Raw genomic sequence first — 54678 nt, forward strand, 5'->3', positions numbered from 1 at the left:
CCCCCCCGGGGCCCCCCCCCCCCCCCCCCCCCCCCCCCCCCCCCCCCCCCCCCCCCCCCCCCCCCCCGCGGGGCCCCCCCCCCCCCCGGGGGGGGGGGGGGGGGGGGGCCCCCCCCCCCCCCCCCCCCCGCGTTTCCCGTACTACTTGGCCCCGAAGGCCTTGTCCACAAAGGACGAGTCGATGAGCGACGCGAGATCGACGTTGTCGACCCCGTTCACCGAGCCTTCGAGGGATTGCTGCGAAGACTTGAGCTGGTCCACCGTCGCCACGGGCGGGTCGGTGAGGACCTCGCCCGCGTAGTACTTCCAGGTCGCGTCGAGCGCGCGCTGGTCGGTGACCCCGAGGTGCGCGCCCAGGATCTTCGTCGAGTACGCCTCGTCGGAGCGCTCGCGGTCGAAACCCTTCTTGAGGCCCGCCATGAACTTCCCGACGACGTCCGGGTGGTCCTTGAGGTACTCGGACGTGCTGGAGATGCCCACGTTGATGTTGGGGATCTTCTCCTTCGCCATGTCGATCACCATGTGCAGGCCCGCGTCCTCGAACTTGAGGCTGGCCGGCGGGTGCGTGGCGGAGGCGTCGATGGTCTTGGCCAGCAGCGCGTTGTTGACGTTCGTCACCGAGCCCAGCGGCACCAGGTTCACGTCACCGGGGTTGATGCCCAGCTTCTTCAACGCCTGCAAGGTACCGATGTACTGGGACCCGCTCTTCGTCGTGTAGCCGATCTTCTTGCCCTTCAGCTGAGCGGCGGTCGGCACGTTCGCGTAGATCTGGTACGGGAGCACCGGGGTGAGCGCGGCCAGCACCTTCACGTCGCCGCCGGCCGCGGTGCCGGCCACGATCTGCGAGCCGCCCATCGAGGCGAGCTGCGTCTGGCCCGCGATGAGCGCCGGGTACCCCTGGTTGCTGTCGAGCTTGATGAGCTTGACGTCGAGCCCTTGCTCCTTGAAGTAGCCGGCTTCCGACGCGATCCACAGGGGCAGCTCGTCGGCGACCTCTTCGCTGTAGCTGACCGTGATGACGCCACCGGCTCCGGCGTCCGACGAACCACCGCAGGCGGCCAGCGTCGAGGCCGCCAGCGCCACGGAAAGGGCGACGCCGAAGGCGCCAGACTTGAACTTCATTGTTCTGTCCTTCTGGGAATGGGCGGGGACGGGAAACGTCAGTCGCTCAGGCGCCACGCGGCGTAGTGGTTCTCCACCCGGCGCAGCAAAGCCGTGAGGATCACGCCGGCCGCGGCGAAGATGAACAAGCCGGCGAAGACGGTGGCGGTCTGGAACTGCTGGCCGGCGGTGTTCATCGTCATGCCGACACCGTGCTGCGCGCCGCTGAGCTCGGCCACGAAGACACCGATCAGCGCCTGGCCCACGGCGAGCCGCATCCCGCTGGCGATGAAGGGGACGGTGCCGGGCAGGGCGACGGTGCGGAACAGCTGGAGGTCGCTCGCCCCGAAGCAGCGCGCCACGCGCACGGTTCCCTGTTCGAGCGACTGGACGCCCTGCGCGGTGTTGATGAGCACCGGGAACAGCGCCATGAGGAAGACGATCGCGATCTTCGAGGAGCTGCCGATGCCGAGCCAGATGATCAGCAGGGGCGTCAAGGCGATGCGCGGCGTGGCGTAGAGGAAGTTGACGAAGGGGTTGAGCGCCCAGGCGATGCGCTTGTACCAGCCGATCAGCAGCCCCACCGGCAGCCCGATCACCACCGCCAGCGCGAGGCCGGCGAGCAGTTCCTGGGCGCTGGTCCACAGGTCGATCCAGATCTGGCCGCCCTGGATCATCGCCCCGAAGGCGTCGATCACGTCGACCGGCCCGGGCAGGATCAGCTGCGGCTGGATCCGCAGCAGCGCGACGATCTCCCACGCGACCAGCACGACGACGACGGCGCCGATGCCGAACAAGCGCTGCTGGCTGAGCCACGACGGCAGCCGGCGACGGGCCGGCCGGCCCGCGCGAGGGCTCCGGGCCGGGCGGGATGCCACCCGCGAGGTCTGCCTCGGCGAAGACGTGACGCTCATCGGGCTCCCTCCCCGGCACCGGCTTTGGCGCCGTAGAGCACGTCGGCGATCTCGTCCCGCAGCTGCGCGAACTCCCGCGTCCGCCGGATCTCGTGTGAACGCGGACGCGGCCACGGCACCGTGATCTCCTTGACGATGCGGCCGGGCCGCGGGCTGAACACGCACACCCGGTCGGCGAGGAACGCGGCTTCGGTGATGTCGTGGGTGACGAACAGAGCCGTCACGTCGCGGGCGGCGCACACCCGCAGCAGCTCGACCTGGAGCACCTCGCGGGTCTGCGCGTCGATCGCGGCGAACGGCTCGTCGAGCAGGAGGATCTCCGGCTCGACCGCGAGCGCGCGGGCGAGGTTGACCCTGGCCTGCATGCCGCCGGAGAGCTGCGCCGGGTACTGCTGGCCCACGCCGGCCAGCCCGACCAGCTCCAGCAGCTCGTCGGCGCGCTGCTTGGCCGCCGGCTTCTTGACCTTCTTCGTGAGCTCGAGGCCGTAGCTGACGTTCGCCTGAACGGTCCGCCACGGCAGCAGGTTCGCGTGCTGGAACACCATCGCCCGGTCGGGTCCCGGACCGGGAATCGGCCGCCCGTCGAGCTCCAGATCGCCCTCGGCGAGCTCGACGAACCCGGCGACCGCGTTGAGCAACGTGGTCTTGCCGCAGCCGGAAGGCCCGACGAGGCAGACGAAATCGCCCCGCTCCAAGCTCAGATCACACTGCTCGACGGCCGTCGTCACCTCTTTCGACCCAGGCTTGGCGTAGTCGATGGCGACACCCCGGGCCTCGAGGTGTGCGATCCCGCCCGTGGCTCCCACATCGATGTGCGCAGCATCACGGCCTGCCGTTCTGGACAGTGCCGGCTTGTCTCGGCTCAGCATGGAGGGGAGCGTAGGACTAATTGTCAGTCCAAAGCAATGGTCCAACTGAGTTTTCTGACCAGGTCGTGACCGGCGGGAGCAGCGCCGACACCCCTGACCAGGCCTGGTGCCGTAAGGTCAGACCATTGACTGTTAAACTACGGTGCATTTCCGGCATCGACCATGACGAGGTGGAGACATGGCTGCAACAGGGCGCGGCGAGAAGGACGACCTCTTCAGCCGCGTGAGCACCTCGCGGGTGTCCCAGGTCATCGTGGACCAGATCAAGGTACTCATCCGCGACGGTTCCCTCACCCCCGGCGACCGGCTGCCGAGCGAGCGCGATCTGTGCCAGCGCTTCGGCGTGAGCCGGGTGACCGTCCGAGAGGCACTTCGCGTACTGGAGGCCACCGGGCTCGTCACCATCAAGGTGGGCGCCCACGGCGGCGCCTTCCTGACCGCGCCGAGCACGGACCGCGTCGGCGAGGGCCTGGCCGATCTCCTGTCGATGTCCGTGCTCACCGCGGGCGAGGTGACCGAGGCGCGCAAGATCGTCGAGATCGGGGCCCTCCCCCTGATCGTCGAGCGGGCGACCGAAGAGGACATCGACGCGCTGTTCAAGCTCGTCGAGGAGGGGCAGCACGCCGTCGACGAGGACCGGTACACAGTGGACATCTCCGCGCGGTTCCACATCCGCCTCGCCGAATGCGCCCACAACACCGCGCTGACGATGCTGATCCAGAGCTTCCACGGCCCGCTCCTGATGTCCCTGCGGGAGGCCCGGGAGCAGGCGCCGATCATGGGCGCACGCGGGACCGGCGAGCACCGCGAGCTCGCCGAGGCCATCCGCGAGCGCGACCTCGCCGCCGCCCAGCGGATCATGAGCGAACACATCGCCCGGACCGCGCAACGCGTGTCGCACGAGGTCGAGTAGCACCCGAAAACCCCGCACCAGCGTCGGAAACACCTCTCGCACTGGACGCTGCCTTCCGCTAAGGTCTAATGGACTAGCCAACGGCGGTTTCTCGTCAACAGAGTCAAGGTGGTGACGGCATGGCGGTGAAGGGAAACGGCACCCTGGTGGTGGGCGCGAGCCAGGCGGGCGTGGAGCTGGCCGCCTCGCTGCGCAAGCTGGGCGACCCGGGACCGATCACCTTGCTGGGCGGGGAAACCCGGCTGCCCTACCAGCGGCCCCCGCTGTCCAAGGCGTTCCTCAAGGGGGAACTGCCCGAGGAGCGGCTGGTGCTGCGGGGCGCGGACTTCTACGAGGCGCAGCGGATCGAGCTCGTCCGAGGCGAGTGGATCGACGCGATCACCCTCACCGATCCCGAGCGCGGTGGCGGTTTCGCGGTCACGCGGTCCGGGCGGACCGTGGACTTCGATCGCCTCGCCCTGGCCACCGGAGGCACCCCGCGCCGCCTGGGCGTTCCGGGCGCCGACCTCGCCGGCGTCCACTACCTGCGCGACGTCGACGACGCGATGGCGCTCCGCCACGACCTCGCGTCGGCCCGTGACGTCGTGGTCGTCGGCGGGGGCTTCGTGGGGCTCGAGGCCGCCGCGGCCGCCACCGCCGCGGGCCGGAACGTCACCGTGGTCGAAGCGGCCGACCGGTTGCTCGCGCGTGCCGTCGCGCCGCAGATGTCGGGCTTCTACCTCGCCGCGCACCGCCGGCGCGGCACCGAAGTCGTGCTCTCGACCGGGGTGACCGAGCTCCTCGGCCGCGACCGGGTGACCGGCGTCGGGCTCTCCGACGGCCGCACCCTCCCCGCCGACGTCGTGGTCGTCGGGATCGGCCTGGTCCCCCACACCGAGCTCGCGGAACAGCTCGGGCTCGTGTGCGCCGGCGGGATCCTCGTCGACGAGTCCGCCCGCACCAGCACCCCCAGCGTGGTCGCCGCGGGCGACTGCACGATCGTCGCGCACCCCGACCACGGCACCCTCCGCCTCGAGTCCGTGCCCAACGCCATCGCGCAGGCGAAAACGGCGGCCGCGACCCTGCTCGGCCTCGCCGCTCCCGCCACCGGGATCCCGTGGTTCTGGTCCGACCAGGCCGATCTGAAACTCCAGATCGCGGGGGTCAGCAGCGGCTACGACGAGACCGTGCTGCGCGGCGACCCCGGCAGTGAACGGTTCTCGCTCTTCTACTACCGCGGCGGACGTCTCATCGCGATCGACGCGGTGAACGCGCCCCGCGACTACATGGCGGTGCGCAAGCTCCTCGAGGCCGGCCGCACCGTCCCGCCGCACGTGGCGGCCGACACCGAGGTGGCGCTGAAGGAGCTCCTGCGCGCCGCGTGAGGTCAGATGACGAAGGACTCCGTCGACCCGGGCGCGAACAGCTCTTCCGCGGTGCGCAGGCGAGCCGAGAGCCCCTGCTCGTGGTGGTAGCGGAGGAACACGTCGAGCACGTGCCGGTTGGCGTCCAGCCCGTAGGACCAGTAGTCGGGGCCGAGCAGGCTCCGCGCGTCCTCCAGGTGCTGGTTGAGCCACGGCTCCATGAACCGCAGTGCCGAGGCGTCGTAGATCCGGGCGTACGCCTCGTTCTTGGCCGCTGTGAGCGCCTTGGTCAGGGACTGCGCGACCCACGGGTGCCGCTCGTGGACTTCGCGGCGCAGGACGACCACGTGCATGATCGGGAAGATCCCGGTGGCCGCGTAGTAGTCCTTCTCCGCCGCGACGGTGTCGGGGAAGAGCCGGGCGACGCGACCGTCGCCGGCGACGAACGAGCTCGGGATCCGCGGGCTCTGCAGCGCGTCGATCTCGCCGGTGGCCAGCATCTCGGAAAGCGTCCGGTCCGCCGGGATCGGCTGGACGTCGAAGCGGGTCGACACGGCACCCTTTTCGATCCGCCCCGGCGTTTCCTGGCCACCGGTGAGGTAGGTGACGGAGTCGAGCGGCACGTCGTACGCGTCGGCGAGGATGCCGCGGATCCAGACACTCGCGGTCAGCTGGAACTCCGGCGTCCCGATGCGCTTGCCGCGAAGGTCGGCCGGTTTCTCGATGCCCGCCGCGGTGTTGACGAAGACGCCGCCGTGGCGGAACATCCGCGACGTGAACACCGGCAGCGCGACGAACGGCGCCGGGTCGCGGTCGAGTGAGGCGACGTAGGTCGACAGCGACATCTCCGAGGCGTCGAACTCGCCGTGGCGCAGCATGCGGAAGAAGGTCTCCTCGACCGGGAGCCGCAGGTACGTCAGGTCGATGCCGTCGGGCCGGATCGACCCGTCCTCGAGGGCGCGCGTGCGGTCGTAGTCGCCGCACGCGAACGTGATGGGCAGCCGGCTCATCGGATCACCTTCCTGTGGCGGCGAGCCGCCGGTCGAGCCGGGGGTAGACCCGGCGGGCGTTGTTCTCGTACACCGCGGCCAGGTCCTCACCGGTGAGGCCGGCGCGGTCGACGTACTGTTTCGTGTCGTCCCAGGCGATGCCGGTTTCCGGGTCCGCCCCGCGGACCGCGCCGAGCATCTCGGACGCGAAGAGCACGTTGTTCGCGGGCAGGACGTCGAGCAGAAGGTCGATGCCGGGCTGGTGGTAGACGCACGTGTCGAAGAAGACGTTCGGCAGCAGTTCGGCCGGGTCCGGCCAGCCGTTGCGCATCGCCAGGCCCCGGTAGCGGCCCCAGTGGTAGGGCACCGCTCCCCCGCCGTGCGGGATCACCAGGCGCAGACCGGGAAACCGGTCGAAGAGCTCCGCCTCGAGCAGCTGGGTGAAGACGCTGGTGTCGGCGTTGAGGTAGTGCGCGCCGAGCGTGTGGTGGTTCGGGTTGCACGCCGTCGAGACGTGCACCATCGCGGGTACGTCGAGCTCGGCCAGGACCTCGTACACGCCGAACCACGACTCGTCGGTGATCGGCTTGCCCGCCCAGGTGCCGGACGGGTCCGGATTGAGGTTGACGCCCACGAAACCGAGTTCTTCGACGGTCCGGCGGATCTCGGCCGTGACGCCGCCGAAGTTGCCCTCGGGCGTCTGCGGAAGCTGCGCGACCGGGGCGAAGTGCTCGGGGTACAGCTCGGCGACGCGGTGCACGAGATCGTTGGACGCGCGCGCCCAGGCGTTCGCCACGTCGGCGTCCTCGACGTGGTGCTCCATGCCGGATGCCTTGGGAGAGAACAGCATCAGGTCACCGCCGCGCTCCCGCAGGACCCGAAGCTGGTTCCCCTCGACGCTTTCGCGCAGTTCGTCGTCGGACACCGGCGCCAGTTTCGCCGACGCGCCGTCCAGCTGGGCGTCGCGGAACTGTTTTAACGCCGGCGGAGCGGTCGTGTAGTGCCCGTGGATGTCGATGATCACCGGTCGCGCACCTCTTTGAGGTACTCGTCGTGCTCCACGTACCGCAGGCCTTTGCGCGCCAGGCGCTCGCGCATCGAGTTGACGTCGAGGCCGAGCTCGCCCTCAGCGTAGCGGGCCCGCAGGCGTGCTTCCTTGTCCTCCCGCGCCGTCGCGGCGGCGAGGACCTCGTCCGCGTCGGCCCGGCGCACGACCACCACGCCGTCGTCGTCGGCGACGACCACGTCACCCGGCTCGACCAGCCGGCCACCGCAGACGACGGGGGTGTTCACCGAGCCGAGCGTTTCCTTGACCGTGCCCTCGGCCGAAACGGCGCGGGACCAGACGGGGAACGGCAGCGCGCGCAGCTCGGCGATGTCGCGGCAACCGGCGTCGATGACCAGGCCCCGCACCCCGCGCGCCTTGAGCGAGGTCGCCAGCAGCTCGCCGAAGTAGCCCGCGTCCGAGGGCGACGTCGGCGCGACCACCACCACGTCACCAGGCCGGCACTGTTCCACGGCCACGTGGATCATCCAGTTGTCGCCCGGCGCCACGCTCACCGTCACGGCCGTGCCCGCCACGTGCGCGCCCGGGTAGATCGGGTTGAGCGCCGCGGCCATCAGCCCGGTGCGGCCCTGGGCTTCGTGCAGGGTGGCGACCCCGAACCGGCCCAGGCCGTCACGCGTCTCCGGGCTGGTTCGGGGCGGGTTGGTGACGACGATCCCGCTCATCGCGCGACCGCCCCGCCGGCCTGGCCGACCAGGGAGGGCATCAGGGAGATGTGGATCGCGTCCTCGTCGGTCTCGCCGGCGAGCACGCGGATCGCGTGGTCGACCTGGTCGATGCCGTAGCGGTGCGTCGCCAGCTTCTCCAGCGGGAACCGGCGCGAGGCGAGCTGGTCCACGGCGAGCTCGCAGGCGCGGAACGAGTGCCCGCGCGCGGACTTGATCGTGATCGCCTTCTCGGTGACCTTCTTGACCGGGAAGTCCGGGAACGCCGCCAGCTCGCCCTGGATGAGGAGCGTGCCTTCGCGGCGCTTGAGGACGTCGACGCCGAGCAGGACCGGCGCGGTGCCGGCCCGCGAGGTGCAGTCGAGCACGATGTCGACGCCGCGGCCGCCGGTGAGGTCCATGACCTTCTCGCGGGGGTCCTCGGTGAGCACGTCGATGACCTCGTCGGCGCCGAGTTCCTTGGCCAGGTCGAAGCGGTGCTTGTCGCGGGTGGTGCCGGAGACCAGGATCTTGGCGGCACCCGCGGTCTTGGCGGCGACCAGCTGAGAGAGGCCCTGCTGGCCCGGGCCCTGGATCAGCACGGTGTCGGCGTACCCGACGCCGGCGGTGAGCAGCGCCCACTCGATGCCGTTGGACAGCGGCATGACCATGCCGGCGAGCTCGGGCGTGACCGTGTCGGGGACCTTGTGCAGCACCGAGTTCCACGGCAGGTACATGTATTCGCTGAACCCGCCCCACAGCGTGCCCGGGTTTTCCGCGGAGGTGTAGCCGAAGCGCCGGCCGTCGGGGTTGGTCCGCCAGTCCGTCGCCTCGCAGTGCCGGTACTCCCCGAGCCGGCACCACTCGCAGTTGAAGCAGCCGACGTAGTGCTCGACGAACACCCGGTCGCCCTCTTCGAGTCCGTGGCGGCGCTTGAACCGCGGCCCGGCCTGCGCGATGACGCCGACGTTCTCGTGACCCATGATCACCCGGCCCCGGATCACGGCGGGCGGGTCGGCGTACATCTTCACGTCCGTCCCGCAGATCCCCGCGACCTCCACCTGCAGCAGAGCGGAGTCGTCGTCGATCGCCGGAAGTTCGAACTCCTGCATCTCGGTCGTGCCCGGCGCGACGCGGACGGCCGCCTGCACAGTCTGGACCATCGGATCTCCCTCTTTGGCAGAATGGACAGCCCAATATACCATCGGCAGCAGCACTCTCACCGGGTAACTCCGCGACAAGTGACTGCACGACGCGTAACTCCACGACGACGAGGCGAGGACCGATGGCCGAGCACCTGCTGACCGTGACCCGCACCCAGGGCAACAACCGCGCGCTGACGTCCGGCGAAGTCGTCCCGGCCGGATTTCCGTTGGCGTTCAAGGAAGAACCGGTTCTCGTCGCCGGGTTCCGGCGGATGGTCCGCGAGCTCGCCTACGACGTCTGCGAGATGGCGCTGACGACCTACCTCACCGCCCGCGAGCACGGCGTGCGCTTCACCGCGCTGCCGGTCTTCCTGGTCCGCGGCTTCCACCACGGCGCGATCCTCGTGCGGAAGGACTCCGGCATCACCGAGCCGGGCCGGCTCGCGGGGAAGCGGGTCGGCGTGAACCGTGGCTACACGGTGACCACCGGCGTCTGGGCGCGCGCGATCATGGCGCTCGAACACGGCCTCGACCTCGACTCGGTCACGTGGGTCCTCAGCGGCGACGAGCACGTGGAGTCCTACCAATTGCCCGAGAACGTCGAACCGGCCGCCGCCGGGAAAAGCCTGGCCGATCTGTTGCTGGCGGGCGAACTGGACGCGGTCGTCAACACCAAAGTGGACTCGCCCGAGGTCGTGCCCCTCATCGCCGAACCGGCCGAGGCGGGGTTCGCCGCGCTGCGCGAACGCGGTTTCTACCCGATCAACCACCTCGTCGTCGTCAAGGACGAGGTCCTCGACGCCCACCCGGGCGTGGCGAAGGCCGTGTTCGACGCGTTCGCGGAATCCAAGCGCCGCTACGTCGAGCGGCTGCGGGCCGGGGTCGCCGAAACCGCCGACGACCGGATGTACGCCCGGGTCATGGCCGAGACCGGCACCGCCGACCCCCTCCCCTACGGCATCGAACCCAACCGCGCGATCCTCGAGCTCCTCGCCGAACAGGCGGCGGCGCAACACATCCTGGCGAAACCGGTGGACGTCGACTCGATGTTCGCCCCCGCGACCCGCGAACTGGTGGGCTGAGCCGTGCGCATCGCGATCGCCGCCGACCACCACGGCGTCAACCTCAAGCAGCGCCTCACCGCCTGGCTCACCGCCCACGGGCACGAGGTGACCGACCGCGGCTCGCACGGCGAAACGGACGTCGTCGACTACCCGCCGTTGTGCGCCGACGTGAGCCGCCGCGTCGCCGACGGGCGGGCGGACGCCGGCATTGTGCTCGGCGGCAGCGGCCAGGGCGAGGTCATCGCCTGCAACAAGATCCGCGGCGTGCGCGCGGGGCTCGGGCACAGCACGTTCATGGTGGAGATCTCGCGCGGCAACAACAACGCCAACGTGCTCGTGATCGGCACGAAGGTCATCACGGACGACGAAGCGGAACGGCTGCTCGCGCTGTGGCTGGCGACTCCGTTCAAGGGCGGCCGGCACCAGGACCGCATCGACCAGATCACCGCGCTGGAAGCCTGACCTCCGGCCGGAGCGGGACGGCGGTCGGCACCTCGGCGCCGATCGCCTCCCCCACGTCCAGGCCGCTCACGTGGGCCAGCAGCATGCGCAGCGAGTTGCCGTGCGCGACCACGAGCACCGGACGGCCCGATTCCAGCAGCGGCAGCAGCACCTCGTGCCAATACGGCCGCAGCCGCTCGTGCAGCATCTGAAGGCTCTCGCCGCCGGGTGGCACGCCGTCCGGCGACCGCCGCCAGTGCTCCACCGCCTCGGCGCCGAACCGCGCCCGCGCGTCGGCCCGCCGAAGTCCTTGCAGCGCACCGTAATGCCGCTCGACGAGCGCCGGGTGGTACACGGCCGCGACGGTCGGCGCGAGCACGTTCCTGATGATCGCCGCGGTGTCGGCGGCACGGGCCAACGGCGAGCAGTGCACGACGGCCGGATACCAGCCGGCCAATGCTTCCGCCGCGGCGCCCGCTTCGCGGACACCGGCCGGCGTCAGCGGGACGTCGAGGTGCCCGGCGAACAGGTCCCCGGCGTTGGCGGTGCTCTCACCGTGGCGAAGCAGGACGAGCCGAGTCACCGGTCGTGCCCGCGCAGGAACTCGAGGACGCGGGCCGGCGCGGTCTCGGCCGTCTGCTCGGCGACCGGAACGTCCCAGTACTCGTGCACCGGCAGGCATTCCTGGAGGTAACGCGCGGCGGAAGGGGCGTGCGAGCTGTCCTGTCCCGGCACGATCAGCGCGGGCACGTCGCAGGTCATCAGGTCCTCGGGCTCGACGCCGGGGACGGTGTCGCGGTCGAAGAGGCCCCGCACCGAGGCGGTCACGAGCAGGTCGTAGCGAGCCGGGTCGAAAGCCGCGTACGCCTCGGCGAAGGTCTCGTCGCTGCGCAGCGGCGCGGCCCACGGACCCACGCGCGGGTCCTTGCTGAAGCCGGCGTTCGTCGACCGGGCCAGGTCGACGACGGCGGGAAGCCCGTGCTCGGCGACGAAGGCGAGGTGGCGCACGAACCGGCGGTGCTGCGCCATCCGGTACCGGGGCCCGCCGGCCGGCGAGAACAGCACCATGCTGCGCACCCGCTCCGGTGCCGCGACGGCGAGCGCCGCCGCGGTCGAGCAACCGACGCAGCCGCCCATCGTGTGCGCCGCGTCGATGCCGAGGTGGTCGAGGAGCCCGAGCGCTTGGCGCGTGTACACCGGCCAGTCCAGCCGCTCGACCCGGCCACCCGACTGTCCCGACTCGCGCCGGTCGTAGACCACACAGGTGTAGCCGGCGGCGAACGCGTCGAGGAAACCGAGGTCGCGGTAGCGCCCGAAACCGGTCCAGTTGTCCAAAGTGGAATCGAAGCCGCCCGGGCTGAACATCAGCAGCGGCGGGCCCGCACCGACGGTCTCGTAACGCGTGGCGATCCCGTCCAGCACGACCACGGGCATGCGAACTTCTCCTCAGCTCTGAGGCACCTTGATGCCACCGCGGATCTGCCTGCCGCCGCGGATGTCCGCGGCGCAGTCGGACAGGGCGTCGAACACGATCCGCGCGACGTTCGCGTAGGTGTCGGGCTCTTTGTCCACATTGGCCGCGGTGTAGCCGATGGCCGCGGTCGCCATGCGGATGCGCCCGTCGAGCCACGGACCGCCGCCGAACCCGCCGAGCACGGGGATCGACACCGCGTCCACCACCGCCGGCCCCACCACCGGGCCGGAGTTGGTGAAGTTGAGCGCGACGGCTCCGGCCGATTCGAGGCGCTTGGCCTCCGCCACCAGCTCGTCGAGCATCTCGTCGGGCACCTGCGCGATGCTGGCCGCCGAGTACTCGATGCCGTACTTCAGGGCGGTCTGCGGCGTGATCCCGAACTGCGCGAAGACCGGGATGCCCGCCCGGGTGACGGCCTCGACCGCGTCCGGGAAGTCGGCGGCGCCGTCGAGCTTCACCAGGTCGACGCCCGCCTCCTTGACCAGCCGGATCGCCGCGTCGACGGCACTGGCTGCGCCCTGCTGCAGCGGGCCGAACGGGAAGTCGCAGCTGAGCAGTGCCCGCCGGACTCCCCGCCGCACCGCCTTCGCGACGACGAGGACCTCGTCGAACGTGATCTCGAGCGGGTGCGGCTGCCCCCACAGGTTGACCCCGACGGTGTCGCCGACCGAGACAATGTCCACGCCGACCCGGTCGGCGATGCGCGCCATCTGGTAGTCCCAGGCGACGATGCAGACGCTCTTCTCGCCGCGCGCCTTCATCGCCTGCAGAGCCGGGATGGTGACTTTCACTTCGTTCCCGGAGTTCATGCGCGCGTCGCTTTCAGCAGTTCGAACAGGTCGTCCTCCTCGGCGGGCACCAAGAGGATCCGGGCGTGCGGACGCAGCGAGAACAGCGCGTCGTTCGCGAACCCGTCGGAGGTCACGACCAGGCCGGCCGTCATGATCCCCCGCACCGTGCAGGCCGCGCCGATGATGGCCGCCGCCTCCGCGTTCTCGCCGGTGGTCGACACCAGCACGACGGTGTTGCTGTCCTTGAGCTCGTCGGTCAGCGCCACCCGGTCGCCGGCCATGGTGACCAGCTCGTCGCCGGCACCGGAAACGGAGTAGAACCGCGCCTGCGCCCACTGCTCGGCGGCGGTTCGCGCGACGATGCCTTTCGCCGCGTCGTCGAGCGCCACCACCCGCGTGTTGCGGGCGGCGGACAACGGGTAGTCGATCCGGAAAGCCGCCTCCTCGGCGGTCGCCGCGCGGGCACAACTGCTCACCAAACCTCGTTGCGACACTGCGTTCCCCGCCGTCTCAGACCGTGGTCTGCGGCACGCCCGGCTTGGCGACCATCGCCTCGCCGATGCCGTCCACAAAGGACTGGTCGGCGGGCAGCACGACCGCGACCGAGCGCACCTTCTGGTCCCGGGGCCGGTTGCCCGCGGGCTCGACGCCGTCCTCGGCCAGCGCGAGCGCGGCCTTGCGCAGCTTCTGGCGGGCCTTGATGATGCCCGCGTCGGTGGCGACGAGACGTTCCTTGGTGCGGTCGACGATCGGCCCCATCGACTCCTGCAGCGACGAGTCCTGCAGCGCGATGCCCTTGATGCCGGAGTAGGTCTCGCCGCGCCGCTGTGCGTCGCGGTCCATGAGGTAGTCGTTGTCCTTGTTCGCGAGCGGCCGGTAGTTCTCGTCGTTCGCGCTGTGCACGCCCAGGCCGGCCCGCATGGCCGCGACCTCTTCGCCGTCGAGCTGGCGGGTCGGGTGGTAGTCGAAGCTCCAGGCCCAGCAGTTCTCGTCGTCGATCGGCACCCAGAAGTGGCCGTGCATCGGGTGGTCGGCGCGCGGCGGGACCATGGTGAAGTTCGGCAGCACCCACGGCGTCACCCGCCAGTAGTAGTGCCCCTCCTCCGCGCTGCGGCGGGCACCGATGAGCAGACCGCCCTCGTAGTCGACGACCTCGAAGAACGGCTTCAGGTCCGCGCGGTTGTAGGCGTTGCCCTTCGAGCCCTTGAACAGCGGGTCGCTGTCGAGGCTGCCCGAGTGCAGGAAGGTCACGTGACTGGAGTCGATGCCGCCTTCGAGCGCCTGCAGCCAGTTGCACTCCTGGAAGCGCTTCGACGTGAACGCCTGCCCCTCCGGGACCGTCACGAACTCCCACTCCGGCAGCGGCGGCTGCGCCTCGGGGTCGCCGAAGTAGGCCCACAGCACGTCGCCGCGCTTGATCATCGGATAGGACTTGAGCTTGACGTTGGCGCAGAAGTTGCTGGTCTCCGGCTCGCTCGGGACCTCGATCGCCTGGCCGGTGTAGTCGTACTTCCAGCCGTGGTAAGGGCAGCGCAGGCCGCCGTCCTCGTTGCGGCCGAACCAGAGCGAGACGCCGCGGTGCGCGCAGAACTCGTCCATCAGGCCGTAGCGGCCCTCCGAGTCGCGGAAGGCGATCAGCCGCTCCGAAAGGATCTTGACCCGCACCGGCGGGCAGTCGTCGGCGGGCAGCTCCTCGGCCAGCAGAACGGGCTGCCAGAAGCGCCGGAACAGAGCGCCCATCTTGGTGCCCGGCCCGGTTTGCGTCAGCAGTTCGTTGATCTCTGTTCGGAGCACGCTGAAGTCCTTTCACGCCGGCGATCGCGAAGCCGTTATAGGATTGAATATCAGACCATTGAACCACTGGCAATGACGAGTTCCCCGTGCCGAGGTCAGACGACCTGCTCCCCCGGCACGTCCACGGTGAGCCCGTCGAGCTGCGGCGTCACCTCGATCTGACACGACAGGCGGCTCCCGGCCCGCCGGTCGCCGACCGCGAGATCCAGGAGGTCGTCCTCCATGTCACCGACTTCGCCGACGTGATCCAGGTACTCCTCCCGCACCCACACGTGACAGGTGCCGCACGACAGGCAGCCCCCGCACTCGCCGATGATCCCCGGCACCCCCGCGCGCACGGCCGCGCTCATGACGCTCTCCCCCACGGAGGCGTCGACCGCCCGCTCCTCGCCGGCGTCGTCGACGTACACGACCTTCGGCATGTCCCACTCCTAGCCGCTGACTAATGGACTTACCAATATACCGGTTCGGTTCGGGTACGCAAGACACCAAGAGCCTGGTGGCCTTCTGCCAGGCCGCCGGCAAGACGAGGCAAAGCGTGGGTAACGAACGGCAGACGCCCGCCGATCCCCTGATCGACATCGCCCTCGCCTCGAAGGACTCGCCCGTAACCCAGGACCTGCCGGTGCTCGTGGAGACGCCGGCACCCCCACGCCGCTCGGTTTCCCCGGTGATCGCCGCCGCGATCGGCCTCGTCGTCGGCGCGGCCGGCGTCGGCGTCCCGTGGCTGCTGACCACCCACGACACCGGAGTCGCGAGTGGACTGCCGCTCCAGGCGCCCGCCACACTGGGCGGCGTCGACAAGGCCGACGTGCAGCCCGTCAAGGTCAAGGACGACCTCGCCCACCGCCAGTTCGCCCAGCGCAACGCCACCTCGGACCGCGAGAACACCAACCGCGTCGCGGCCGCGTACGGTGCGCCGGCGCTGGTGCAGACCTATACCGCGGTGGACTTCGCGCACTCGTTCCAGATCACCGCCGTCCGCACACACGCCCCCGGGCTCGCGATCCCGTACGAGCAAAAGGACAACGGCCTCGCCGGGCCCACCAACGAACTCCGCCAGGTCGGCGACGTGTCCTGCGTCCTTCACAACGACCTGGCGCCGTTCGAGGAGCCGACGCCGGACAAGACGTCGGTCCTCCTGTGCCAGCGAACGGATCCCGGCCTGACCGTCCAGCTCAAACCGCTGGGCGACGACACCAGGGAACACAGCGATCCGGCTGTGTGCGCGGCGATGATCGACGAAGCGTGGGCCAAGTTGCACTGACCCCCGTCCCCGGCCGGCCGCGGGTCACCGGCGGTCCCAGGGAGCGGTGGCGCCCTCGCTGCCGACCGTGTCCAGTTTGGACAGTGCCTCGGCGGGCAGGGTGAGGTGTGCGGCGGCGGCGTTCTGGCGCAGGTGCTCGATCGACGACGTGCCGGGGATCAGCAGGGTCGTGGATGAGCGGTGCAGGAGCCACGCGAGCGCGATCCGCAGGGGCGGGTGGCCGAGGTCGTCGGCGACCTCCTGCAGTGCGGCCGACTGCAGGGGCCGGAAGCCGCCGAGGGGAAGAAGGGGACGAACGCGATCCCGTCGGCCGCGCAGAGGTCGACCAGGGGGTCGTCGTTGCGGACGGCGAGGTTGTAGAAGTTCTGCACCGCGCGGACGGGGGCGACGGTGCGCGCCGCTGCCACCTGTTCGAGGCTGACGTTGCTGACGCCGAGGTGCTTGATCAGGCCTTCCTGCCGCAGCTCGGCCAGCACGGTGAACGGCTCGCGGAGGTCGGCCGCCGGGTCGGTCATGCGCAGGTAGACGAGGTCCAGGGCGGGCAGGTCGAGGTGGTCGAGGTTGTCGTGGACGGCGGAGATGAGCTCGTCGCGGGAAAGCGCCGCGGGCCAGGACTTGTCGGGACCGCGGCGGGCGCCGACCTTGGTGACGAGGTGCAGGCCGGCCGGGTAGGGGTGCAGGGTGTCGCGGATGAGCCGGTTGACCGTGTGCGGGCCGTAGTAGTCGCTGGTGTCGATGTGGGTGAGGCCGAGGGCGACGACCTCGTGCAGGACGGCCATGGCGGCGTCACGGTCGCGGGCCGGGCCCCAGGCCACGGGGCCGGCCAGCCGGATCGCGCCGAAGCCCATGCGGGTCGGGTGGAGGTCCTCGGCCAGGGCGAGGGTGGTGCTCGGGTTCACGGAGGTGTCCGTTCCGGTCGGGTGTTCGGGGACAGGACCAGCTTCGCGAGCCCGACCACCATCACTCAGGCCACAGCCGGAATCGCGAGGTGAACCGCCAAAACCGGCGCACGAGCGGCAGTAAACTTCCACCATGGAGCAGATCGATCGCCGGATCGTGCACTGCCTGCAGCGCGACGGACGGGCGCCGTTCCGCCGGGTCGCCCAGGTGCTGGGGGTGTCCGAGCAGACGGTCGCCCGGCGCTACCGGGCGTTGCACGCCGGCGGCGCGCTGCGGATCCGGGCGACGCCGACCCCGCGCGCGACCGGGCAGCAGCGCTGGTTCGTCCGCGTGCAGTGCCGGCCCGACGCCGCCGACGCGCTGGCCGAGGCGATCGCGGCCCGCGACGACGTGTCGTGGGTCAGCGTCACCTCCGGCGGCTCCGAGATCGTGTGCGTCGCGTTCAGCGATCCGGGGGCCGCGCGGGGGTCGGTGCTGGCCCGGCTGCCGCGCGGCAGCCAGGTGCTGAGCTTCGTCGCCTTCGCGGTGATGCACATGTACGTCGGCAGCGACGCCAAATGGCTCGCCTACGACGATCCGCTCACCCCTGATCAGCTCGCGCAGCTCGACCCGCCCGCGACCGACCGGCCGGGCACGCCGATCCGCGAGGAGGACGCGCCGCTGCTGGCCGAGCTCGCCCGCGACGGCCGCGCCGGGGTCGTCGCGCTGGCCCGGGCGACCGGCCGGCCACAGTCCCGGGTGTCGGCGAGGCTGGCGGAGCTGCTGGCGTCCGGCGCGCTGCACGTCGCGGTCGACCTCGCCCCGCCGCTGTTCGGTTTCCACGCCACGGCCTACCTGTGGCTCACCGTCACCCCCGGCGACCTCGACGCCACCGGACGCGCGTTGTCGCTGTACCCGGAAACGACGTTCTCCGCCGCTGTCACGGGCGCGGCCACCTGCTGATCACCGTCACGTGCCGCGATGTCGAGGCGCTCTACACGTTCGTGACGACCAAGGTCGGCGTGCTGCCCGCCGTGCGGCAGGTCGAGGTGGTGCCGGTGCTGCGCCGGCTCAAGCAGTCGAGTACGCGGGTCCACGAGGGGCGCCTGGTGGTCGGGTGAGCCGAACCGCTTGACCCGCAAGGGAACCGGGAGCGGAATCCCGGCGTCTCAGACCGGACGAGTGTTACATTACCGGCACGGAATGTCACTCGGCCTCGCCGGTGGCCTCCGCCTGGCGAGCGGGACGGCGCGGAAGGAAGCTCTGTGGGGTTCGAGGTCGATGTCGAGAACATCAGCAACGCCGCGGCCAAGCTCGGCCAGGGCACGCCACCGTCGCTGTCCGCGCCGGGGTCGCCGAACGTGGGCGGCACCGATCGGGCCGGCGGCTTCGCGGGCGACTACGAGGTCTGGCTGCTGACCCGGCAGGAAGATCTGGACGCGGCGCGCCAGCAGGTCGAGAGCCTGGTCGAGACCATCGGCAACGCCGCGAAGAGTTACGACAGCAGCGACACCGAAGCACGCGGCGTCTTCCTGAAGGCACTCGACAGCGGTTTCGAACGGATCGACCGGTGACGGCGGTGTTCGACAAGATCCGTGAGCTCGCCGGCAAAGTGGAAACGGGCAGCACCACCGAGCTGGACGATCGGGCCCGCGCGTGCCGGGCCACCAAGGAATCGGTCAAGGACGCCCAGGCACTGCTGGAAAGCGTCCGCACCCAGCTGAGCGAGAGCTGGCACGGCGGGGCCGGCGAGTCGGCCCTTTCCTCGCTGGACGCCTTCAAGAAGAATCGCGAGGACCAGGCCGAGGACCTCGAGGAGTCGGCGAAGTCGTTCGAAGTCGTGCGCGACGCGCTGGCGAAGGCGCAGTCCGACGCCAGGAGCAAACGCGAGGACGCCGAGAAGTTGCAGGCGAAGCTCGACAACGTGTGGAACGACCTCTCCCACGGCAAGGGCAACATCGTGTTCGCGTGGGCGCAGGACAAGATCGTCAAGGCCGAGGCCCTCGTCCTGCTCGCCGATCTGCAGCGGGCGGTCACCACCTACGACGCGGTCCTGCTCGCCGAGGGTTTCAAGCTCCGCAACAGAACCGGCCAGGTGTGGGAGCTCGCCGGCTCCGAGAAGCGGAACCCGGCCGAGATCGCCGCGATCATCCTGCGCGAGATCCCCGGCCTCGCCGCGCTCGTGGCGAAGAACCCGAAGCCCGATCTGGCGCTGCTCAAGGGAGATTGGGACACGATCATGCGCGACCCCGAGGTCGCGCAGAAGATCTACGACTACTTCGGCTTCAAGTACGTCGAGGGCGGCGACTTCTACACCACCGGCGAGCACTCCGTGCAGAGCTACCTCGGCTGGCACGACATCTACGACAAGATGGAGAAGCTCATCGGCGCGGACCTCGACCGCACCAGCGCCCAGGGCGACAACATGGAGTTCACCGACCCCAAGACCGGGAAGCAGTACCGGCTGGAACTGTGGAAGGGCAGCTACGGGTTCGGCGGTGCGTTCGGCGGCGAAGTCGGGTTCTACACGCGTGAGGCGGGGTCGCAGGACCCGTCCGGCTACTTCTCCGCCGCCCAGGGCGACGACCAGATCAAGGTGACCCAGCAGATCTACGACAAGAAAAGCGGCAAGGTCTACTTCACCAACGACGGCGAGGGCGCCGACGGCACCGACAAGCGGCACTTCTGGAACCTGGCGATCCGCTCGGAGCCCGGCGTGCACCCCGAACAGCTGTGCCAGCGAGCCACGATCGAGGTGCGCGACACCGACCTGCGCGACCGGATCTACAACGAGATGACGCGGTACGCGGCCGCGCACCCCGAGGAGAACCTCACCGTCACCAAGGTGTCCGACCACCCGCCCGTGCTCAGCTACGACTGGAAGAAGTGACCCGGGGCGTCCCAACGAGGTCAGCGGCTTGAACTCCCACGGCTCGTCGTCGTCTTCGCGAGCCCCGCGGCGGCCGCGTGCCGGGACCTCGCGGTCGGCGAGGCCGGCGAACACCTCGGCTACATCGATCAGCCCGGCGACCTCGTCGGCGACGCCCCGGCCGTGCCGCTCGTCGACCTCTTCCAGCCCTTCGCGCAACACGGCGACCGCGGCATTCCTGGCTCGGGCACGCAGCGCGCGGGCCAGCTTTTCCGCGGTGTCGCCGGCCCGTCTCGACTCAGTCATGGGCACACCCTATCCGGCCAGGGCGGGTGAAAAGGCCCATTTCGCACAGCGTTCCGGGCGGCCCCGCGGCAGCACGGTCAGAACACCAGAACCGGTTTGACCGTCTTCCCGGACGCGGCGTCGGCGGCGGCCTGGTTGATGTCCTCGAACCGGTAGCGGCGCTGGATGCGGTCCAGCGGCAGCACGCCGCGGCGGTAGGCGTCCACGAGGAACGGGACGAACGTCTCCGGCTCGCTGTCGCCGAGGGTCACGCCGCGGATCGTGCGTCCCGGCAGCAGCCTCGGGACGTCGAAGCTGCCGCGGCTGCCGGTGCGGGGCGCGCCGACGACGGCGCAGCAGCCGCCGACGGCCAGCGCCCCGACGAGCTCGTCCAGCACCGGCACCACACCCGTCGTCTCGACGACGTGGTCGGCTCCGCGGCCACCGGTGAGGGCGCGCACGTCCTCGCCGAGGTCACGCCCGCGGGTGTCGACGACGTCGGTGGCCCCCAGTTCGAGCGCGAGCTCCAGCCGCTCCGGCAGCCGGTCGACCACGATGATCCGGGACACCGCCGTCATCCGGGCCGCCATGACCGCGGACAGGCCGACCGCGCCCGCACCCGCGACGACGAGCGTCGCTCCGGGACGGGGGCGGAGCACGTTGAGCACGGCGCCGGCGCCCGTCTGCACGCCGCAGCCGAGCGGGGCGAGCACGGGCAGGTCCGCCTCGGCGAGGTCGGCGGGGAGCACCACCACGCCCCGCTCGTCCGCCAGCACCTCGCGCGAGAACGAGGACTGGCCGAAGAAATGGGCGTTGAGCTCGGTCTCGCCCCGGCGGACCGTCGCCGACCCGTCGGCCCGCCTCCCGCCGAGCAGGTTCAGCGACAGGTGGTCGTCGCAGTAGGCAGGATGCCCGTCCCGGCAAGCCGGACAACGACCGCAGGACGTGAACGTCAGCAGGACCCGGTCGCCGGGCCGGGTGCGCGTGACCCGCTCCCCCGTCTCGACCACCACGCCCACGCCCTCGTGCCCGAGCACCCCGGGCAGCGGGAACGGCGTGACCCCGGCGACGACGCTCAAATCGGTGTGGCACACACCGGTTGCCACCAACCGGACCCGCACCTCTTCGGAACGCGGCGGTGCGAGCTGCACCTCGGCGAGCTCGAAGGCGCCGCCCTGCTCGCTGACCACCGCGGCCGTCGTGGCGCTCATCGGTCGTCCTCACTCATCCTGGCTCCTCTGGCCGCGTCGACAGTGTGCGGCCACAGTAACCCCGATGGTGTCCTAAAAAACAGGTCTTGACCATCAAAAAATAGGATGCGATGGTCTGAAGGCTTCCCCCAGCACCCACTACCCGCCGCCTCGACGCCGAGCACGCGCGCCAGGGCCTGTGAATCCCCGGAGGCCACGATGGCCGTACCCGCCCGATCTCCGCTCGCCGGAGCCCCCGCGCCCGCCCCGCCCAGCGAGCGGCGCACACGCCCGGAAGCCGGCACGGCCGTGGCCGTCCTCATCTGCACCGTCGTCACGATCATGGAGGGCTACAGCCTGATCGTGTACGGCTCCGTCGTGCCGCTGCTGCTGGCCGACGGCTCGCTCGGGCTCACGCCCGCGTCGGCCGGTGTCGTCGGGAGTCTCGTGTACGTCGGCATGTTCTTCGGCGCGTTCGGCGCCGGCGTGCTCGGCGACCGCATCGGCCGCCAGCCCGTGCTGCTGGTCTGCATCACGGTGTTCGGCGCGGGTCTGCTCGCGGCGGGCTCGGCCGGCTCGGGCAGCGGGCTCGGCATCGCCCGGCTGGTCTCCGGACTCGGGGTCGGCGGCGCGGTCGTCACAGCGCTGGCCATCGCCCGCGGCCACGCCCCCGCGCACCGGGTCGGTCTCGTCGTGAACGTGACGATGGCCGGGATCCCGATCGGCGGCACCCTCGCCGCGCTGCTCGGCATCGGGATCATGCCGGCCTTCGGATGGCGCCCGATGTTCCAGTTCGGCGCGGTGCTGACGCTGGTGATCCTCGTGGTCGCCGCCGCGTTCCGGCTGGAGCCCCGGCGCACCGCGGCCGGCCGCGAGTCCGGAGACCACCGGCGCGGCTCCACCTTGCGGGCCGTGTTCTCCGGCCGGGGCGTCCTGTTCGCGGTGCTCGCCGCCGCGGTCGCCATTCCCAACATGTTCACCTGGTTCGGCCTCAACGTGTGGCTGGTCGGCACGATGAGCGCCCTGCAGTACCCGCTGACCTCGGCGCTGGCCTTCTCCCTCACGCTGACGGCGGGCGCCATCATCGGCTCGCTCGGCACGGCCGGCTGGGCCGACCGGTGGGGCCCGCTCAAGGTCGGCGCCGTGACCGCTGCCGCGACCGTCGTGGGGCTCGCCGGGGTCCTGGTCGGGGGCCGTTCCCTCCCGGTGTTGTACGCCTGCATCTTCCTGATGGGCGTCGGCGGGCACTCCACCGCGAACCTGGTCAACGCCGCGGTGAGCAACCTCTTCCCCGCCTCCGCCCGCGGCACCGCCATGGGCTGGACGAACGGCATGTCGTACTTCGGCGCGCTCGGTCCCGTGCTCGGCGGGACGGTGCTCGCCGGATCCGGTCCCTACGGTGTCTTCGCCCTCTACGGCGCCTCCGCGTTGCTCGCGCTCGTGGTGATCACCGTCTTCGCCCGCGCGGCGGGGTCCGCCGCCCGCCCGCCCCTGCCCGTCGCCCACTGACCCGTCCGTCCGAGGAGACCGAGACATGAGCACCCACCCGTCCACCGACCGCCCCGCGCCCTACGCCCGGTTCCGCTTCGGCGGCTTCGAATGCACCGTCGTCAGCGACGGCATGCTCGAGATGGGCCCCGCGCGCGGCAACTTCCCCGCCGCCGACCCCGCCGAGGTCGACGCGCTGCTGACCGACCACCACCTCTCGCCCGAAGACGTGCGGCTCAACGAGAACATCCTGATCGTCGACACCGGCTCGGAACTGGTTCAGTTCGACACCGGCGTCGGCACCGATCCGGCGCTGGGGCGCGGGTTCTTCGGACCGCGCACCGGACACGCCGTGCCGGCGATGCGCGAGGCGGGCATCGACCCCGCCGACATCGACGTCATCGCCCTCACCCACGCCCACCCCGACCACGCGTGGGGGCTCGTCGATCCGGACGGCCGCCCCGTCTATCCCAACGCGGTCCTCGCCATCAGCAAAGCCGAGTTCGACCACTGGACCGATCTCGGCAAGGTCGGCTCGGCGCCCGACGAGCACCGCAAGGACCACTTCCGCGGCGCGCACAAGAACCTGATGCCCTACGCCGAGGCCGGCCGGATCCGCTGGGTCGAGGACGGCGACGAGGTGGCCACGGGCATCCGCGCCGTCGCCACGCCCGGCCACAGCCCCGGGCACGTCGTGTACACGATCACCAGCGGCGACGAGACGATGGTGTGCTGGGGCGATCTGTGCCACCACCAGGTCCTGCTGCTGCAACGGCCGGACTGGGCGTTCCAGTTCGACTTCGACGGCCCCGGCGCCACCGCGCAGCGGCGGCGGATCTACGAGCTGGTCGACGAGGGCCGGCACGCCGTGCTGGGTTACCACTTCCCGTTCCCGGGGCTGGGTCACCTGCGCCGCGATCGCGACGGCTACACCTGGCTGCCCAGCGAGCTCGAACGGGCGCTGCCGGTGACCGCCGACGTCGTGACGCCGGGGCGGTGACCGCGATGAGCAGGATCGACGTCCACGCGCACTTCGTGCCCGGCTTCTACCGCGAGGCCCTCGTCGCGGCCGGGCACGCCCGGCCCGACGGGATCAAGGCGATCCCGGAGTGGAGCGCCGAGGAGGCGTTGCAGACGATGGACCGGCTCCGGGTCTCGCGGTCCTACCTGTCCATCTCCTCGCCGGGGGTGCACTTCGGCGACGACGCGGCGGCCGCCGGGCTCGCCCGGCGCTGCAACGAGGAAGCCGCCGAGCTCGCCGCCCGGCACCCCGGCCGGTTCGGCTGGTTCGCGTCGGTGCCCCTGCCGGACGTCGACGCGGCGGTCGCCGAGGCGCACCACTCGCTGGGCCGCCTCGGCGCCGACGGGATCGTCCTGGAGACCAACGCCCACGGCCAGTACCTCGGCAACCCGGCGCTGGAGCCGCTGTACGCGCTCGCCGCCGAAAGGCGCGTGCCCGTGTTCGTGCACCCCACGACGCCGTACGAGGCCGGGCACCTCGCGCTGGGCTACCCGCGGCCCATGCTGGAGTTCCTGTTCGAGACCACGCGCTCGATCACCGACCTGGTGCTGTCCGGTGTGCTGCGACGCCACGAAGACCTCCGGGTCATCGTGCCGCACGCGGGCGCCGCGCTGCCGATCCTCGCCAACCGGATCGAGCTGCTGCTGCCCCTGCTGGCCGAAGGCGGAGCGACCCCGCCGAGCATGCGGGACGCGTTGCGCGCACTGCACTTCGACCTCGCCGGAGCTCCCGTCCGGGAGATGCTCGACGCCTTGCTGTCGGTCGCGGACCCGGACCGGATCCACTACGGCAGCGACTACCCGTTCACCCCACCCGACGCCTGCGCGCGGCTCGCCGAGCGGCTCGACACCACCGACCAGCTCGACGGGCCCCTGCGGGCGAAGATCGACTCGGCCAACGCGGAAGCGCTGTTCTCCCGGCGCGCCCGGGAAGCAGGAGTGCCGTCATGATCCCGACGTTCAGCGTGACCACCCGCGTCGTCAGCGGCCTGGGCAGCCTTGCGCTGCTCCCCGACGAGCTCGCGGCCCTCGGCGCCCGCCGGGTGGCGGTGGTCGCCGACCGGGGCGTGATCGACGCGGGCCTGCTGGCGACGGTGCTGCGCCCGGTCGACGCCGGGCTGATCGGTGTGACCGTGGCGATCGACCCCGATCCGGACGTCGCCGAGGCCGAGCGGGCCGCGGAAACCGCGCGGCGGCACCGTTGTGACAGCGTGGTCGCGGTAGGCGGCGGCAGCGCACTCGGCGCGGCGAAGGCGGTCGCCATCCGGCTCACCAACGACGAGCCGATCGACCGGTACGCCGGCGTCGGCCGGGTTCCGCTCACCCCCGCGCCCACGCTCGCGGTGCCGACGACCGCGGGCAGCGGCAGCGAGGTGTCGCAGGTTCTGGTGCTGCACGAGGCCGGCCGCCCCGAGGAGCTCGTGGTGCGCTCGCCCGGGTGCGAGCCGCGCACCGCTCTGCTCGACGGCACCGTGCTTCGTGGGCTGCCGCAGGCCCCGATGTTGTACGCGGGCCTGGACGCGCTCTCCCACGGACTGGAGGCCCAATGGGCGCGGCGAGGTTCGTCGTTCACCCGCGCGCTCGGGATCGCGGCGGCGCGCGACGTGCTCGACCTGCTCGCGTCCGCAGTGGACGGAGCCGCGTCCGGCCGCAACGCGGAAGGCGGCAACGACGACGTGCTGCAGTCGCTGCTGGAGGCGGCCTGCGCGGCCAACATGGCTTGCGGCAACAGCGGTCTGACCCTCGTGCACGCCCTGTCCACCGCTCCTTCGGTGCACCTGCCCCACGGCCTCCAGAACGGAGTGCTGCTCCCGCACGTGGCCCGCTTCAACTCCGGGTTCTCCCCGCGGGCGGTCACGGAACTGGTCACGGAGCTGCCGCGGCTCTACGAGACGGTCGGGTTCGCGGAGCGGTTCTCCCCCGGCTCCGTGGGGCGGGCCGAGGCGGAGGCGATGGTCACCGCGAGCACCGGGCATCCGTTCCGGGCGAACAACGTCCGCGAATCCTCCGACGAGCAGCTGCTCGGACTGCTCGCCGCCGCCGGCGCCGAACTCTGAGCCGGGCCGCACAAGGGAAAGGACGTCATGACGGACTTGCTCGAGACTTCCCGCTGGACCGGCCGGATCTTCTCCGGCGGCTGGATTCCCGGCGAGAACGGGGAAATCCCTTCGGTCGAGCCCGCCACCGGTGCGGTGCTGGGCCACGTCGGCGCGGCGTCCGCCGCCGACGTGCACCGAGCCGCTGCGCGGGCGGCGCAGGCTCAGCGGACCTGGGCGGCGCTGCCCTATCAGGACCGGGCGGCGGTGCTGCGGCGCGCGGGCCGGCTTTTCGAGGACCACCGCGAGGAAATCGAAACCTGGCTGGTGCGCGAGTCGGGCGCCGTGCGGGCGTTCGCCGGCGTCCAGACGATCGAGGGCGGGGCCGAGGAGTGCCACGCGGCCGCGGCGCTCGCCGCCGCGCCCTACGGGGAAGTCCTGCGCTCGCACCAGGACCGGTTCTCGTTCTCGCGGCGGCTGCCGGTCGGGGTCGTCGGGGTGATCTCCCCGTTCAACGCCCCGGTGGTGCTGGCCATGCGCGCCGTGGCACCGGCGCTCGCGCTCGGGAACGCCGTGGTGCTCAAGCCCGATCCGCGCACCGCCGTGTGCGGCGGGGTCGTGCTCGCGCGGATCTTCGAAGAGGCGGGCCTGCCCGAAGGGCTGCTGCACGTCCTGCCCGGGGGCGCCGACGCGGGCGCCGCCGTGGTCGAGGCACCGCAGATCCGGGTGATCGCGTTCACCGGCTCGACCCGCGCGGGCAAGGCCATCGCACTCGCGGCCGCCCGGCAGCTCAAGCGCGTGCACCTGGAACTCGGCGGCAACTCCGCACTGATCGTGCTGGACGACGCCGACCTCGACCTCGCCGCGTCGGCCGGCGCGTTCGGCACCTTCCACCACGCGGGCCAGATCTGCATGGCCAGTGGCCGGCACCTGGTGCACGCCTCGGTGGCCGAGCGCTACGCGGAGCTGCTGGCCGAGCACGCCGACAAGCTGGCGGTCGGCGACCCGCGCGGCCCCGTCGCGGTGGGACCGATCATCGATGCCGGGCAGCGCGACGGGATCCACCGGATCGTGACCGACAGCATCGGCGCCGGGGCCCGGCTCCTGGCCGGGGGCACCTACGAGGACCTGTTCTACCGGCCGACCGTGCTGGCCGACGTTCCGCTGTCGGCACCCGCGTACGCCGGGGAAGTCTTCGGTCCCGTGGCCCCGGTCGTGGCGTTCGCCGACCTCGACGAGGCCGCCCGGCTGGCCGCCGGCACCGAATACGGCCTCTCCCTGGGTATCCTCACCCGCGACGTGGCCAAGGGCATGGCGCTGGCGGAGCGGATTCCCAGCGGCTTGGCCCACATCAACGACCAGACGGTCAACGACGAGGCCACCGCGCCGTTCGGAGGGGTCGCCGAGTCCGGCACCGGCGCCCGCCACGGCGGCACGGCGGCGAATCTGGAAGCCTTCACCGAGCAGCAATGGGTCACCGTGCGCGGGCGGCCTCCGCGATACCCGTTCTGAGAAAACCGCCGGACCCGCCGGGCCGGTGGTGACGGGCCGGCCACGTAACCGCTAGGATTCCCGTATGTCAGGACAGCAGTCGCGATCGAACGGCTACCGGGAGCGGAACTCCACGGCGGACCGCGCCCTCGAGATCCTCGGCATGTTCGGGGACGACACGCCCGTGATCACCGGCACGCAAGTCGCGGCGCAGCTGGGGGTCGCCCGGTCGACCGGGTACCGCTACATCCAGACGCTCGTCGCGAACCGCTACCTCGAGGAAGCTCCGGGCGGCGGCTTCCGGCTCGGGCTGCGGCTGCTCGAACTGGCCCGGCTGGCGCGGCGGACCTACGGCCTGTCCGAGATCGCGATGCCGGTGCTCACCGGGCTCGCCGAGTCGGTCAACGAAACCGTGCTGCTCACCCGCCGCGTCGGTGATCTGGTCGTGTGCCTCGACCGCGCCGAGTCCCAGACCCACCGGGTGCGGATCTCCTACGAGCGCGGCAGCACGCTGCCGGTGAACGCCGGCGCCTCGGCGCTGGTGCTGCTCGCCTGGACCGACCCCGCCGAAGCCCGGGCCCTGCTGGAAGGCTCCCGGCTGCAGCGCTTCACCGCGGCCACCCTGACCGAGGTCGACGACCTGATGGCGCGGCTGGAGCAGATCCGCGCCGACGGTTACTCCATCACCCGCTCCGAGCTCGACCACGACGTCCTCGGCGTCGCCGCCCCGATCCGGGACGGCGAGCAGCGCGTGGTCGCGGCGGTGAGCGTGGCGGCCGTGGCCTCGCGGGTCTCCCGTCAAGGCGAAGACGAGATCCGCACCGAGGTCTGCCGCGCCGCGCAGACGATCAGCAACCGCCTGTCCGCCGCCGACGGCTGAGCCGGGCCGGGCGTGACGCACCTGCCCGGCCCGGCTCAGCTGTCGGGTGTCAATTCCGCACGGCCGCGGGGACCGGCACCTGCGCGACCTCCGCGCGCACGCGGTTGACCAGCTTCCCGACCCCGCCCACCTCGACGACGACCTCGTCGCCGTCGTGCAGGAACACCTGGGGGTCTCGGCGGTACCCGACCCCGCCGGGGGTGCCGGTGAGGATCAGGTCGCCGGGCAGCAGCTCGGTGAACTCCGAGACGGTGGCCACCAGCGTCGGGATGTCGAAGATGAGCTTCGAGGTGTCCGACGACTGCAGCGTCACCCCGTTCAGCACGGTCGACACCGGGGCGGCCGAGACGTCGGCCTCGTCCGGCGTGACCAGCTCGGGCCCGAGCGGCGTGGACCGGTCCCAGGCCTTGCCCTGCAGCCACTGGTGCGTCTTGTACTGGTAGTCGCGCATCGTCACGTCGTTCGCGACCGTGTAGCCGAGCACGTGCTCGAGCGCCGCTTCCCGGGAGATCCGGCGGCCTGCCTTGCCGATCACCACGACCAGCTCGGCTTCGTAGTCCACCTGCTGCGCTTCCGGCGGCAGCACGATGTCGTCGGAAGCGCCCACGAGGCTGCCGGCGAACTTCGTGAACAGGACCGGGTAGGTCGGCAGGTCGCGGCCGGTCTCCCCCACGTGCGCGTGGTAGTTGAGCCCGACGCAGAAGATCTTGTCCGGGTGCGGGACCACCGGCAGGAGCCGGACGTCGGCGAGGGCGACGGGCCCGCCCTCCGGACGCAGCGTCGCGAGGACGTCGGCCGGCGTGTCCCGGCCGAGCTCGGCGGGCCCGGCCAGCGCCTGGACGAGGTCGCCGTCGACCCGGCCGATCCGGCGCGTGCCGGCGTGTTCGAACGTCACGTACCGCATGTCAGTTTCCCTCCGAGGTCTTGCGCCACTTCGCGAGCTGCCCGCCCCACAGGTTCACGCTGGCGGGGACGGGTTCCCAGCGGCGCGGCGCGCCGTAGGTCACCCGGTCGTCGTGGAACTTCTCCATCTCCGCGGACAGCTCGATGTGGTGCCCCGCGGGGTCGTCGAAGAAGACGAACAGGTTGTTGCCGGGACCGTGCCGGCCCGGGCCCCAGGTGACGTCGACCCCCTCCTCGGTGAGCCGGTCGCACCAGGTCTTGAAGTCCTCCCACTCCGCGAGGTCGTAGGAGTAGTGGTCCAGCCCGGTGTCCGAAGGGGACGCCACGACCGCCAGCGTGTGGTGGTCGCGGTCGCTGCGCAGCCAGGCGAAGCGGCCGTCGGCGAGCTGGTCGGAGATCCGGAAACCGCACACGTCGGTGTAGAAGGCGACCTTGCGCGCGACGTCGCCGGTCGCCAGGGTGACGTGCTGGTACTTGACCGGGCGCCGGCCCGTGTCGGCGCCGTGCTCGCCCGCGCGGCGGACCGGACCGTGGAAGTGCGCGGTGAGGCCGTCGGGGTCGGTGGTCGCGAACCCGGCGGTGCCGGGCTCGGCCTCGTCGAGCAGATCGCCGTCGAGCGGGCGCACCGCGGCACCCGCCTCGCGCAGCCGCTTCTCCAGAGCGTCGAGGCCACCCTCGTCGCGCACCTCGAAGGCGATGTGGTCTACGGCCGGCTCGCCCGGGCGCAGGTCGAGCACGTGGTGCCCGCTGCCCCAGCCCAGCCGTGCGCCGCCGTCGGGCAGTTCGCCGTACGGGAGCAGGCCGAGGATGCGGCCATAGAATTCGGCGGCGGCCGCGACGTCGGGCACGCGCAGCCCGAGGTGCGACGTGGCGGTGCGCCGGAGGCTGCCCGCGGCGGCCCCCTCCGCGAACGTTGTCCTGGTCGGTGTGGTCATCTCGATTCCTCTCGTGGGCCGCCGGCACCGCAGGCGGGCCGGGCTGGTTCGAAGCGGCAGGTGGTTCATCCGGCCGCGGGCAGGGGCGCGCCGGCGGGCTCACGCGCGGTGGCGTGCAGCGCGGCCAGACCGGCCCCGGGGCTGCCGGCGGAAACCTCGGCGGCTGACCAGGTGGCCGCCACGAAGCGGTCGGGCCGCAGCAGCACGACGCGTCCGAGGTAGGGCTCGGCTTCCCGGTCGAGGGCGCCGTCGAGGTCGACCAGCACTCGCACTCCCCCGGTCTCGCGGGGCAGCCGGTCGTCCCCGGGAACGAGCGCGACCACCGGTTCGAGCGGCCAGATCTGCGCCGCCGCGCCGGCGAGCACGGCCGCGGGCACGTCGACGCCGAGCAGGGCCCAGCCGGAGCCGAGCACGTCGTCGAACATCCGGGTGCGCCCGGTCCCGGTGTCGTACACCCGCGGCTGGCCGAACGGCACGCCGGCGGCCGGGCCGTTCGCCGGTGCGGGCACGACCAGCCCGTCGAGGTAGCGCAGAGCGGGCCGGTACCGCATCTCCTCGAAGTAGGCACGGCCTTCCGGTTCCCGCAGGATCCGCTCGACGACGCGGTCGCGCCGCTCGGCGAGACGGGCGTCGGTGGTCATGACGATCCGGCCCAGCCGCACCGAAAGCGCGACGGTGGCCCGCGAATGCGGACGGCGTTCGGTGTCGTAGGTGGCGAGCGCCGTCCCGTCGAGCCGCCCGGCCAGCACATCCGCGATCTTCCAGGTCAGGTTGGCCGCGTCCCGGATGCCGGAGTTCAGGCCCTGTCCGGCGAACGGCGGCATCATGTGCGCCGCGTCGCCCAGCAGGAACACCCGGCCGTGCGCGAACCGCTCGGCGACCAGGGCGTGGAACTTGTAGGCGACGCAGCGTTCGACCTGGTCGGCGGTGATCCGGCGGTGGGGGCGCAGCAGCCGGGCGATCAGCTCGAACGGCGGCCGGGCGCCCGCCTCGCCCTCGCCTTCGTGCAGGAGGAACTCGTAGCGGCACCGGCCGCCACGGCCGGGCACGATGACCGTGGGCCGCGCCGGATCGCCGTGGTGCATGCCGTAGCGCTCGTCGTGCGAGTCGCCGAGCACGTCCACGACCAGCCATACGTCGTCGAAGCTCCGCCCCGACATCCGGACGCCCGACTGCTCCCGCACCGTCGAACGGCCGCCGTCGCAGCCCAGCACGTAGCGCGCGCGAAAGGTCTCGCCGTCCGCGGTGGCGAGGGTGACCCCGGCGGGGTCCTGGTCGAGCGAGACGACGTCGGTGCTCATCCGCAGCGTCACCTCGGCGCGGTCCCGCAGGTGCTCGGCGAGCTCGCGCTCCAGGTCGGGCTGGGCGAACGGGTTCTTGAACGGGTGCCCGAGCCGGTAGGGCCAGCCGGAGCGGGCCTGGAAGACGGCGCGGCCCGCCGCGTCGTAGTACCGGGTGCCGGTGCCCGGCACGATGATCCGCTCGAGCCGAGTGCCCAGCCCCGCCGCCTGGAAGGTGCGCAGCGCCTCGTCGTCGATGCTGATCGCCTTGGGCTCGTCGCTCGTCGACGCGTTGCGCTCCAGCACCGTCACGCCGACTCCGCGGGCGGCCAGGAGGGCGGCAGCCGTCATCCCCACGGGGCCTGCCCCGACGACCACCACGTCGGTCGTGATCGGTGTCTCCCAGGTCCGTGTCACCACGGGCCACCTCCGTCCGGTCTCGCTGTCGTCGAGATGACGGTAGCAGAGCTTGTCCTACAAACAAGGACTTGTGTCTCGAATTTAGGGACACTACTGTCCGAGGGACTCAGCGGAGAGGGGTTCGTGATGACAGAACCGAGACCCGGGGCCGCCGCGGCCGGCTCGTGGCAGGTGGTGGTGCTCGGCGCCCTGATCGTCGTGGCCGAGGGCTACGACCTGATCGTCTACGGCGCCCTGCTGCCGAAGCTCGTCGCCGAGCCGGGTTGGCACCTGACCAGCACGAGTGCGGGCTCGATCGGCAGCCTGGTGTACCTGGGCATGCTGGTGGGCGCCCTCGCCGGCGGCCCCGTCTGCGACCGGGTCGGGCGCCGGAACTTCGTCAACGCGTCCGTCGCGTGGTTCACGCTCTGGACCGCGGCGAGCGCGCTCGCCCAAGCGCCGTGGCAGCTCGGCGGCGCGCGGCTGCTCACCGGTGTCGGCATGGGGGCGGTGATCCCCGCCGCGGTCGCGCTGGTCAAGGAGTACAGCCCCGGCCGCCGCACCGGGCTCGTCGTCACCATCCTGATGGCGGGCATTCCCCTCGGCGGCACCGCCGCGTCCCTGCTCGGCATCGGCTTGCTGGGCACGCACGGCTGGCGGCTGATGTTCCTCGTCGGCGCGGCGATCTCACTGCTGATCCTGGTCTTGTCACTGGTGTGGCTGCCCGAATCGGCGGGCTTCGGGACCCGGCAGGACACCGTCGCCGCGCCACGGCCGTCCGCCGTCACCACGTTCGCCGCGCTGTTCCGCGAACGCCGCGCCCTGCTGACCGTGCTGTTCGCCGTGGCCACGTTCGCCAACATGCTCACCTGGTACGGGCTCAACACCTGGCTCACGACGCTGATGCGGGAGCTGCACTACCCGCTGGGCTCGGCGCTGACGTTTTCGTTGTGCCTCAACGCCGGAGCCATCGCCGGTTCGCTGGTGCTGGTGCTGGCCGCCCACCGCTGGGGACTGCGGGTCGTCGCCGCGGTCTGCGGTGCGCTGACGGCGGCGGGCATCCTCGTCTGCGCCGCGGGGCCGCAGCAGACCGGCACGTTGCTGGCGACGATCACGGTGATCGGGGCGAGCACGCAGACGGCACTCACGCTGATCCTGGCGTCGGTCGCCGACTCGTACCCGACCCGGATGCGCGCGTCGGCCGTCGGCTGGGCCAACGGGACCGGCCGGGCCGGTGCGGTGCTCGCGCCCGCGCTCGGCGGCGCCATCCTCGCCGCCGGGCTCGGGCCGCGGGGCGTCTTCTTCGCCTTCGCCGCCAGTGCCCTGGTCGCTGCCCTGGTGATGGCCATGCTGGCCGCGCAGGGCCGGCACACCGGCCCGGTCGTGGAGCCGGCACTCGCCGAGGCGCGGTCGTGAACCCCGCCGAAGCGGTGGTGCTCGCCCACCACGCGCTCGCCGCCGCGGGCCAGGGCGACCTCGTGTGGGGTCACGCGGCCCTGCGGGACCCGGCCGGGCGGGGCGTCTGGACGAAGGCGTCGGGCTGGGGGTTCGAGGAGATCACCCGCGACCGCGTGGTGCTGGTCTCGCCTCAGGGCGAAGTCCTCGACGGCACGGGAAAGCGGCACATCGAGTACCCCATCCACACGGAGATCCTGCGAGCCCGCCCCGACGTCGGTTGCGTCGTCCACACCCACCCGCGCGCGGCCACCGCCTTCGCGGCACTCGGCGTGCCGCTGCGCGCGCTCGACCACGACGGGGTCCTGTTCAGCGAGCCCGACGTGCCCCGGTTTTCCGGGACCGGCGGCCTGATCCGCAGCGCCGGGCTCGGCGAGGCGGTCGCCGGCGCGCTCGCGGACGCCAGGGCGCTCCTGCTCCCACGCCACGGCCTGGTCGCCGTCGGCGCCACCGTCGCCGAAGCCGTGATGCACGCGGTGCTGCTCGACCGGGCGTGCCGCACCCAGCTCACCGCGATGGCCGCGGGTGAGCTGCGGGGCTGGTCCGACGCCGCGGAGTGCGCGGCGAAACGGGCCGAGTGCTGGAACCCCACCCAGATCGAAGCCGGCTGGCAGTACTTGCTGCGCACGGCCGGCGCCACCGACGAACCCTTGGAGGAAACCCGATGACCGAGACCGTTCTCGCGCCCGCCGCGCGACGAGCCGAGGAGCTGACCGAGTCGACGCGCGCCCACGACTGGCGGCTGCTCGTCGGCGGCGAACTGGTGCCCGCACGTTCCGGTGCGACCTTCGCCAACCCGTCGCCCGTGACCGGCGAGGTCATCGCGACCGTGCCGGACGCTGACGCCGCCGACGTCGACGCGGCTGTGCGAGCGGCCCGAGCCGCTTTCCCGGCCTGGGCCGCCACGCCGTTGCCCGAACGCGTCGCCGTCGTCCGGGAGATCGCGAACCGGGTCCGGGCGCACGCGGACGAGCTGGGCGCCCTCGACACCTTGGACGGCGGCAACATCATCCGCCTCTCCCGCTCCGACGCCTTTGCGGGCGCGGCGATGCTGGACTTCTTCGCCGACTCGGCGCACGCCCTGACGGGCCAGACCATCCCGGCGTCGGAAGGCGCCGTGCACTACACGACGCTGCAGCCGATCGGCGTCGTCGCGCGGATCGTGCCCTACAACCACCCGATCATGTTCGCCGCGGGCAAGATCGCCGCGCCGCTGGTCGCGGGCAACTGCGTCCTGCTGAAGCCGCCGCACCAGGCGCCCCTGTCCGCGCTGCGGCTGGGTGAGCTCATCGCCGACCTCGTGCCGGCGGGCGTGGTGTCGATCCTGACCGGCGCCGGTCCCGCCACCGGCGACGCGATCGTGCGCAACCCCCACGCGCGGCGCATCGCGTTCATCGGCAGCGCCGCGACCGGCCGCAAGATCCAGGAAGCCGCCGCGCAGACCGGTGTGAAGGACGTCAGCCTGGAACTCGGCGGCAAGAACGCCCTGATCGCCTTCCCCGACGCCGACCCGATCGCCGTCGCGGAGTCTGCCGTGCGCGGGATGAACTTCTCGTGGTCCGGCCAGTCGTGCGGCTCGACGTCCCGGCTCGTCGTGCACCACAGCCTGCGCGAGCGGGTCGTGGCCGAAATCGTCCGGCTGATCGGCGAACTGCGCATCGGCGACCCCTTCGACGAAGCCACGGACGTCGGCGCACTGGTGTCGCAGGAGCAGCACGCCAAGGTTTTGCGCTACGTGGACATCGCCCGCGCGGACGGCGCCACCGCGGTCGCCGGCGGCGCCCCGGCCGAGGGCGTCGGGAAGGCTCTGATCGTGCCACCCACGGTGTTCACCGGCGTCACCCCCGACATGCGGGTCGCCCAGGAGGAAGTCTTCGGCCCGCTGCTGTCCGTCCTCGAGTTCGACACCGAGGACGAAGCCGTGGCGATCGCCAACGGCGTCGAATACGGCCTCACCGCCGCCGTCTGGACCGACGACGTCCGCCGCGCCCACCGCGTCGCCGCCGCCGTGGAAGCCGGCTACGTCTGGATCAACGGCTCCTCCCGCCACTACGTCGGCACCCCCTTCGGCGGCTTCAAGTCCTCCGGCATCGGCCGCGAAGAGTGCGTCGAGGAACTCGTGAGCTTCACCGAAACCAAGGCGGTGCATGTCGTGTACCGGTGAGCAGCGGGGCCTTCGGAGGGACTGTGGCCGGCCCGTTCCCGGGCCGGCCACGTGTCAGTTCACTGCGCACCCAACGCGCACGCACGCCGCGCGTCGGTGGCGGACACCTTGATGGCTTCCAACCCCACTTCGCACCCGGCCGAAAACCCGCGGGCAGCGGTATTGCAGGCGCTCGTCGACTTCGGACCGACGACGTACCCGGCGCCGGCCAGCGGCCGCGAGAGATCTGTGCGGTTCGGCAAAAATGTCACGGCCGCCGAGATAGGGTGGCAGCGCCTGGTCGACACTCGAAGCGCATGGGCCGACCCGATACTCGCGGAGGTTTTCAATGCGTGACGATGTCCGCAGAAGTCGTGCCCTGCCTCTGCTCGTGGGTGCAGTTGTGGTCGCGACGAGCCTGAGCGGGTGCGGCACGCCGGCCTACCGTCCGATTCATCAAGCTTTGGTTGACCCCGCGGGCACTAAGATCACCGTGCAGCTGGAAGGCGGAGGTTGTGGGTCGATTCGCCTGGAAGCACGGGAAAACAACGACACGGTGTCGTTGGGCGCGGTCGAGGACCGCGACAGCGCGGCACCGCCCTGTTCCCAGATCCTGGCCGCGGTCATCGAGACCGCGACCCTCACGCGACCGCTCGCCGGCCGCGCGCTGACCGACCGTTCGACGGGAGCGCCGATCAAGTACTTCGACGGTGCGGAACTCGCGGCGATCGCCTACGTTCCCGCCGGTTTTCGATTCGACCGCGATCAGTTCGACGCGCAAAGCTCCGCGCCGCCGATCGGCCCTCAAGCCCCCGTTGCGTGGTGCCGCGTCTACACGCACGGCGGTGGTCGCGGCGACGAGTTGTTGGTGACCCAAGCCCTACCCGGTAGTGGAGTTCTCGCCTGGCCTGCCGACAGGACGAGCCGCGTCGGGCGCATGGGCGCGCAAGTGCGACGCAGCGGGTCCTCGGTCGGGCTGGTCTGGACGGCGGACGGGTTCGAGTTCGCGGTGTATTCGCTGGTCTACAACACGTTCACCGGGAGGGCGCTCCCGGTGAACGAATTGGCCCGCGTCGCGGAGAGCATTCAACACTAGCGTCCTTCGCCGGTGGCGTGTCGTTCCGCGCGCACCTGGTATTCCTGTTCCGAGAAAGGGTCCGGCCCCGCGACCGGCAGGCCGCGGGGCCGGGCCGCCACGCGTCACACGGGGTCGATCACCCAGCGGGACGCCAAGCCGACGGTGGACTGGAAGACGACCTGGGCGCCGACTTTGCCGCCGGCGTCCAGGTATTTGCCGCTTTGCGTGTGGCGGATGGAGGTCGGGCCGCTGCCGGTGGTGGTCCATTTCTGGTAGGCGCCACCGTTGCACGGGTAGGTGTAGACGTCGGTGCCGTTTCCGTCGAGGCACTGGCCCGAGGCCGGGTTGCTGAAGATTCCGCCGGCGACGCGCCACACCTGTTTCGCGCTGCGGTCGCAGGTACCGAGGACGAGGTTTCCCTTGCCGCCGGAGACGTTGACCTGCAGGCAGGAGTTGCTGCTGTTTCCGTTGATCAACTGGTAGTTTCCCGCGGCCTCGGCGGAGGTCGCGCCGGCGATCAGGAGGGCCGAGCCGAAAGAGACGGCCGCGCCCGCGGCGGCGATTCGAGTGAGGTTTCCCCGGAATTCCATGATGCGATCCCCTTGCGGTCGTGAATGTTTCCCGGTCCGGAAAGAAAATTACCGACCCGTTCTACAAACCCACTACACGCGTTCTACAGTCAATTCCCGAAACAACTACACAAAAAACTGCGGGGCCCGAGAAACTCCTCGGGCCCCGCAATTCATCCGGCCGCGATCAGCTGGGCACCACGAACAGGTGCGTCATCGCCGAGGTGTGGTTGGGTGTCGAGCCGTTGACGCCGGTTTGGTCGGTGAGGCCGGGGGCCGCGCCGCCGATGGTGCCGGGGTTGCCGCCCAGGTGAGTGGTCGTCACTTTGGCGCTGAGCTGTGTGCAGCCGGGGTTGACGGGCACCTTGGTGTAGAGCGGGATGGCGGCGTGGTTGACGCCCCGCACCACGGTTTCCTCGGTCTGGGCGACGGGTGCGCTCGCGCAGTTCGGGCCGCCGGAGGTGGTGACGGTGAGGGTGAAGCGGGCGGTGGAGTAGTGGATCTTGCTGTCCGGGGTCGGCTCGGGGCCGCGGTGGTACTCGACGTCCGCGATGACGGCGAGGTTCCGGTAGCCCGCGGGCATCGTCGCGTTGACGATCGGGGCGACGGTGCTCGTGGTGACGGGCAGGTTCCCGGCCGGCAGCGACCGCTGCATGGCCGTGCCGTTCACGTCGCCGCCGACGGCGGTCGAGGCGAACCGCAGGGTTCCCGCCACGGTCTCCTGGGCCACCGACGGCGAGGTCGACGCCGTCCGCAGGTACAGCGTGCAGTTCAGGGCGCCGGTCGTCGACGCAGTGACGAGGAACCGGTTGACGATCGTGATGTCGCGCAGCGCCGGGTTCGGGTTGGTGGCCCGGAGGACGTTCTCCCCCATCACGACGTTCGACGCGCCCGCGCCGGAGCACCGGATCTCGTTGTCGATGAGGTTCGCCTGGTCGGCGTTCCAGGCGCGCAGCTCCGAGTAGACGTAGGCGGTCGCGCCGGCGTCGAGCTGCGTGCTGATGGTGGCCAGCGGCACGACCTTCTGGGTCGGCTTCTCGGGCGGCTTCGCCTGCAGGTCGGGTGCATGGGGCACGCCGGTGATGACCGTCGGGCCGAAGTCCTGGCTGGTCGCGGCGGGCGCGGCGACCGCAGGGACGGCACCGAGCCCGGTCAGGGTCAGCGCCACGGCCACGACGGCGGCAGCGGACCGGGCCCGCTGTGCGCGGATTCTCATGCGTTCCTCCGAGGCCAAGGCCGTGGCCTTCCCGGTTGCTCGACACGGGCGGGTGGCGGACCGTCCCCCTCGTCGACGGCCCACCACCCGCACCGGAACCACTGGGTCACGAAGAGCCGACGCGAGGTGGCCGCGTTCGTGAGCCCGGAGGAATCTAGACAGCCGCCCCTACACAGCCCCTACACGTCGCCTACAGAGCAGCGCCGGAGGACGAGCGCTGCGGGTGCCTTCTCTGCTACGCTGCGTTGTCGTTTGCTCAGCTTGGGCGGGGAGCTGTGGGAAACACCGCGAGGTTCGGGATCTTGGGCCCGCTGTGCGTGACGAACGCCGGCCGGCCGTTGAAGTCCGCGGGGCCGCGGCAGCGGGCGCTGCTCGCCGCGCTGCTGGTGCGTACCCGTCAGCCGGTCGGTCTCACCGGTCTCGTCGAGGCGATGTGGGGCGAGTGTCCCCCGAACTCGGCCGTCGCGAACGTGCACACCTACGTGAGCCGCCTGCGGCGCGACCTCGCCGAGATCGGCCTTCGGGACCTGCTGGTCACCGACGGTGGCGGGTACCGGTTGCTCGTCGAGCCCGACCAGCTGGACAGCCACGTTTTCCAGGCGGCGGCCGAGGAAGCGCGCACGACGCTGGCCTCCGGCGACACCGTCAAGGCCGTGGCGGTGTGGGAGGACGCGTGGACAACGTGGCGCGGCGACCCGCTGGAAGACGTTCCCTGCGCCGGGTGGCTGGAAGCCGAGAAGGTGCGGCTGGAGCAGACGGCCGCCGCGGCCCGCGAAGACTTCGCTGACGCGCGCCTGGCAGTCGGCCAGTACAGCACCCTCATCCCCGAGCTGGCGGCGCTGGTGCGGCAGCTGCCGTTGCGGGAAGGCTTGTGGCAGCGGTTGATGCTCGCCCAGCACCGGGCGGGCCGGCGCGCCGAAGCCCTGGAGACGTACCACGCGCTGCGCGAGGTGCTCGTCGACGCGCTCGGCGTCGAGCCGTGCGGCCCGGTCCAGGAGCTGCACCAGGTGATCCTCAGCGGTGAGCCGGCCGAGGCCGACCACAGCGTGCGGCCGATGCAGCTGCCACCCGACATCGACGACTTCACCGGGCGGGCGGCCGAAACGGCCGAGCTGTGCGGCCTGCTGATCCGGCCGTCGAGGTCGGCGGTGGCCGCCATCACCGGCAAGGCGGGCGTCGGCAAGACCGCGCTGGCGATCCGGGTGGCGCACGAGGTCGGCGAGCACTTCGCCGGCGGTCAGCTCTACGTCCGGCTGGGCGGTGCCGGATCGGCGCCGCAGGAACCCGCGACGGTGCTCGCGAACCTGCTCGTCGCGTTCGGCGTGCACCCCCACGCGGTGCCGGAGGACTTCGAGGCCCGCGCCGCGCTGTACCGGTCCCAGCTGGCCGCGCGGCCGGTGCTGATCGTGCTCGACGACGTCACGAGCATGGCCCAGGTCCGCCCCCTGCTCCCGGGTTCGGCCGGGTCCGCCGTGCTCGTCACGAGCCGCGTGCAGCTGGTGGGCGCGCGGACGGTGCACCTCGACGTGCTCGGCCCCCAGGACTCGGTGCGGCTGCTGTCGTCGATCGCCGGCCCGGCGCGCATGAGCGCGGAGCCGGACGCCACGGCCGCGGTGGCGCGCTACTGCGGCAACCTCCCGCTGGCTCTGCGCATCGCCGCGTCCCGGCTGGCCCGCCGCGGCCAGTGGACGGTCGGACGGCTGGCGGACCGTTTGGCCGACGAGGGCACCCGGCTCAACGAGCTGCGCATCGACGACCTCGAAGCGCGCGCCAGCCTGGCGTGGAGCTACGAGGGGCTGGACGAGGTGCAGCAGCGGGCGTTCCGGCTGCTGGGCCTGCTCGACGTGCCCGATTTCCCCGCCTGGGTGGTCGCCGCGCTGCTGGAGGTGGACCTGTCGGCCGCCGAAGACATCATCGACGGCCTCGCCGACGTCCATCTGGTCGAGCTCGCCGGCACCGACCCGGCCGGTCAGGGTCGCTACCGCTTCCACGACCTGCTGCGGGTGTTCGCCCGCGAACGCGCCAACGCCGTCGAGTCGCCCGCCGACCGGACCGCCGCGCTGCGCCGGGCGTTCGGCGCCTGGCTGGACCGGGCGGTGCGCGCGGAGGCGGGTCTGCCGTGCCGGTTCCTCAAGGTTCAGCTCACGCCCGGGCGGCCGCCGACGGCCGAGGGGCTGCCGGCCGATCCCCTCGTGTGGCTGGACGCCGAGCGGGACGCGCTCGTCGCCGTGGTCGACCAGGCTCTCGCGCTGGAGATGACGGCCCTGGCGTGCGACCTCGCCTGCGCGCTGACCACCTTGTTCGACCTGCGCAGCCACTACGACCTGTGGCGGCACACCCACGAGCTCGCGCTGGCGGCGGCCGTGGCCACCGGGGCGCGGCGCAGCCGGGCGATCCTGCACCAGGGCCTCGGCGCGCTGGCGTTCTACCGGGACCGCTACGGCGAGGCGAGCGAGCACTTCGAGCAGGCAAGGGGAATCTTCGCCGAGATCGGCGAGATCCGGGGCCACGCCTACTCGAACCTCGGCCTCGGCAGCGTGCACCTCTACCACGGCAAGCACGACGAAGCGGCGGCCGAGCTGGGGCAGGCGCGGGCCGCCTTCGGCCGGTGCGCGGACGCCAGTGGCGAGGCCTTCGCCCTGCAGGCGCTGAGCATCGTCCACCGCAACCGCGGAAACCTCGAGGCGGCCGCCGAGTGCCTCGACCGCGCGCTGACGACCTTCCGCGGCCTGGGCAGCCGCTACGGCCAGGCGTGCGCGTTGTTCAGCCTCGGGCTGCACCACCAGGCCCGGGGCGACCGCGAGCCGACCGAGCGCGCGCTGGTCGAAGCCGTCGAGCTGTTCCGCGCGGCCTCCTGCCCGCGGGACGAAGCACTGGCCCTGCACGTGCTCGCCGCCACCTGCGCCGCACACGGCGACGCGGACCGGGCGTCGCAGCTCATGGCCCAGTCGCTGACGGTGTTCTCCCCCGAGGACGAGAGCGTCGGCAAGGCCTGTTCCCTGTACAGCCTCGGCTGGGTGGCGCACCGCAACCAGCGCCTCGACGAGGCCGCCGCCTGCTTCGACGAGGCCTCGCGCCTGTTCGAACGGCTCAGCATGCCGCTGCACAACGCCCGCGCCCTCTCCGCGCTGAACGACCTCGGGCTCAGCCTCCCGGGCCGGTGAAGCTGATCGTCTTCGTCAGGTGCCGCTGCAGCACCACGAAGACGAGCAGGCACGGCAGCCCGGTGATCGTGGCGGCGGACATCAGCTCGCCGGCGGTCGGGTTCCCGGACTCCAAAGTGGACAGCCCGACCGTCAGGGTGCGCATCGCGTCGGAGTGCCCGACGACCAGCGGCCACAGGAAGTCGTTCCAGTGCCACAGGAACACGAACACGGCGAGCGTGGCCAGCACCGGACGGCACAACGGCAGCACGATGCTCAGGTACACCCGCCAGTCGCCGGCGCCGTCGACCCGCGCGGCGTCGAAGACCTCGTCGGGCAGGGCCCGGATGAACTGCCGCAGCAACAGCACGGCCTGGGCGTTGGCCAGCGTCGGGACGATCAGGCCCCAGTAGGTGTCGGACCAGCCGAGCTGGGCGATCACCACCAGCGACGGCATCAGCAGCGCCTGGAACGGCACCATCATCGTCGACAGCATCGACCACAGCAGCACTTCGCGGCCGGCGAACCGCTTCCTGGCGAACACGTACGCGGCCATCGACGACGAGAGCAGCACGGCCACCACGGACACCACCGAGTAGACGACCGTGGTGAGCGTCCAGCGCAGGAAGCTCTCGGTCGAGAGCACCTCGGCGAGGTTGTCGAGGGTGAGCGAGGTGGGCAGCCGGTACGGGATCGTCGGCGCGTTGCCCGGGGAAAGGGCGACGACCAGCATCACCACGAAGGGGCCGATCGCCACCAGCGAGGACAGGGTCAGCAGGACGACCGGCCAGATTCCGCGGCGCATCACGGGTTCCGCTCGAAGGCCCGGCGCTGGGTGAGCGACACCAGCAGCACAATCGCCCACAGCGCCACCCCGATCGCGGCGGCGGCGCCGACGTCGAAGTACCGGAACCCGTAGTCGTACACCGCGTACGCGAGCGTGTAGCTGGCCCGCACCGGGCCACCGCCCGTCATCACGTACACGGTGTCGAACACCTGGAAGGCGGCCATGGTCTCCACCACGACGACGAAGAACACCGCCGGCCGCAGCGCGGGCAGCAGGACGTGGCGGAAGCGTTGCCACGCACTGGCGCCGTCCACCTTCGCCGCCTCCAGGCAGTCGGCGGGGACGTTCCGGATGCCCGCGAACAGCACCAGCATCGCGTACCCGAAGCCTTTCCAGACGCCGACCACGGCCAGCGTGGGCAGGACCAGCGCCGGGTGCTGCAGGAACCCGGTGGGTTCGAGGACCCAGCGCCAGACGACGCCGCTCAGCACCAAGCTGGTGGCGTACGGCGCGAACAGCGCCGCGCGGAACAGGCCGCGGCCCCACGGCACGGCGTGCAGCAGGACCGCGGTGCCCAGCGCCACCACGACGGTGAGCGGCACGTAGACGGCGACGTAGCCGAGCGTGGTGCGCAGGCTGCCCAGGAAGATCTCGTCGTGGGCGAGGCTGACGAAGTTCGCCGCGCCCACGAACCGCGAGCCGCCGCCCGGGTGGTAGTCGGACACGCTCAAGCCCACCGCGCCCAGCATCGGCAGGAACCGGAACAGGGCGAACAGCACCAGCACGGGGAGCAGGAAGACGAGCACCGTCAACGACTCCCGCCATCGCCCCATCACCCGCTGCCGAGCAACGCGTCGACCTCCTCGGCGGCGTCGGCGAGCGCCGCCTCCGGGGTCTTCTCGCCGAGCAACGCGGCCTGCAGGTGGGGTGCGAGCAGGCCCATCACCTTGCGGGCCTGGGGATGGGCGTCGCCGGCCGAGGCGAACGGCAATGCCCGGGCGAAGCTCCGGTGCACGTCGTCGCCCGCCGGTGGCGACGCGTCGGGCCAGGGCGGGAAGAAGCCGGAGTCGGCGCAGAGCTCGCCGACCAGCGCCGGGGACGTCAGGTAGGCGAGCAGTTCCCGTGCCTCGGCCGGCTTCTTCGTGCCGCGCAGCAACGACACCGCGCCGGGCGTCCCGAACGTCACCTCGCTGCGGTCCCGCAGTGGTGCGCCGACGACGGTGTTCTGCGCGCCGATCGCGGCAATGACGTTGCGGGCCGCGGCCTCGGTCATGGCGGGCGACATCGCGGCCCGGCCCGTGGCCACGGCGTCTTCGGCCACGCCGCTGCGCTTGGTCGCCACGTCGTCCGGCAGGCCGTGCACGGCTTCGAGGCCGACCAGGAACTTCAGCGCCGACACGCCCTGCGCCCCCGCGAACGCGCTTTTCGTGCCGTCTGCGGTGAACACGTGGCCGCCGGCCTGCCACAGCAGCGGGTAGAAGGTGAGGTTCAGCGGCTCCTCGGTGGAACCCGAGTAGTCGACGATCGGGACGCCGCGCGCGGCGAGCTTCGGCGCGTCCGCCTCGACCTCGTCCCACGTCCGCGGGAGCCGGGTGATTCCGGCGTCCGCGAACAGCTTCCGGTTGTAGACGGTGGTCGTCACGGTCCGGTACAGCGGCACGCCGTAGGACTGCCCGGCCACCCGCAGCGCGTCGAGCACCGGCGGCGAGTACGCACGTTCGCTGCCGGCGAGCACGTCGTCGACCGGTTGCAGCGTCTTCTCGGCGACGTACTGGGGAATCATGTCCGACTGCAGCAGGACGACGTCCGGGCCGTCGCCCGCCATGAGCGCGGCGCCGAGCTTCTCCTCCCGGCCCGCCCAGGGCTCCAGTTCGATGTCGAGGTCGACGCCGTACTCGCGTTCGAAGCCGCTCTCGACCTTCTGCCAGAAAGCCCGGCTCTGCGCCTGATCGTCGATGACCGGGTACATCCACAACGTCACCGCGTCGCCGCTGTCCCCGCCGCACGCCGCGAGGGAAGCGGCGGTCAGCACGAGCACCGCGGCGGCTTTGGTGGAGCCGGGTCTCATGCGGCCGGGTCCGTCCCGGCCTCGAGGCCGAAGAGGCGGGCGGCGTTGCGCCCCATCACGTGGTCGTACTCGTCGTCGGTGAGGTCGGCCTCCAGCACCACGCCCATCGCGATGGCGGGATCGACCAGGGTGCTGTCGGTGCCGAACAGCATCTGCCCGAGCGGAACGCGGTCCAGCGCGTAGCGGAACCGGCCGCGGTCGGTGATCGAGCAGCACGGCTCGAGGTAGAGCCGGTCGCTGCGGCGGGCCGCCTCGACGGCCGTGCGCCACGCCGGGCCGCCCATGTGCCCGGCGATCACGCGCAGGTCCGGGTACCGCTCCAGCACGTCGACCAGTCCGAGCACCGTCTCGTCCCACGTGTGGACCAGCACCGGCAGCCCGGCCTCGGCGGCCAGCCCCAGCGCGTCGCGGACCGCCGGCGACATCAGCGGCCGGCCCGGGTAGGTCGTGTGCACCTTGACCCCGACGAACCTTCCCGTGGGCCGGTACTTCTCCAGCTCGCGCGCCGCGGCGGCGAGGTCGTTGGGGTTCACCACGACGTAGCCGAGCAGGCGCGGCTGCGTTTCGAGGACCTCCGCCAGCCGCCGGTTGCCGGAGACCATGTCGTAGGTGACCGCCTCCGACGCCGAGACGACCTGCCGGTCGATGCCGTAGCGGTCCATCAACGCGAGGTTCAGCTCGACGCTCCCCACTTCCGTGCTGAAGAACCAGGGCCCGGTGTGGCCGTGGACATCGATGATCATGCCGGGTCCACCAGCCACGCCGCAGCGGTGCCGCCCGCCACCTGCTGCCATTCCCGGTCGTCGAGCGCGGCCGTGCGCAGCCGCAGCGCCGAGGGCAGGACGTCGTGCAGCGGGGCGCGCGACCCGTAGGCCAGGTGGTGCGCGCCCACCTCCCCCGCGATCCGCTCGATGGAGTCGGGGCCGCACAGCATCCGCGTCGAGGCCACGAACCCCGGCTCGCGGCGGGCGAGCACCACGAAGTCGGCCACTCGGTAGGCGTGTACATCGAGGAAACACACGCGCGCGCCGCGGCCGGCGAACGGCCGCCAGAAGCTGCTGAGGTCCCCGCTCGTCAGGAGCACCATCCCGTGGCCGACCGCGACGTCCACGAGGTGCGCCAGCCCCGGCGAGTCCGCCTCGACCCACTGCTCCGGCGGGAAGAGCCGCAGCAGCCGCACCCCGGACTCGACGAGCCGCTCGATCTCGGTCTCCGCGGTCAGCGCGTCGCGCACGTCGACGGCGCCGACCGGGACGAACTCCGCTCGTTCCCGGGCTTTGCGCATCTCGTCGTTGCCGGTGCAGGCGTCGAACAACGCGCCTCGCAACGAGCAGACGAGGCCGCGCCGGATCCGGTGTTTCTTGTGAAGCGCGGTCACGGCCTCCAGCGACGCGTCGAGCCGGCGGCTCGGCACCACGCCGAACAGCACGTCGACATCGAGGTCGATCTCCTGCCGTTCGACGGGCACCGGGGGTAAGGGCGATCGGTTCAAGCTTGCTCCCCGTCCGTTGCGGATGGGGGCAGCCTCCTGCGTGGTGCTACAAGATCACTACACACGGGTGCCCGGTCGGCTAGCGCCCGTACACCGCGGCGGTGAAGCCGGCCTCGGCCGCGAGCGTGCCGAGGCCGGCGGCGTGGGTGGCCGGCAGGAGGACGAGGGGGTAGCAGTCCGACTCGATGTCGAGGACCGCGAGGGCCGTGCCGGTGGTGAGGAGCTGCTTTCCGGCCGCTTCGAGGAATTCGTAGGTGGGCAGGTCGAGCTCGGCGAGGGCCTTCCAGAGCTCGTCGGCCGCCGGCGCGGAGCGCAGGGCGAGCAGCCGCCCGGCGATCTCGTCGGGGGCTTCCTTCCAGTCGACCTCGGCGAGCAGGCCGTGGTCGGTGAGGGCGTCGACCAGGGCGATCCACGGCAGGAGCTCGAACGGTTCGTCGATGCCGCGCTCGTCGAGGCGCTCGGCGTGGTCCCGGACGTAGGTGTCGGGGTCGTCGTGGGCGGCCAGCGCTCGCTCGGCCACCTGCGGGGCGTTCGGTGCCAGCAGGGTGGCGACCTCGGCGAGGGCGGCACGGATCGGGGTGGTCATCGACGTCCTCCGCGGGGCCGGGTGGTTCAACGCCAGGATGATCGCACCCCGGCGTGGCCGGGCGTCGCCTCGCCCGGGGTGTCGGCCGCGCAGGGCACGGCGACGGCACGTGTGAGACCCGCCGAATCCGGCCCGGCACCAGCGGAAACACCCCTATACTCGGCGCCTGTGATCGACGTCCGACCGCCGGCGCCGGAACGAGCTCGGGCGTTCCTGGACGACCGGAGACCCCCGACGCCCTGCCTCGTGATCGACCTCGACGCGGTGCGGGACAACCACGACCGGCTGCGCGAGGCGCTGCCCGAAGCGCGGATGTACTACGCGGTGAAGGCGAACCCGGCGCCGGAGGTCGTGCGGTTGCTCGTCCGGGCCGGCGCGGGGTTCGACGTCGCCGGCCGCGAGGAGATCGAGCTCTGCCTCGCGCAGGGCGCCCGGCCCGAGCTGATCTCGTACGGCAACACCGTGAAGAAGGCGCGGGACATCGCGTTCGCGTTCCGGGCCGGGGTTCGCCGGTTCACCTTCGACAGCGCCGAAGACCTCGGCAACCTGGCCGAGCACGCGCCCGGGTCGACGGTGTCGTGCCGCGTGCTCGTGGACAGCTCGGGCTCGCAGACGCCGTTCGGCCGGAAGTTCGGCTGTGCGCCGGAGATGGCGGCAGACCTGCTCACGCGCGCGGCCGCCCTCGGGCTGGACCCGGAAGGCGTCGCGTTCCACGTCGGCTCCCAGCACCTCGACCCGCGGGCGTGGGACGCCGGGATCGCCACCGCCGCGAGGGTCACCCGCGAGGTGGCGGCGCGTGGCATCGCGTTGCGCGGCTTGAACATCGGCGGCGGGCTGCCGGGCCGGTACACCGCCACTCCCCCGCCGCTCGCCGACTACGCGGCGGCCATCCGCGCGTCGATCGCACGGCACTTCCCCGTGGCGCCGGACCTCGCGTTCGAGCCCGGGCGGGCGGTGGTGGCCGACGCCGGGCTGATCCGCAGCGAGGTCGTGCTGGTGTCGCGCAAGTCCGCGGCCGACGAGAAGCGCTGGGTGTACCTGGACATCGGCCGGTACGGCGGGCTGGCCGAGACCGAGAACGAGGCCATCGCCTACCGCCTGGAGACCGCGCACGACGGAACTCCCGACGGCCCGGTCGTCGTCGCCGGCCCCACGTGCGACGGCGACGACGTGCTCTACCTCCGCACTCCGTACCGCCTGCCGCTCGGGTTGGCGGCCGGGGACCACGTCGACATCCTGAGCGCGGGTGCGTACACGCAGAGCTACTCTTCGGTGTCGTTCAACGGGTTCCCGCCGTTGAAGACGTACTTCGTCGGCGGAGAACCGGACGAGATCGGCGAGTTCGCCGGCCGGCACGTGCTCGCGGAGTTCTCCGGAGTGGCGGCCGCGCTGCTCGACGACGTCGAGTTCCTGTGCGAGAGCTTGGAACGCGCGCTGCGCAAGGCGGGCGCGACCGTGCGCGAGGTGACGTCCACGCGCTTCGCCCCGCAGGGCGTGACCGTGGTCGCGCTGCTGTCGGAGTCGCACGCGTCGATCCACTCCTACCCCGAGCGCGGGTCGGTGTTCGTCGACGTGTTCACGTGCGGGCGCCGCGCGGACCCCGAACGGGCCGTGCAGCTGCTGCAGGACATGCTCGGCGCTACGGCGGCCCGGACCAGCACCATCCACAGAGGACAGGACACCCGGTGAACATCACGGAACCGGTCGGCGCCGGCCTGACGCGGGTCTGGCAGGTCTCGGACGTGCTCGTCGACACCCGCACCGACTACCAGCACCTGGTGATCGGCAAGACCGCCCAGGGCATCTCGCTGTTCTGCGACGACGAGCGGCAGAGCACCGAGCTGAGCCAGCTCGTCTATCACGAGGCCCTGCTCGTGCCCGCGCTGCTGCTGGCCGCCGAGGTGAACCGCGTGCTGGTCGTCGGGTCCAGCGAAGGCGTGGTGTGTCAGCTCGCGGTGCGGGCGGGCGCGTCGGTCGTCGACCACGTGGACATCGACGCCCAGGCGGTGCGGCTGTGCGCGGAGCACCTGCCCTACGGCTACTCGGCTGAGGAACTGTCCACCGCCGAGCGCGGCGACGGCCCGATCCGCGTGCACTACGCCGACGGCTGGGAGTTCGTCCGCACCGCCACCGCGAAGTACGACATCGTGGTGGTCGACCTGCCCGACGAACAGGACGGCACCGACGCACAGCACAACCGCTTGTACGGCACCGATTTCCTGCGCCTGTGCCGGAACCTGCTCACGCCCGGCGGGGTCGTCGCGTACCAGGGCGGCTGCCCGACGCTGTGGCGCAACTCGACCCTGGTGAAGTGCTGGCGGCGGTTCACGGAGACGTTCGCCGCACCGGTGTACTTCGGCTCGGACGAACACGAGTGGGCATTCCTCTTCGGCACCCGACTCGACAAGCCGGTGGACACCATGGTGCGCCGCTGGCCGACCCTGCCGTACCGCCCGCAGACGATCGACGAGCTCACCCTGCGCGGAGCTACGGTGCCACCGCTCGGTCTCCGCCGCTGATCGGCTGGTGCTCCCCCGCTCGCGCAAGGAGGCGCCGGGCGAGTCCGAAGGTCCGGATCAGACCTGGGCGAGCTTCCGTTTCGAAGCAACCACCTGCGGAGCACCGCATCGCGCGCACATCACGGCGCGCCGGGCGCGTTTGGCGACCAGTACGCCGGGCGCCGCGGCCTCGAACTCCTGCACCACGGCGTGCGACTTGCACGTGGCGCCTCCACAGTGGACGCAGCAGCCGATCGCCGGGGTGGTCGTGTCGGTTTCGGTGCAGTCGATACAGATCACAGCAGGTTCTCCTGTCCAGAGTGGTGCCACGGGGTCACCCGGCCGGCATCGGGGTGCCGGGGCGGAGGTTCACTTCCGTGGTGAGGTGCCTTCAGCCTCGCGGCTGAATTTGATTCAGTCAAGAAAAGGCGAGTTGTCCTCCGTCACAGCAGATTCGCGACGACGTCGGGCAACAGGCGGAGGAACGCGCCCATCGCGGCGCTCTCGTAGGCGCCGGCGCGGCGGAGCAGGACGACCGTGCGCGGGGGAAAGCCGGGGTCGAGCGGGATCGTCGTGAGGTCGGGGTGGTCGTGGGCCAGGACGTCGGGCAGGACGGTCGCGACGGGGCTGCGCCGCACGATTTCCAGCAGTGCCTGGATCGAGTGGGCTTCCACGGTGATCCGGGGGTTGACGCCGTGCCGCGCGAAGTACGCGTCGATGTGGGTGCGGGTGACGAAGTCGCGGGTGAGCAGCGCGAGTTCCGGATCTTCGAGCGAAGCGGCCGCGCGGCCGCGGACGAGGCTCAGCGTCTCCTCGAACAGCGCCGTGGCACTGATGCCCGGCGTGGCGCTGGCGCTGTCACCGAACCCGATGCCGGCGTCGAGGTCGTCGGCGAGCAGGCGGGCCTCGATCTCGTCCTGCGCGCGCTCCTCGATCGTGAGGGTCACGCCCGGGTGGCGGGTGCGCAGTTCGGCTGCCAGCGGGCCGACGAGGTAGGTGGTGAACGTCGGCGTCGTCGCCAGGCGCAGGTGGCCGCGGGAGAGGTCCTGCACGTCGTGCACGGCGCGTTCACCGGACGCCAGGTCGCGCAGGGCTTCCCGGACGTGGCGCACGTAGGCCTCGCCGGCGTCGGTGGGCCGCACCGCGCGGCCCGTGCGGTCCAGCAGCTGCACGCCCAGCGCGCGTTCGAGCTGTTTGATCTGCTGCGACAACGTCGGTTGCGAGACGTGCAGTTCCTCCGCGGCACGGGTGAAACTGCCGCACTCGACGACAGCGAGCAGGTAGCGAAGGTGCCGCAGTTCCGGTGCCATGAACCCCACTATAGGCGGCAGCAATAGGGATCATTCGATCTGCGACTTGGCGCCTATACGGGCTCGTCAGGCATCGTGAAAGCCAAGCCCACCACGGAGGTGATCCGAATGCAGGACACGGCAGAAGGCGTCCGGCACTTTCAGCAGGACGTCTACCCGCACAAGGCCCAGTTGTTCGAGCACCTGGCCACCCACCACAAGCCGGACACGCTGTTCATCGGCTGTTCCGACGCGCGGGTCGTGCCGGAGCTCATCACGAGCAGCGAGCCCGGTGAGCTGTTCGTGATCCGCACCGCCGGCAACCTGGTCCCCGCCTACCACCCCGGCGCGGACCCGGTCACCGCCAGCATCGAGTACGCCGTCGCCGCCCTGGGTGTCACCGACGTCATCGTCTGCGGCCACAGCGCCTGCGGTGCCATGACGGCTCTGGCCGAGAACCACGACCTCTCGGCGACCCCCGCCGTCGCCGGCTGGCTCGAACAGGCCGACGCTTCCCGGGCCCGGGTGAAAACCCCGGGCAACGTCCCGGAACTGGTGCGCCAGAACGTGCTCGCCCAGCTGGCCACCCTGGCCACCCACCCCTCGGTCGCCCGCGGCCTCGCCACGCGGACGCTCGGCCTCCACGGCTGGGTCTTCGACATCCCCACCGGCCACGTCGACGTCCTCGACGCGGCCTGAAAACCCACCACGAAAGGAAAACCGTCCCGTGCTGCACACCCAGATCGACCCCACCGCCCGCGAAGTCCTCGCCATCGCCGCCGTCGAGGCCAAGACCCGCAAGGACCTGTCCTGGCAGCAGATCGCGGACGCCGCCGGGCTTTCGGTCGCGTTCGTCACCGCGGCCGTGCTCGGCCAGCACCCCCTGCCCGAGCCGTCGGCCGGGCGGTCGCCGAGCTGCTGGACCTCGACGCCGACGCCGTGACCCTGCTGCAGGCCGTGCCCACGCGCGGCTCGATCCCCGGGGGCGTGCCCACCGACCCGACGATCTACCGCTTCTACGAGATGATCCAGGTCTACGGCACCACCCTCAAAGCCCTGGTGCACGAGCAGTTCGGCGACGGCATCATCAGCGCGATCAACTTCAAGCTCGACGTGCGCAAGGAAGCCGACCCCGAGGGCGGCGAGCGGGCCGTGATCACGCTCAACGGCAAGTACCTGCCGACCAAGCCGTTCTGATCCGTCCGATGTGGACAAACCCGGGCCTCGTCGCCCCGAGGAAGGACCGGTGAGGAAACCGATGTCCGGTCCGCTCGGCGGGTTGCGGAAACCCTTTCCCCTCAACCTGTTCGGCGTCGCCTTCGGACTGTCGGGCCTGGCCGGGACCTGGACGGTCACCGCCGGCGCCACGGCCGCGATCACCACCGCCTGGTGGCTGGTCGCGGCCGCGGTCTGGCTGGGCAGTGCGCTGCGCTACGGCCTCGCCGCCGGAACCGCGCGGCGGATGCTCGACGACCACGCCCACCCCGTGCTCGGTCCCTTCGCCGCGCTCGTGCCCGTCACCGGAATGCTGCTCGGCAGCCAGCTTTCCCGGTTCGCACCGCAAGCCGGACGAGTCGTGGTGCTCGTCATGGTCGCCGCGGCCGCCACGATCGGCGCGCTGTACCTGACCAGAGCCCTGACCGGCCGGCACGACCTCGACAGCCAGCACGCCGGCCACCTGCTCCCCACCGTCGCCGCCGGGCTGATCGGCGGCCAGTCCCTCGCCACCGTCGGCCTCCACGACGCCGCCCTCGCCGCCTTCGCCGTCGGCATGCTGATGTGGGTCCTCCTCGGCGCGACGATCCTCGCGCGCCTCGCGTCCCGGCCACCACTGCCCGACGCACTCGTCCCCACCCACGCGATCTTCGCCGCCCCGCCGGCCGTCGCGGGCAACGCGTGGTTCACCCTCAACGGCGGCGCCCCCGACCTGTTCGAACACGCGCTGCTCGGCGTGTTCGCCCTGTTCTTCCTGTCCCAGCTGACCCTGCTCCCCCGCTACACCCGCCTGCCCTTCACCCACGGCTTCTGGGCCCTGACCTTCACCATCGCCGCCGGCGGCACCTACGGCATCCACTGGCTCACCGCCACCCACGCCGCCGGCGCCACCACGTGGACCGTCCTCGCCGTCACGACGGCGCTCATCGCGTCGATCGCGGTGCGGTCGATCGCGCTCGCGATCCGCGGCACCCAGCCGGCTGTCCGACGCGTGCGGGCGGCACGGTTGCCGGCGGTCTCGCTACGTTGGCAGCACACAAGAGGGGGTAGTGCTGATGGTGGACTGGGCCCGGTTGTCCCACGCGTACGGACCGGCGACGGACGTGCCGGCCATGCTGGCGGGAATGGTGTCGGCCGACGAAAGTGACCGCGGCGTGGCACTCGACCAGTTCGAGGGCGCGGTGTTCCACCAGCAGTCCCTTTACGACAGCACGGTCGCGTCCCTGCCTTTCCTGCTGGACGCCGTGGTCACGCCGGGGCTGTCGGCGCGCGGCGAGATCCTGGAGCTGCTGGCGGCCATCGGCCGGGGCGCGGCGGCCGGTAGCAGCCAGCACTCGTCCGAGGCGGCGCGCACGCTGGCCGCAGCGGCGCCGCGGCTGCGCGGCCTGCTCACCGACGCCGACGCCCGCGTCCGGGCCGCCGTCGCTGAGGTGCTGGCACTCGACGCGGGCAGTGCACCCGGGCTGGTGCAGCGGCTGGCGGCCGACCCGGATGCCGAAGTCCGAGCCGCGTTGGCGCGGGCGCTGGCCGGCGCCGTGCGCGCCGGGCACGTTTCCGAACCGGACGCCGAGTCGATCGGCGAAGCCTTGTCCGCGGCGGGAACCGACCCGTCGCCGCTCGTGGGCATCGCCGCGCTCGCGGCGGCCGGCGGCCTGCCCGGACCGCTACCGGCGGGGTTCGTCGCACGGCTGACCGAAGTGCTGGACGCCGCCTACGGCGAAGGGGAACCGCCACCCCCACCGCCGGAGGCGGTCCCCGGGACGTTGCGCGGCATGCTCGCCGAGCGCCGGAACGCGGAACTCGCCCTTCGGCCGTCGCCGCACCTGGCGGACCTGACCTCGGAAACCAGCTGGGTGATGGGTGATCACGTCGGCGAACGCGTCGCCTTCCTGGCGGCCCAGCTGCGCGCACCCCGCTGGGTGCAGCGGGGCGACGCGCTGCACTCGGTCCACGCGCTGGCCCGGGGCTGGCGCGGGGACTACCGCGAACTGGCCGCGCTGACCGGCGAGCAGCTGCGGGACCGCCGGTTGATCGAAGCCGCCGCGAACACGTTGTGGTTCCTGCGCGAGCTCGCCGCCCCCGCGGCAGATGACCTCGTCGCCTGTCTCGCCGAGATGGCCCGCGAGGTGACGGGCTACGTGCCCGGCGGCGAGCCCGCGTGGCTGCGGCTGTGGCCGGGTGCGCGCGATTCCGAGCCCAGCCAGGTCATCACCGCCCTTGCCCTGATCGGCGACGTCCGGGTGCTGCCCGCGCTGGGCTGGCTGCTCGACCACGAGGACATGCCGCCGTACCTGGGCAGTTCCCTCGAGGTGTTCGGGCCGGCGGCCGCCGAGCTGCTGCCGTCGATCCGCCGCAGGTTGCGAGACCTGCCCGTGCTCGAACACGACGTCCGGCGCGACCGGTTGCTGGACGCCGTGGGCGCGATGGGAGCCGCTGCCGCGCCCGCGGTACCGGAACTGCTGGGGCTCGAAGCGAGCTACCCGGTCGTCAAGGCGCTCGGCCGGATCGGCCCGGCCGCCGCCGAGGCCGGACCGATGCTGCGCACTCTCGCCGAACGCGGTGACCCGGCGGCAGCCCTGGCGTTGTGGCAGATCGAAGGCGACGCCGACCTCGCCCTGCGGCTGTCCGGGCCCCAGCTGGAACCCGGCGCCCAGGATGCCGCGGCCGGCGCGTCCACGTGCAAGACGCTGGGGCCGGCCGCGATCGCGTACGCACCGCAACTGCGTCGGTTGCTCGACCACGAGGCCGAGTGGACTCGCCACCACGCGGCTTACGCCTGGTGGCGAGTCACCGGGGACCCCGAGCCGGTTCTGCCGGTGTTCGCCGCCCTGTGGGAGGCCAGTGTCGCCCAGCGGCCCGCGATCGCCGCGTGTCTCGGCGAAATCGGATTCGCGGGCGAAGCGGAACCGTTGCTGCGCAACGAACTGGCGTCCACGCGGCGAAGCGGGGTGACGCGGATCGCCGAACCGTTCGACATCGTGGACGCGCTCATCATCTCGGCCGACGAGACCCTCCTGGGCGACTGCCGTGCGGCGCTGGGGAACCGGGCACCCTGAAGCCCGGTCAGGTGGCCTCGCCACTGCGGCCGTGATCACGGCGGCAACCGGAACCTCAGGAAGACCGGCCCGCCCCCTCCGTCATGGTGCGGCGCAGGCGTTCCCGCTCACGGTCGTCCGACGTGTCCGCGCAGGCGGGGCGCGGGTGGTGCCGCCGGCCGGCGGCGAGGACGAAGCGGGGCCGGTGCAGGGTCGACAGGTCGGTGGTCGGGTCGCCGGTCACGGCGATGAGGTCCGCGCTCAGGCCGGGAGCCAGCCGGCCGGTCACCGCGGACAGGCCGCAGACCGAGGCGGCGACGTCGGTGGCGCTCGCCAGGACGCCGCGGGGTGGCAGGCCCGATTCCGCCAGCAGGTCGAGGCCGTCGGCGTAGCGGTCGAAGTGGACGAGGGGGATCCCGGCGTCCGTGCCGGCCACGATGGTCGCGCCGAGGGCCACCAACCGGCTCAGGTTGTCGAGCACGGCGTCGCGTTCGTCCCAGGGGCAGAGGTACTCCGCGGCGGTGCAGGCGGAGTTCATGGTGGGGCTCACGGCGATGCCGCCGGCGACGATGCGGGCCGCGATGGCCGGGTCGAAGCGCGTGCCGGTGCGGGTGACCCAGCCGCAGTGTTCGAT

At 71.7% G+C, this 54678-nt stretch carries 55 protein-coding genes and 2 pseudogenes (1 of these 57 only partly in view); 28 read left to right on the plus strand and 29 right to left on the minus strand.

The window, feature by feature from the left end; translation table 11 throughout:
• Positions 1-141: 141 nt before the first annotated feature.
• From ACFY1H_RS39370 to ACFY1H_RS39380, 3 genes are read right to left on the minus strand one after another with little or no spacing between them, the layout of a single operon-like run.
• Positions 142-1122, minus strand: a complete 981-nt coding sequence (locus ACFY1H_RS39370) for an ABC transporter substrate-binding protein (protein ID WP_366581734.1) — start codon at positions 1120-1122, stop codon at positions 142-144.
• A gap of 38 nt (positions 1123-1160) precedes the next feature.
• Positions 1161-2015 carry an ABC transporter permease gene (locus ACFY1H_RS39375; protein WP_366581733.1) on the minus strand — a complete coding sequence of 285 codons (855 nt, stop codon included), beginning with the start codon at positions 2013-2015 and terminating at the stop codon, positions 1161-1163.
• Complete coding sequence (locus ACFY1H_RS39380) at positions 2012-2884, minus strand: ABC transporter ATP-binding protein (RefSeq protein WP_366581732.1); 873 nt, start codon at positions 2882-2884, stop codon at positions 2012-2014. The genes ACFY1H_RS39375 and ACFY1H_RS39380 overlap by 4 nt, the downstream gene beginning before the upstream one ends.
• Positions 2885-3062: 178 nt before the next feature.
• Here ACFY1H_RS39380 and ACFY1H_RS39385 point away from each other — a divergent pair, with 178 nt between their 5' ends.
• Both ACFY1H_RS39385 and ACFY1H_RS39390 read left to right on the plus strand, forming a co-directional pair.
• Complete coding sequence (locus ACFY1H_RS39385; protein WP_366581731.1) at positions 3063-3797, plus strand: FadR/GntR family transcriptional regulator; 735 nt, start codon at positions 3063-3065, stop codon at positions 3795-3797.
• A 119-nt stretch (positions 3798-3916) separates the two neighbouring features.
• On the plus strand, positions 3917-5161 hold the full coding sequence (locus ACFY1H_RS39390; RefSeq protein ID WP_386955201.1) for an NAD(P)/FAD-dependent oxidoreductase: 1245 nt from the start codon (positions 3917-3919) through the stop codon (positions 5159-5161).
• 2 nt (positions 5162-5163) lie between these two features.
• Here the strand turns inward: ACFY1H_RS39390 and ACFY1H_RS39395 are convergent, their stop codons facing one another.
• Genes ACFY1H_RS39395 through ACFY1H_RS39410 form a run of 4 tightly spaced genes read right to left on the minus strand, consistent with a single transcriptional unit; the run spans position 5164 to position 9002 of the window.
• Positions 5164-6150: an ABC transporter substrate-binding protein gene (locus tag ACFY1H_RS39395; RefSeq protein WP_366581729.1), complete on the minus strand. Its 987-nt coding sequence runs from the start codon at positions 6148-6150 to the stop codon at positions 5164-5166.
• Between the two features lie 4 nt (positions 6151-6154).
• Positions 6155-7153, minus strand: a complete 999-nt coding sequence (locus ACFY1H_RS39400; protein ID WP_386955204.1) for an amidohydrolase family protein — start codon at positions 7151-7153, stop codon at positions 6155-6157.
• Positions 7150-7860, minus strand: a complete 711-nt coding sequence (locus ACFY1H_RS39405) for a 4-carboxy-4-hydroxy-2-oxoadipate aldolase/oxaloacetate decarboxylase (protein WP_366581727.1) — start codon at positions 7858-7860, stop codon at positions 7150-7152. Before ACFY1H_RS39405 ends, ACFY1H_RS39400 begins: the two co-directional genes overlap by 4 nt.
• Positions 7857-9002 carry a zinc-binding dehydrogenase gene (locus ACFY1H_RS39410; RefSeq protein WP_386955207.1) on the minus strand — a complete coding sequence of 382 codons (1146 nt, stop codon included), beginning with the start codon at positions 9000-9002 and terminating at the stop codon, positions 7857-7859. The genes ACFY1H_RS39405 and ACFY1H_RS39410 overlap by 4 nt, the downstream gene beginning before the upstream one ends.
• 122 nt (positions 9003-9124) lie before the next feature.
• Here ACFY1H_RS39410 and ACFY1H_RS39415 point away from each other — a divergent pair, with 122 nt between their 5' ends.
• Together ACFY1H_RS39415 and ACFY1H_RS39420 are read left to right on the plus strand one after the other, a co-directional pair.
• The gene (locus ACFY1H_RS39415; RefSeq protein ID WP_386955210.1) at positions 9125-10066 is read left to right on the plus strand and encodes an ABC transporter substrate-binding protein; all 942 of its coding nucleotides are present in this window, start codon (positions 9125-9127) and stop codon (positions 10064-10066) included.
• A gap of 3 nt (positions 10067-10069) precedes the next feature.
• Positions 10070-10510, plus strand: a complete 441-nt coding sequence (locus ACFY1H_RS39420; RefSeq protein WP_386955212.1) for an RpiB/LacA/LacB family sugar-phosphate isomerase — start codon at positions 10070-10072, stop codon at positions 10508-10510.
• Here ACFY1H_RS39420 and ACFY1H_RS39425 read toward each other — a convergent pair.
• The 6 genes from ACFY1H_RS39425 to ACFY1H_RS39450 all read right to left on the minus strand — a co-directional run bounded on the left by ACFY1H_RS39425 (position 10491) and on the right by ACFY1H_RS39450 (position 14970).
• Positions 10491-11072: a 2,3-bisphosphoglycerate-dependent phosphoglycerate mutase gene (locus ACFY1H_RS39425; RefSeq protein WP_386955215.1), complete on the minus strand. Its 582-nt coding sequence runs from the start codon at positions 11070-11072 to the stop codon at positions 10491-10493. The genes ACFY1H_RS39420 and ACFY1H_RS39425 overlap by 20 nt on opposite strands.
• Positions 11069-11923, minus strand: a complete 855-nt coding sequence (locus tag ACFY1H_RS39430; protein WP_386955218.1) for an alpha/beta fold hydrolase — start codon at positions 11921-11923, stop codon at positions 11069-11071. Before ACFY1H_RS39430 ends, ACFY1H_RS39425 begins: the two co-directional genes overlap by 4 nt.
• Before the next feature lie 12 nt (positions 11924-11935).
• On the minus strand, positions 11936-12754 hold the full coding sequence (locus tag ACFY1H_RS39435; protein ID WP_366581721.1) for a 3-methyl-2-oxobutanoate hydroxymethyltransferase: 819 nt from the start codon (positions 12752-12754) through the stop codon (positions 11936-11938).
• 14 nt (positions 12755-12768) lie between these two features.
• Positions 12769-13230, minus strand: coding sequence for a hypothetical protein (locus ACFY1H_RS39440; protein ID WP_366581720.1), 462 nt, complete (start codon positions 13228-13230; stop codon positions 12769-12771).
• A 34-nt stretch (positions 13231-13264) separates the two neighbouring features.
• Positions 13265-14548: an aromatic ring-hydroxylating dioxygenase subunit alpha gene (locus tag ACFY1H_RS39445; RefSeq protein WP_366581719.1), complete on the minus strand. Its 1284-nt coding sequence runs from the start codon at positions 14546-14548 to the stop codon at positions 13265-13267.
• Between the two features lie 95 nt (positions 14549-14643).
• A complete protein-coding gene (locus tag ACFY1H_RS39450; protein ID WP_360606663.1) occupies positions 14644-14970 on the minus strand; it encodes a 2Fe-2S iron-sulfur cluster-binding protein in 327 nt (108 codons plus the stop codon).
• A gap of 116 nt (positions 14971-15086) precedes the next feature.
• Between ACFY1H_RS39450 and ACFY1H_RS39455 the strand changes: the two genes are divergently transcribed.
• Positions 15087-15815: a hypothetical protein gene (locus ACFY1H_RS39455; RefSeq protein WP_386955222.1), complete on the plus strand. Its 729-nt coding sequence runs from the start codon at positions 15087-15089 to the stop codon at positions 15813-15815.
• 24 nt (positions 15816-15839) lie between these two features.
• On the opposite strand, the pseudogene ACFY1H_RS39460 reads toward ACFY1H_RS39455, so the two are convergent.
• Positions 15840-16663: pseudogene (locus tag ACFY1H_RS39460) on the minus strand (oxidoreductase).
• Positions 16664-16847: 184 nt separating this feature from the next.
• On the opposite strand from ACFY1H_RS39460, the gene ACFY1H_RS39465 reads away from it, so the two are divergent.
• The 3 genes from ACFY1H_RS39465 to ACFY1H_RS39475 all read left to right on the plus strand — a co-directional run bounded on the left by ACFY1H_RS39465 (position 16848) and on the right by ACFY1H_RS39475 (position 19584).
• Positions 16848-17657, plus strand: coding sequence for an Lrp/AsnC family transcriptional regulator (locus ACFY1H_RS39465; RefSeq protein WP_386955224.1), 810 nt, complete (start codon positions 16848-16850; stop codon positions 17655-17657).
• Positions 17658-17959: 302 nt separating this feature from the next.
• Entirely contained in the window at positions 17960-18268 is a 309-nt protein-coding gene (locus ACFY1H_RS39470) for a hypothetical protein (protein WP_366581716.1), read from the plus strand.
• Complete coding sequence (locus ACFY1H_RS39475) at positions 18265-19584, plus strand: DUF4474 domain-containing protein (RefSeq protein WP_386955227.1); 1320 nt, start codon at positions 18265-18267, stop codon at positions 19582-19584. Before ACFY1H_RS39470 ends, ACFY1H_RS39475 begins: the two co-directional genes overlap by 4 nt.
• Positions 19585-19946: 362 nt before the next feature.
• On the opposite strand, the gene ACFY1H_RS39480 is transcribed toward ACFY1H_RS39475, so the two are convergent.
• Positions 19947-21059, minus strand: coding sequence for an NAD(P)-dependent alcohol dehydrogenase (locus tag ACFY1H_RS39480; protein WP_386955229.1), 1113 nt, complete (start codon positions 21057-21059; stop codon positions 19947-19949).
• Between the two features lie 198 nt (positions 21060-21257).
• On the opposite strand from ACFY1H_RS39480, the gene ACFY1H_RS39485 reads away from it, so the two are divergent.
• The 6 genes from ACFY1H_RS39485 to ACFY1H_RS39510 all read left to right on the plus strand — a co-directional run bounded on the left by ACFY1H_RS39485 (position 21258) and on the right by ACFY1H_RS39510 (position 27953).
• Entirely contained in the window at positions 21258-22547 is a 1290-nt protein-coding gene (locus ACFY1H_RS39485) for an MFS transporter (protein ID WP_386955230.1), read from the plus strand.
• Positions 22548-22572: 25 nt separating this feature from the next.
• Positions 22573-23526 carry an MBL fold metallo-hydrolase gene (locus tag ACFY1H_RS39490; protein ID WP_386955232.1) on the plus strand — a complete coding sequence of 318 codons (954 nt, stop codon included), beginning with the start codon at positions 22573-22575 and terminating at the stop codon, positions 23524-23526.
• A 5-nt stretch (positions 23527-23531) separates the two neighbouring features.
• The gene (locus ACFY1H_RS39495; RefSeq protein ID WP_386955234.1) at positions 23532-24497 is read left to right on the plus strand and encodes an amidohydrolase family protein; all 966 of its coding nucleotides are present in this window, start codon (positions 23532-23534) and stop codon (positions 24495-24497) included.
• The gene (locus ACFY1H_RS39500; protein ID WP_386955236.1) at positions 24494-25603 is read left to right on the plus strand and encodes an iron-containing alcohol dehydrogenase family protein; all 1110 of its coding nucleotides are present in this window, start codon (positions 24494-24496) and stop codon (positions 25601-25603) included. Before ACFY1H_RS39495 ends, ACFY1H_RS39500 begins: the two co-directional genes overlap by 4 nt.
• A 27-nt stretch (positions 25604-25630) precedes the next feature.
• Complete coding sequence (locus ACFY1H_RS39505; RefSeq protein ID WP_386955238.1) at positions 25631-27094, plus strand: aldehyde dehydrogenase family protein; 1464 nt, start codon at positions 25631-25633, stop codon at positions 27092-27094.
• Between the two features lie 64 nt (positions 27095-27158).
• On the plus strand, positions 27159-27953 hold the full coding sequence (locus tag ACFY1H_RS39510; protein ID WP_366581707.1) for an IclR family transcriptional regulator: 795 nt from the start codon (positions 27159-27161) through the stop codon (positions 27951-27953).
• Positions 27954-28002: 49 nt separating this feature from the next.
• Here the strand turns inward: ACFY1H_RS39510 and ACFY1H_RS39515 are convergent, their stop codons facing one another.
• From ACFY1H_RS39515 to ACFY1H_RS39525, 3 genes are all read right to left on the minus strand, one after another.
• On the minus strand, positions 28003-28857 hold the full coding sequence (locus ACFY1H_RS39515) for a fumarylacetoacetate hydrolase family protein (protein ID WP_386955239.1): 855 nt from the start codon (positions 28855-28857) through the stop codon (positions 28003-28005).
• A gap of 1 nt (position 28858) precedes the next feature.
• Positions 28859-29791 (minus strand): VOC family protein, encoded by a 933-nt coding sequence (locus ACFY1H_RS39520; RefSeq protein WP_366581705.1) that lies wholly within the window; start codon positions 29789-29791, stop codon positions 28859-28861.
• A gap of 65 nt (positions 29792-29856) precedes the next feature.
• Positions 29857-31491 carry an FAD-dependent monooxygenase gene (locus tag ACFY1H_RS39525; protein WP_386955240.1) on the minus strand — a complete coding sequence of 545 codons (1635 nt, stop codon included), beginning with the start codon at positions 31489-31491 and terminating at the stop codon, positions 29857-29859.
• Between the two features lie 126 nt (positions 31492-31617).
• On the opposite strand from ACFY1H_RS39525, the gene ACFY1H_RS39530 reads away from it, so the two are divergent.
• The 5 genes from ACFY1H_RS39530 (at position 31618) to ACFY1H_RS39550 (ending at position 36164) form a co-directional block, all read left to right on the plus strand.
• Complete coding sequence (locus ACFY1H_RS39530) at positions 31618-32886, plus strand: MFS transporter (RefSeq protein ID WP_386955242.1); 1269 nt, start codon at positions 31618-31620, stop codon at positions 32884-32886.
• Complete coding sequence (locus tag ACFY1H_RS39535) at positions 32883-33593, plus strand: class II aldolase/adducin family protein (protein WP_386955243.1); 711 nt, start codon at positions 32883-32885, stop codon at positions 33591-33593. Before ACFY1H_RS39530 ends, ACFY1H_RS39535 begins: the two co-directional genes overlap by 4 nt.
• Entirely contained in the window at positions 33590-35089 is a 1500-nt protein-coding gene (locus ACFY1H_RS39540; RefSeq protein WP_386955245.1) for an aldehyde dehydrogenase family protein, read from the plus strand. The genes ACFY1H_RS39535 and ACFY1H_RS39540 overlap by 4 nt, the downstream gene beginning before the upstream one ends.
• A 111-nt stretch (positions 35090-35200) precedes the next feature.
• On the plus strand, positions 35201-35425 hold the full coding sequence (locus ACFY1H_RS39545; RefSeq protein WP_386955247.1) for a hypothetical protein: 225 nt from the start codon (positions 35201-35203) through the stop codon (positions 35423-35425).
• The gene (locus tag ACFY1H_RS39550; protein WP_386955248.1) at positions 35418-36164 is read left to right on the plus strand and encodes a hypothetical protein; all 747 of its coding nucleotides are present in this window, start codon (positions 35418-35420) and stop codon (positions 36162-36164) included. Before ACFY1H_RS39545 ends, ACFY1H_RS39550 begins: the two co-directional genes overlap by 8 nt.
• 104 nt (positions 36165-36268) lie before the next feature.
• Here ACFY1H_RS39550 and ACFY1H_RS39555 read toward each other — a convergent pair whose 3' ends face one another.
• Positions 36269-36736 (minus strand): ricin-type beta-trefoil lectin domain protein, encoded by a 468-nt coding sequence (locus ACFY1H_RS39555; RefSeq protein WP_386955250.1) that lies wholly within the window; start codon positions 36734-36736, stop codon positions 36269-36271.
• A gap of 166 nt (positions 36737-36902) precedes the next feature.
• Positions 36903-37931 carry a hypothetical protein gene (locus ACFY1H_RS39560; RefSeq protein ID WP_386955252.1) on the minus strand — a complete coding sequence of 343 codons (1029 nt, stop codon included), beginning with the start codon at positions 37929-37931 and terminating at the stop codon, positions 36903-36905.
• A gap of 317 nt (positions 37932-38248) precedes the next feature.
• Between ACFY1H_RS39560 and ACFY1H_RS39565 the strand changes: the two genes are divergently transcribed.
• On the plus strand, positions 38249-41095 hold the full coding sequence (locus ACFY1H_RS39565; protein ID WP_386955254.1) for a BTAD domain-containing putative transcriptional regulator: 2847 nt from the start codon (positions 38249-38251) through the stop codon (positions 41093-41095).
• Here ACFY1H_RS39565 and ACFY1H_RS39570 read toward each other — a convergent pair.
• The 6 genes from ACFY1H_RS39570 to ACFY1H_RS39595 all read right to left on the minus strand — a co-directional run bounded on the left by ACFY1H_RS39570 (position 41076) and on the right by ACFY1H_RS39595 (position 46007).
• A complete protein-coding gene (locus ACFY1H_RS39570) occupies positions 41076-41879 on the minus strand; it encodes a carbohydrate ABC transporter permease (RefSeq protein WP_366581695.1) in 804 nt (267 codons plus the stop codon). The genes ACFY1H_RS39565 and ACFY1H_RS39570 overlap by 20 nt on opposite strands.
• Positions 41879-42694 carry a carbohydrate ABC transporter permease gene (locus ACFY1H_RS39575; RefSeq protein ID WP_386955256.1) on the minus strand — a complete coding sequence of 272 codons (816 nt, stop codon included), beginning with the start codon at positions 42692-42694 and terminating at the stop codon, positions 41879-41881. The genes ACFY1H_RS39570 and ACFY1H_RS39575 overlap by 1 nt, the downstream gene beginning before the upstream one ends.
• On the minus strand, positions 42694-43929 hold the full coding sequence (locus ACFY1H_RS39580) for an extracellular solute-binding protein (protein ID WP_386955257.1): 1236 nt from the start codon (positions 43927-43929) through the stop codon (positions 42694-42696). Before ACFY1H_RS39580 ends, ACFY1H_RS39575 begins: the two co-directional genes overlap by 1 nt.
• Positions 43926-44672: an amidohydrolase family protein gene (locus ACFY1H_RS39585; protein ID WP_366581692.1), complete on the minus strand. Its 747-nt coding sequence runs from the start codon at positions 44670-44672 to the stop codon at positions 43926-43928. Before ACFY1H_RS39585 ends, ACFY1H_RS39580 begins: the two co-directional genes overlap by 4 nt.
• Entirely contained in the window at positions 44669-45397 is a 729-nt protein-coding gene (locus tag ACFY1H_RS39590; RefSeq protein WP_386955259.1) for a hypothetical protein, read from the minus strand. The genes ACFY1H_RS39585 and ACFY1H_RS39590 overlap by 4 nt, the downstream gene beginning before the upstream one ends.
• A 103-nt stretch (positions 45398-45500) precedes the next feature.
• Positions 45501-46007 (minus strand): DUF6630 family protein, encoded by a 507-nt coding sequence (locus ACFY1H_RS39595; protein WP_386955260.1) that lies wholly within the window; start codon positions 46005-46007, stop codon positions 45501-45503.
• Positions 46008-46253: 246 nt separating this feature from the next.
• Between ACFY1H_RS39595 and ACFY1H_RS39600 the strand changes: the two are divergent.
• The 3 genes and pseudogenes from ACFY1H_RS39600 to ACFY1H_RS39610 form a co-directional block, all read left to right on the plus strand.
• Positions 46254-47243: pseudogene (locus ACFY1H_RS39600) on the plus strand (type III PLP-dependent enzyme); the annotation flags it as partial.
• 60 nt (positions 47244-47303) lie between these two features.
• On the plus strand, positions 47304-47696 hold the full coding sequence (speD, locus tag ACFY1H_RS39605; RefSeq protein ID WP_386955501.1) for an adenosylmethionine decarboxylase: 393 nt from the start codon (positions 47304-47306) through the stop codon (positions 47694-47696).
• Positions 47693-48526, plus strand: coding sequence for a spermidine synthase (locus ACFY1H_RS39610; protein WP_386955262.1), 834 nt, complete (start codon positions 47693-47695; stop codon positions 48524-48526). Before speD ends, ACFY1H_RS39610 begins: the two co-directional genes overlap by 4 nt.
• 57 nt (positions 48527-48583) lie before the next feature.
• Here the strand turns inward: ACFY1H_RS39610 and ACFY1H_RS39615 are convergent, their stop codons facing one another.
• Together ACFY1H_RS39615 and cynR are read right to left on the minus strand one after the other, a co-directional pair.
• Positions 48584-48805, minus strand: coding sequence for a DUF2180 family protein (locus ACFY1H_RS39615; protein WP_366581688.1), 222 nt, complete (start codon positions 48803-48805; stop codon positions 48584-48586).
• A gap of 143 nt (positions 48806-48948) precedes the next feature.
• Positions 48949-49815 carry a transcriptional regulator CynR gene (gene cynR, locus ACFY1H_RS39620; protein WP_366581687.1) on the minus strand — a complete coding sequence of 289 codons (867 nt, stop codon included), beginning with the start codon at positions 49813-49815 and terminating at the stop codon, positions 48949-48951.
• 108 nt (positions 49816-49923) lie between these two features.
• On the opposite strand from cynR, the gene ACFY1H_RS39625 reads away from it, so the two are divergent.
• The 5 genes from ACFY1H_RS39625 to ACFY1H_RS39645 are packed head-to-tail and all read left to right on the plus strand — an operon-like array spanning position 49924 to position 54065.
• Positions 49924-50493: a carbonic anhydrase gene (locus ACFY1H_RS39625; protein ID WP_366581686.1), complete on the plus strand. Its 570-nt coding sequence runs from the start codon at positions 49924-49926 to the stop codon at positions 50491-50493.
• 28 nt (positions 50494-50521) lie between these two features.
• Entirely contained in the window at positions 50522-50737 is a 216-nt protein-coding gene (locus tag ACFY1H_RS39630) for a hypothetical protein (RefSeq protein WP_386955265.1), read from the plus strand.
• A complete protein-coding gene (gene cynS, locus ACFY1H_RS39635; RefSeq protein ID WP_386955267.1) occupies positions 50734-50991 on the plus strand; it encodes a cyanase in 258 nt (85 codons plus the stop codon). Before ACFY1H_RS39630 ends, cynS begins: the two co-directional genes overlap by 4 nt.
• A gap of 49 nt (positions 50992-51040) precedes the next feature.
• A complete protein-coding gene (locus ACFY1H_RS39640; RefSeq protein WP_386955269.1) occupies positions 51041-52156 on the plus strand; it encodes a hypothetical protein in 1116 nt (371 codons plus the stop codon).
• Positions 52065-54065: a hypothetical protein gene (locus tag ACFY1H_RS39645; RefSeq protein ID WP_386955271.1), complete on the plus strand. Its 2001-nt coding sequence runs from the start codon at positions 52065-52067 to the stop codon at positions 54063-54065. The genes ACFY1H_RS39640 and ACFY1H_RS39645 overlap by 92 nt, the downstream gene beginning before the upstream one ends.
• 55 nt (positions 54066-54120) lie before the next feature.
• Here the strand turns inward: ACFY1H_RS39645 and ACFY1H_RS39650 are convergent, their stop codons facing one another.
• Positions 54121-54678, minus strand: partial view of an amidohydrolase family protein gene (locus tag ACFY1H_RS39650; RefSeq protein WP_386955273.1) — the 3' portion only. The gene runs 696 nt beyond the window's last position; 558 of the gene's 1254 nt are visible here — the last part of the coding sequence; its start codon lies beyond the right edge, outside the window; it ends in the stop codon at positions 54121-54123.

Source organism: Amycolatopsis sp. NPDC001319 (genome assembly GCF_042896185.1).
GTDB lineage: Bacteria > Actinomycetota > Actinomycetes > Mycobacteriales > Pseudonocardiaceae > Amycolatopsis.

What these genes read in the sequence shown, in the direction of transcription:
- ACFY1H_RS39465 (WP_386955224.1), top strand. Translation starts at nt 16,848, where the DNA reads ATGGAGCAGATCGATCGCCGGATCGTGCACTGCCTGCAGCGCGACGGA.
- ACFY1H_RS39520 (WP_366581705.1), bottom strand. Translation starts at nt 29,791, where the DNA reads ATGACCACACCGACCAGGACAACGTTCGCGGAGGGGGCCGCCGCGGGC.
- ACFY1H_RS39625 (WP_366581686.1), top strand. Translation starts at nt 49,924, where the DNA reads ATGCAGGACACGGCAGAAGGCGTCCGGCACTTTCAGCAGGACGTCTAC.
- ACFY1H_RS39550 (WP_386955248.1), top strand. Translation starts at nt 35,418, where the DNA reads ATGCGTGACGATGTCCGCAGAAGTCGTGCCCTGCCTCTGCTCGTGGGT.
- ACFY1H_RS39480 (WP_386955229.1), bottom strand. Translation starts at nt 21,059, where the DNA reads ATGAGCGCCACGACGGCCGCGGTGGTCAGCGAGCAGGGCGGCGCCTTC.
- ACFY1H_RS39575 (WP_386955256.1), bottom strand. Translation starts at nt 42,694, where the DNA reads ATGGGGCGATGGCGGGAGTCGTTGACGGTGCTCGTCTTCCTGCTCCCC.
- ACFY1H_RS39385 (WP_366581731.1), top strand. Translation starts at nt 3,063, where the DNA reads ATGGCTGCAACAGGGCGCGGCGAGAAGGACGACCTCTTCAGCCGCGTG.
- ACFY1H_RS39450 (WP_360606663.1), bottom strand. Translation starts at nt 14,970, where the DNA reads ATGCCGAAGGTCGTGTACGTCGACGACGCCGGCGAGGAGCGGGCGGTC.
- ACFY1H_RS39405 (WP_366581727.1), bottom strand. Translation starts at nt 7,860, where the DNA reads ATGAGCGGGATCGTCGTCACCAACCCGCCCCGAACCAGCCCGGAGACG.
- ACFY1H_RS39380 (WP_366581732.1), bottom strand. Translation starts at nt 2,884, where the DNA reads ATGCTGAGCCGAGACAAGCCGGCACTGTCCAGAACGGCAGGCCGTGAT.
- ACFY1H_RS39555 (WP_386955250.1), bottom strand. Translation starts at nt 36,736, where the DNA reads ATGGAATTCCGGGGAAACCTCACTCGAATCGCCGCCGCGGGCGCGGCC.
- ACFY1H_RS39530 (WP_386955242.1), top strand. Translation starts at nt 31,618, where the DNA reads ATGACAGAACCGAGACCCGGGGCCGCCGCGGCCGGCTCGTGGCAGGTG.
- ACFY1H_RS39430 (WP_386955218.1), bottom strand. Translation starts at nt 11,923, where the DNA reads ATGCCCGTGGTCGTGCTGGACGGGATCGCCACGCGTTACGAGACCGTC.
- ACFY1H_RS39545 (WP_386955247.1), top strand. Translation starts at nt 35,201, where the DNA reads ATGGCTTCCAACCCCACTTCGCACCCGGCCGAAAACCCGCGGGCAGCG.
- ACFY1H_RS39585 (WP_366581692.1), bottom strand. Translation starts at nt 44,672, where the DNA reads ATGATCATCGATGTCCACGGCCACACCGGGCCCTGGTTCTTCAGCACG.
- ACFY1H_RS39410 (WP_386955207.1), bottom strand. Translation starts at nt 9,002, where the DNA reads ATGGTCCAGACTGTGCAGGCGGCCGTCCGCGTCGCGCCGGGCACGACC.
- ACFY1H_RS39560 (WP_386955252.1), bottom strand. Translation starts at nt 37,931, where the DNA reads ATGAGAATCCGCGCACAGCGGGCCCGGTCCGCTGCCGCCGTCGTGGCC.
- ACFY1H_RS39375 (WP_366581733.1), bottom strand. Translation starts at nt 2,015, where the DNA reads ATGAGCGTCACGTCTTCGCCGAGGCAGACCTCGCGGGTGGCATCCCGC.
- ACFY1H_RS39595 (WP_386955260.1), bottom strand. Translation starts at nt 46,007, where the DNA reads ATGACCACCCCGATCCGTGCCGCCCTCGCCGAGGTCGCCACCCTGCTG.
- ACFY1H_RS39490 (WP_386955232.1), top strand. Translation starts at nt 22,573, where the DNA reads ATGAGCACCCACCCGTCCACCGACCGCCCCGCGCCCTACGCCCGGTTC.
- ACFY1H_RS39570 (WP_366581695.1), bottom strand. Translation starts at nt 41,879, where the DNA reads ATGCGCCGCGGAATCTGGCCGGTCGTCCTGCTGACCCTGTCCTCGCTG.
- ACFY1H_RS39485 (WP_386955230.1), top strand. Translation starts at nt 21,258, where the DNA reads ATGGCCGTACCCGCCCGATCTCCGCTCGCCGGAGCCCCCGCGCCCGCC.
- ACFY1H_RS39370 (WP_366581734.1), bottom strand. Translation starts at nt 1,122, where the DNA reads ATGAAGTTCAAGTCTGGCGCCTTCGGCGTCGCCCTTTCCGTGGCGCTG.
- ACFY1H_RS39540 (WP_386955245.1), top strand. Translation starts at nt 33,590, where the DNA reads ATGACCGAGACCGTTCTCGCGCCCGCCGCGCGACGAGCCGAGGAGCTG.
- ACFY1H_RS39505 (WP_386955238.1), top strand. Translation starts at nt 25,631, where the DNA reads ATGACGGACTTGCTCGAGACTTCCCGCTGGACCGGCCGGATCTTCTCC.
- ACFY1H_RS39510 (WP_366581707.1), top strand. Translation starts at nt 27,159, where the DNA reads ATGTCAGGACAGCAGTCGCGATCGAACGGCTACCGGGAGCGGAACTCC.
- ACFY1H_RS39515 (WP_386955239.1), bottom strand. Translation starts at nt 28,857, where the DNA reads ATGCGGTACGTGACGTTCGAACACGCCGGCACGCGCCGGATCGGCCGG.
- cynR (WP_366581687.1), bottom strand. Translation starts at nt 49,815, where the DNA reads ATGGCACCGGAACTGCGGCACCTTCGCTACCTGCTCGCTGTCGTCGAG.
- ACFY1H_RS39500 (WP_386955236.1), top strand. Translation starts at nt 24,494, where the DNA reads ATGATCCCGACGTTCAGCGTGACCACCCGCGTCGTCAGCGGCCTGGGC.
- ACFY1H_RS39495 (WP_386955234.1), top strand. Translation starts at nt 23,532, where the DNA reads ATGAGCAGGATCGACGTCCACGCGCACTTCGTGCCCGGCTTCTACCGC.
- ACFY1H_RS39395 (WP_366581729.1), bottom strand. Translation starts at nt 6,150, where the DNA reads ATGAGCCGGCTGCCCATCACGTTCGCGTGCGGCGACTACGACCGCACG.
- ACFY1H_RS39580 (WP_386955257.1), bottom strand. Translation starts at nt 43,929, where the DNA reads ATGAGACCCGGCTCCACCAAAGCCGCCGCGGTGCTCGTGCTGACCGCC.
- ACFY1H_RS39415 (WP_386955210.1), top strand. Translation starts at nt 9,125, where the DNA reads ATGGCCGAGCACCTGCTGACCGTGACCCGCACCCAGGGCAACAACCGC.
- ACFY1H_RS39645 (WP_386955271.1), top strand. Translation starts at nt 52,065, where the DNA reads ATGGTGGACTGGGCCCGGTTGTCCCACGCGTACGGACCGGCGACGGAC.
- ACFY1H_RS39390 (WP_386955201.1), top strand. Translation starts at nt 3,917, where the DNA reads ATGGCGGTGAAGGGAAACGGCACCCTGGTGGTGGGCGCGAGCCAGGCG.